The following is a 47,893-nucleotide window of genomic DNA, read 5'->3' as shown; positions in this document are numbered from 1 at the left end:
GGCGGCGAGTTGGTCGGCCTCGGCTCGTGCTGCGACGGTGCGGCGGGCGCCCACGTAGGCGAGCAACGCGGATGCGTTGTCGCAGTCGTGGAGTTCCCGAGTGGCCATACGAAGATGGTAGAGGCGGGCACCGACAGTCCGGGCTTGTCCTCCACAGCGGGCGGGGGTGCTCGCTCGGCGCTGCTTCTCGGCTTACTGGGTTTCGAGGCTCAGGACTTCGTCCTTCGCACCTCAACCAGCGTCGGTGGGCGTCCGTGGTACCCGGCGCTGCTTCTGGGGTCGCCGGGTTTCGAGGCTCAGGACTTCGTCCTTCGCACCTCAACCAGCGTCACGTTCGACGCTCGTCGTACCCGGCGTTGCTCCTCGGCTCACGGGGTTTCGAGGCTCAGGACTTCGTCCTTCGCACCTCAACCAGCGTTGGGCAGGGTCGGCGTTGGGCGCTTCGCACCTCAACCAGCGTCGGCCGAGCCGGCGTCAGAGGTCGGCGACGACGACGTCGAGCTGGGGGCCGTCGAGCTCGACGGTCCAGCCCAGGTCGCGGAGGGCTTCGGCGAGGCGGGCGGGGGTGCGGGGGTTGGCGCCGTCCTCGAGGAGGGCGCGGACGATGCGGCCCTTGGTCGCCTTGTTGAAGTGACTGACGACCTTGCGGACGCCACCGACCTCGTGCAGGACGCGCAGCGTCGCGACCCGGGCGGTCGTCGGGGGACGCCAGAAGTTGGCGTACATGCCGCTGCGCAGGTCGACGAGGAGGCCGTCGCCGACCGCCTCCTCGAAGGCCGGACCCAGCTCGGAGCGCCAGACGCCCGCGACCGGGCCGAGGCCGGGGAGGGAGGTGCCGCCGGAGAGGCGGTACGCCGGGATCCGGTCGCCGGGTCGGACCAGCCCGAACACCGAGGAGGTCACCGCGAGCCGGGTCGAGGCGCGGCGCCGGGCCGCGGTGGAGAGCGTGGCGACGTCGAGGGCGTCGTACACGACCCCGGCGTAGACCTGGTCGGCCCGGGCCGTCGGCGCCGTGGTGAGGCCGGCGTTGAGCGCGACGAGGTCGAGCTGGGTGCTGCCGACCTCCAGCGTCTTGGCGGCGACGTCCACGTCGCCGGAGCACAGCTCGACCAGGGCGGCGATCACCCGCTCCCGCGCAGGGGTCAGCGACGGGAAGGACAGGGCGGACAGGTCAAGGGACTTCCCGCGACGCGGTTCGGTCTTGCCCTCGGACGGCGGTAGCACGATCAGCACGGTGGGTATGTTGCCGTCATGCCGAGCAACCGCGTGGTCCGGGTCCGGTCGTCGACCGAGGGCGGGGCTCCGGCCGCGCTCCGGGAGGGCGTCGTACGACTCCAGCAGGAGCTGGGCGTGACGCCCGACTTCCCGCCCGAGGTCGAGGAGGCGGCGGCCCGCGCGGCTGCCTCCCCGCGGCTGCCCGACCTGGACCGCACCGACCTGCCGTTCCTCACCATCGACCCCGAGGGCTCGCGCGACCTCGACCAGGCGCTGCACCTCGAGCGGGACGGGGACGGGTACGTCGTGCACTACGCGATCGCCGACGTCGCCGCGTTCGTCGAGCCGGGCGGGCCGATCGACCTGGAGGCCAACCGCCGCGGCGAGACGCTGTACGGCGCAGACATGAAGGTGCCGTTGCACCCGAAGGTGATCTCCGAGGACGCCGGCTCGCTGCTGCCCGACCAGGTGCGTCCGGCGCTGCTGTGGACGATCCGGCTGACCGGCGAGGGTGAGCGCACCGACGTCGTCGTCGAGCGGGCGCGGGTGCGCTCCACCGCGCAGCTGACGTACGACGCCGCGCAGCGTGCCATCGACGCCGGCGAGGGGCCGGAGACGCTGACCCTGCTGAAGGAGGTCGGCGAGCTGCGGCTGGCCCGCGAGGCCGCGCGCGGTGGCGTCTCGCTGCCACTGCCCGAGCAGGAGATCACCGTCGACGGCGACGCGTGGTCGCTGGAGTTCCGCTCCCTGCTGCCCGTCGAGGAGTGGAACGCCCAGATCTCGCTGCTCACCGGCTTCGCGGCGGCCTCGCTGATGGTCTACGCCCGCGTCGGCCTGCTCCGCACCCTGCCCCAGGCGGACCCGCGCGACGTCCAGCGCCTGCACCGCGAGGCGCGAGCCCTCGGGATCGAATGGCCGGCGGAGATGCTCTACCCCGACTTCATCCGCACCCTCGACCCGGCGCAGCCGAAGCATGCCGCGATGGTGGTCGCCTGCACGAGCCTGCTGCGGGGGAGCGGGTACGTCGCGTTCGACGGCGAGGTGCCGGCGGATCCTCAGCACGCCGCCCTGGCGTCCGAGTACGCCCACGTCACCGCCCCGCTGCGTCGCCTGGGGGACCGGTACGCCGGTGAGATCTGCGTCGCGCTGTGCGCCGGCACCGAGGTGCCGGGCTGGGTGCTGGACGCGCTGCACGGGCTGCCCAAGACACTGCAGGACTCCAGCCGGCGCTCCCGGCAGTACGAGAAGGGCGTGCTGGACCTGGTCGAGGCGGGACTCCTCGCCGCCCGGGTCGGCGAGCTCTTCGACGGCGTCGTCGTCGACGTGCGCGACGACGACCCGAAGCGCGGCGTACTCACGCTGCGCGACCCGGCCGTCGAGGCGCCGGTGCGCTCAGAGCGGGACCTGCCGCTCGGCACCGACGTCCGGGCCAGGCTCACGGTCGCCGACGTCGCGACCCGGAAGGTCGAGCTCGTCGTCGAGTAGCGGGGTCCCGGGTCGAGGCCTGCAGTCGGGTGCGGGGGTCTCGACGGGCGCTCAGGACTTCGTCCTTCGCTGCTCGACCTACGGTGCCTCCGGAGGTCGAGCAGTGAGGCGCCCTGGCGCCGAACGTCCGTCGAGACCTCCGCAGCGTGCAGGTGGCGGTGGTTGAGGTGGGTGGTGGGCGCGGCGGGTCTCGACGGGCGCTCAGGACTTCGTCCTTCGCTGCTCGACCTACGGGCGTCCGGTGGTCGAGGTGGGAGGTCGGGGCTTCGTCCTCGGCTGATCGATCCACAGGGTCTCCGGCGGTCGAGCAGTGAGGCGCCCCGGCGCCGAACGTCCGTCGAGACCTCCGCAGCGTGCAGGTGGCGGTGGTCGAGGTGGGTGCTCGGCTTGGTGGGTCTCGACGGGCGCTCAGGACTTCGTCCTTCGCTGCTCGACCTACCGTGCCTCCGGGGCGAGGTCGGCGGTCAGGACTTCGTCCTTCGCTGCTCGACCTACGGCTGCGACGGGTGCGTCGTACGCTCGTGGCATGAGCGTCACCACCTCGATCGCCGTGCTCGACGGGCGCTTCGCGCGTGAGCTGCCCGAGCTCGCGCTGCAGTGGCAGGCCGAGGAGGCGCCGGACCCGCGGCTGCTGGCGCTCAACGAGCCGCTTGCCCGGGACCTCGGCCTGGATCCGGCGTCGCTGCGCACCCCGGAGGGCGTCGGCCTGCTGACCGGCACTCGGCCCCCGGAGGGGGCGACCCCCGTCGCGCAGGTGTACGCCGGCCACCAGTTCGGCGGGTACAGCCCGCGGCTCGGCGACGGTCGCGCGCTGCTCCTGGGGGAGCTGGCGACGCCGTCGGGAGAGCTGCGGGACCTGCACCTGAAGGGTTCGGGCCGGACCCCGCTGGCCCGCGGGGGCGATGGGCTCGCGGCCGTCGGCCCCATGTTGCGCGAGTACGTCGTCAGCGAGGCCATGCACGCGCTCGGCATCCCCACCACCCGGTCGCTGGCGGTCGTGGCCACGGGCCGTCCCGTCCGCCGTGAGACCGTGCTGCCGGGCGCCGTCCTGGCCCGGGTCGCCGCCAGCCACCTGCGCGTCGGCAGCTTCCAGTACGCCGCCGCCACCGGCGAGGTCGACCTGCTGAGGCGGCTCGCCGACCACGCGATCGCCCGGCACCACCCGCAGGCGGCGGACGCGGAGTCGCCGTACCGGGCCCTGTTCGAGGCGGTCGTCGCCGCGCAGGCCGACCTGGTCGCGCGCTGGATGCTGGTCGGGTTCGTGCACGGGGTGATGAACACCGACAACATGACGATCTCGGGGGAGAGCATCGACTACGGTCCGTGCGCGTTCCTGGACGCCTTCGACCCGGCGACAGTGTTCAGCTCGATCGACGAGCAGGGTCGCTACGCCTACGCCAACCAGCCGGTCGTCGCGGAGTGGAACCTCGCCCGGTTCGCCGAGGCGCTGCTGCCATTGCTGCACGACGACCAGGAGCAGGCCGTCGCGCTCGCCGTCGAGTCGCTCGGCACGTTCCGGGTCCGCTACGGCGCGGCCTGGACCCGCGGGCTGAGCGCGAAGCTCGGTCTGCCCGCCGGCCTCGACGACGCCGTCGCGACCCCGCTGCTCGACGAGATCTCCGAGCTGATGACCGGCAGCCGGGTCGACTTCACGTCGTTCTTCCGGGCGCTCGGCCGGGCCGCCCGCGGCGACGCCGAGCCGGCGCGCGGGCTGGTCCTCGACCTGGCCGCCTTCGACGCCTGGGTCGAGCGCTGGCGCGCGCTCGACCCGGACGCCGACGCGATGGACCGGGTCAACCCGGTCTACGTCCCGCGCAACCACCTCGTCGAGGAGGCACTGGACGCGGGCACCGCCGGCGACCTGGCCCCGCTCGAGCGGCTGCTCGAGGCCGTGACCGCGCCGTACGACGAGCGGGCCGGACTCGAGCGCTACGCCGAGCCCGCGCCCGCCGCGTTCAACGCCGGCTTCCGGACGTTCTGCGGGACCTGACTCAGTGGGCCAGCTTCAGGCCCACGATGCAGGAGACCAACCCCAGGATCAGCAGCACCTTCACCAGGCTGACCGGCTCGTCGCCGGTGACCATCGCGTAGATCACGGTGAGGGACGCGCCGACGCCGACCCAGACGGCGTACGCCGTGCCGGTCGGGAGGCTGCGCATGGCGTAGGCGAGGCCGACCATGCTGGCGACGACGGTGACGCCGAAGATCACGGTGGGGCCGAGCCGGGTCAGGCCAGCGGACCGGCCGAGGGCGGTCGCCCAGACGGCTTCCAGGACGCCGGAGAGGATGAGCACGAGCCAGGGCACGAGGGACTCCTTCTGGCCGTCTTGTCGCGTCCCGGGTACGGCTCCCTCGTCCGGCGGCCGCGTGAGGCGACCGTGGGATCAGGGTAGCCCGACGAAGGCCCGGATCGTGCCTCGAGGGTCGTCCCACGCCCGCCGGAAGGCGGGGTGCAGGGGCAGTTCCGCAACGTCGTCGGCAGCGACCCAGCGGTGGCCGTCGCTCTCCGAGCGGTCCTCCAGGACGAGTCCGCTGAGCGGGACGCCGAGCACGGTCTCGTAGGACCAGCCGCCGCAGTCGGCGACGTACGAGCCCTGCAGCGCGACCGCCGTGGCGTCGACGCCGAGCTCCTCGTGCGCCTCCCGCAGCGCGGCGTCGGCGTACGACTCGCCCGCCTCGCGGGCGCCGCCGGGGATCGACCAGGTCCCGCCCTGGTGCGCCCAGCGCGCCCGCAGCTGCAGCAGCACGCGGCCGCGGTCGGCGAGCAGCAGACCGGCCGCGCCGCGCTGTCCCCAGTGCGCGTGGCCGCGGGCGCAGGTCGCCCAGCTCGCACTCAACACGGAGCCAGTGTGCCCGCCCCGTAGGCTCTGCGGCGATGCGCTCCCTCGTCCGCCGTGTTGCCCGTGTCCTCCTCGCCTGGGTCTGCTACGGCCTGGTGGCCGCCCTGGTGTGCCTCCCGGTCGCGGTGGTGTGGGCGCTCCAGAACGCCTCGTTCGAGGACCGGCTCGGCGCCTTCCCGGTCGAGGTCTCGCTCGCCCACGACGGCCGCTCGACCGTCGACACCGGCCTGCTGGGGAAGATCTACTGGGAGCGCACCGGCGCCGGCGGCTTCGGCGCCGACATCCGCTCCACCGGACCGCCCGAGGCGGGCGGCACCCTGTCGTCGTACGTCTCGCCCGACTTCCTGAAGGCCAACGCGTCCTTCGTCGACGACCCCGGCGAGGTCGCCCGGGTGTACGGCGCGGAGCTGCGGGACCGGGTCGTCTCCGGCCTGGTCCGGCTGGAGGTCGTCGTCGCGGTGGTGGTCGGCGGACTGTTGACCGCGGCGTTCCGCGGCGGCGCACCGCCCGGCTCCCGGCGGCTGGTCGTCGCGGTCGTCGTCCTCTCCCTGGGGGTCTCGACCGTGGTGGCCGTGCAGGCCTTCCGGGCCTGGTCGCACACCGACGAGCCGCTCGAGACCCATCCGATGCCGGGGTTCGAGGGGATCTCGTTCAGCAGCCCCCAGACCGTCGAGGTCGCCCAGCAGGTGCAGCCCTTCATCGAGAAGAACCAGGCCCGGATCAGCGCCAACGCGCGGGCCTACGCCGATGCCGTCGCGGCCTCCTTCGAGACCGTGCTGCCCGGACACGCGACCGACCTGACCCCGCGCGACGGCGAGCGGATCGTGCTCGCGGAGGCCGACCCGCAGGGCAGCCTGGTCGGCACCCGGGTCCGGCGCGGGATGTACGACGAGCTGGCCGCCGCGCTGGGCGAGGACGCGCTCACCGTGCGGACCATCTCGGGCGACATCAGCTCCAACGGCACGGTCGCCGAGGAGGGGTTCGTGAAGGGCGAGGCGACCGCGAGCCCCGACGTGCCGACGGTGGCGGTCAAGGGCGACCACGACTCCGACACGACCGTCGAGCAGCTGCGCAGCCACGACGTGGACGTCCTCGACCTGGAGAGCCTCGACGTCGACGGGCTGACGCTCGTGGGGGCGGCCGACCCGGCGTTCAAGGCGCTCTTCGGCGGCCTGGTCACCAACGAGTCCGGCCTGCAGGAGGGCGACCTCGGCGCCGAGCTCCGCACCTTCGTCGACGAGGAGCTCGACGAGGACCAGCCGGTGATCGCCCTGCTGCACCAGCCGCGGGCGGTCGTGGGCTACCTCGGGATCCTCGCCACCTCCCAGCTGGCCGACACCCTGGGGCACGAGACGCAGCCCTGGGACGACGGGATCGACGACGTACCGCCCGGGCTGGTCGACTACGGGCACCTGCACGACATCGGCGGCCCCTGGGTGGTGTGGAACACCGGCGACGCCGACGACCCGGACCACGAGGTCACCTGGACCGTCGTGAGCCAGCTCGGCACCTCCGGCGGGGTGCTGGAGACGCCCACCTTCAACCGGTTCTCGACGCCGTTCTCCGTGCCGCTGAAGACGCTGAGCATGCAGCTGCAGTACGTCGACGGCGAGTCCGGCCTGCAGACCGGGTACGCCACGATCGACGTCGCCGTCGACGGCACCGTGACGATCTCCGACCGCGTCGACCTGGGCCTGCCCGGCGGGCAGCCGATGACCCGGGCCGAGCTCGGGCTGGACGAGGCGTCGTGAGGATCCTGGTCACCGGCGGCGTCCGGTCCGGCAAGTCGCGGCACGCGGAGTCCCTGCTCGCGGCGGAGCGGTCGGTGACGTACGTCGCCCCCGGCCCCGTGCTCGACGACGCCGACTGGCAGGCGCGGATCGCGGCCCACCGCGCGCAGCGCCCCGCGACCTGGGCGACCCGGGAGACCGGCGACCTCGCGGCCGCGCTGGCTCCCGAGGGTCCGGTGCTCGTCGACTGCCTCGGCACCTGGCTGACCCGCCTCGTCGACGACGCGGGCCTGTGGGAGGCGCCGAGCGACGAGGTGACGGCGTACGTCGAGCGGCACACGGCCGAGGCCGTCGCCGCGCTCACCGGCCGGCCCGGCAGGACGGTGCTGGTGACCAACGAGGTCGGGCTGGGCGTGGTGCCCGAGCACCGGTCGGGTCGGCTGTTCCGGGACCTGCTCGGCACCGTCAACCAACGCGTCGGCGCGGCCTGCGACGAGGTCCACCTGGTCGTCGCCGGCCGGGTGCTGAGGCTCTAGTCCGCTCTAGATCCACGCCCAGGCCAGCAGGGTGACGGCGAGCGCGACCTCGATCGCGGCGCCGAACACGTCGCCGGTGACGCCGCCGAAGCGGCGTACGGTCCGGCGGACCAGCAGGGCCACGGCCAACCCGCCCACGACGGAGAGCAGCACGCCGCCGACGACGGCCACCGGCACCGGCACGGTGCGGGCGAAGCTCACGCCGAGCCCGTCGGCCCGCGCCGGTGGCACGACCGAGCAGCAGACGACCCACAGCGCGCAGCGGGACAGGCACACCAGCCCCCCGGCGAGCAGGGCGCCCCGGGTGGAGGTGCCGAGCGCGGCCAGCGCGGCGGCCTGGGTGCCGAGCACGACCACCGTCGCGACGACGCCGGCCGGGCCGGAGGTCCCGGACTTCATCACCTCCAGCGACCGCTCGGCGTCGTACGACGCGGTCAGCCCGTCGGCGACGTCGGAGAGACCGTCCCAGTGCAGGGCGCGGCTGCCGGCGGCGAGCGCGCCGACCGCGACGAAGCCGACCGCGAGGGGAGGCAGCCCGGCGAGGTGGCCGAGGAGCAGCACCGCGGTCACGAGCACGCCCAGGGGCAGGACGGCGACCGGGGCGAGCAGCAGCGCCCGCCGCGCGACGGTCCGGTCGACCCGGGCCGGAGGTCCGACCGGCAGTGCCGTCAGGGTGCCGACCGCGAGGCGCCAGGCGTCGGTCACAGCTCGCTGAGCAGCGCCACGTCGCGCAGCACAGCGATCGCCGAGCGCAGCACCGGCACCGCGGCCACGGCGCCGGACCCCTCGCCGAGCCGGAGCCCGAGGTCGAGGACGGGCTCGAGGCCGAGCTTGTCGAGCGCGAGCGACTGCGCGGGCTCGGTCGAGCGGTGCCCGGCGGCGAACCAGGAGGCGGCCCCGGGCTCGATCCGGTCCGCCGTGAGCGCACAGGCCACCGACATCAGGCCGTCCAGGAGGACGGGGACGCCGCGGCGAGCCGCCTCGAGGAGGAAGCCGGTCGTCGCCGCCAGGTCCGCGCTGCCGAGCGCGGTGAGCGTGTCGACCGGGTCGTGGGTGCGCTCTCCCGCCCGGGCGAGGGCCTGCTCAAGCACCTCGGTCTTGCGGGCCAGCCCGGCCTCGTCGACCCCGGTGCCGCGGCCGACCACCTCGCCGGCGGGCAGGCCGAGCCCGGCGGCGACCAGCGCCGCCGCGGGGGTGGTGTTCCCGATCCCCATGTCGCCGCTCAGCAGCAGCTGCGCACCGGCGGCGATCTCCTCCGCGGCCACGGTCGCGCCGGCGTCGAGCGCCTGCCGGGTCTCGTCCGCGGTCAACGCGTCCTCGCGGTGGATGGCCCCGGAGCCGCGCCGTACCTTGTGGGCGGTGACGTCGGCGGGCACCCCTGCGAGATCGTCGTCCACGCCCAGGTCGAGGACCCGCACGTGCACGCCGTGGGTCCGCGCCAGGGCGCTGACACCGGCCCGTCCGGCGAGGAAGGTGCGGACCATCGCGGGCGTGATGGCGGGCGGGTACGCCGAGACGCCGTACGACGCGACGCCGTGGTCGCCGGCGAAGATCACCAGCCGGACCCGGTCCAGCTCGACCGGGGGGACGACGCCCTGCACCGAGGCGGCCCAGACCGCGAGGTCACCGAGCCGGCCGAGCGCGCCGGCGGGGGTCGCGAGGGCAGCGAGCCGTCGCTCGGCCTCGGCCCGGACGATGGGCGACGGGCTCCGAAGCATGGGTCCTCCTCAGGGATGCCGGCCTCCGCCGGCTCGGTCGTAGCGTAGGTCGGGCCGTCCGAACGCGACGTGCTCGGCCCCTCACATCCGGCGTCTTCCTGCCGAACCTCTCCTCATGGACGCGCACGCGGGGGCAGGCCCGGTCGTCGGGGCACCCGCCTCGTCGTCGGAGCAGGCTGCCCGCACGCTGCTGCGCACCGTCCTCGGCGCCGACGGCGTCGCCGGGCGGCCGCTGGTGACCCATGCCGAGATCATGGCGACCGCCACCGACCTCACCATGCACCTGCTGCAGGTCGACGACTGCTGGGTGCAGCCGTCGGGCGCGTTCACGGACTCCCTGGCCCGCAGCGCCGCCGAGAGCGGCGGCGTGTGGCTGGGCCATCCGCCGCTCCGCGCGGCGGTCCCGGCGAGCGCGGCGCGGATCCGCGGTGCCGCGGGTGGCGCGCCGTTCGAGGTCGGCGGCGAGCGGCACGCCCTGATGGTCTTCAGCCTCACCCCGCGCGCGTGGACGCGGGTCGACCACGTGATCCTCCGGCAGGCGGCCGCCGAGCTCGGCTCCGCGCTGGACGCGACCCTCGCCCACCAGCGCACCCCCGTGCAGGAGGCGCGGGAGCGGTACGACGAGCTGCGGGGTGAGCTGCTGACCGTGCTCAACCACGAGCTGCGCACGCCCCTGACGGCGCTCAGCGCGGGCGTCGAGATGCTCGTCGAGCTCGCCGACGAGCTGCCCGGACCGGTCGGCCGGCTGGTGGCCCGGATGGAGCCGAACCTGGCCCGCCTGCTGGAGCTGAGCGCGAACGTCACGACCCTCGGTGACGTCGCCACGCCGCGCTCCCGGGTCGACACGGCCCGGGTGGCGCCCACGGACGCCCTCGAGGTGGCCCGCCGGTGCGTCGCGGAGCTGGGGGCGGCGGCCGAGCGCGTGCAGGTGCGGCCCGCGAGCGAGGGCGCACCCCTGGTCGTGGCGCCGCTCGAGGAGCTGCGCGAGCTGCTCGACCGGGTGCTGAGCAACGCCGTGAAGTTCTCCGGTCCCGAGGACCCGGTCGTGGTCGCCGTGCAGCGACGCTCGTCCTGGGTCACCGTCGTGGTCACCGACGCCGGTGCGGGGATCGCCGCGCACGAGGAGCATGCGCTGGGACAGCCGTTCGTCCGCGGCGAGAACGCGCGCCGGCTGCAGACCCAGGGCGCGGGGCTGGGCCTGGCGGCGGCGGCCACCATCGCGCGACGGTGGGGCGGCACGGTGGAGCTGCGGCCCGGCGACGTCGGGGGCGCCGAGGTGACCGTGCGCCTGCCCGCGGCCGAGCGACCCGCTCCCGACCTCGCGCCCCCCGCTCCGGCATGAGCGCGTCCACACGGGACCTGCGCCGGCCCGGGATCCTCCTCGGAGGTCTCGGGCTGGTGCTGGTGGCGACGGACGTGCTCGTCGGGCCGGACCTCTCGGTCGCCGCGCTGGTGAGCGGGGTGGCCGGGGCCGCGCTCTGCTGGCGCGCCGACCGCCGCCGAGAGCGGGCGCTGCGCCGGTTGAAGACCCACAACGACGACCTGACCTTCTACGCGCGGATGGTCAACGCGACGACCAACGCGCTGCTGACGACCGACGCGGAGGGTCGGGTCACCTGGGTGAACGAGGCCTACGAGCGCACCACCGGCTGGCGTCTGGAGGAGGTGCGCGGTCGGCGACCGGAGGACTTCGTCTCCGGGCCGGCGACGGATCCCGAGACGGTCCAGCAGGTCGTGGACGGCATCGCCGCCGGCGGTCCGATCAGGGTCGAGCTCGCGACGTACCAGCGCGACGGCAGCCATCGCTGGGTCACCGCGGACGTGGCGCCGCTGCACGACACCGACGGCGACCTGGAGGGCTACTTCGCCGTGCTGACCGACATCACCGAGCGCCGCGAGGCCGAGCAGATCCTGGTGGAGGCCCGCCGGGCGGCGGAGGAGACCGCGCGCCAGAAGACCGCGTTCCTGACCACGATGAGCCACGAGATCCGCACCCCGCTGAACGCGGTGCTGGGCCTGACCGACCTGCTGCTGCTGACCGAGCTCGGCGCGGAGCAGCGGGACTACGTCGAGACGGCGCACCGCAGCGGCAGCCACCTGCTCAACCTGATCAACGACCTCCTCGACCACTCCGCGCTGGAGGCCGGGCGGCTCCAGCCGGCGCAGACGCCGTTCTCGCTGGCGAGCGTGCTGGGGGAGACGGCCGCGATGCTCGCTCCTGCGGCGACGGCGCGGGGCATCGAGCTGCGCACCCACCTGACGCCCGACGTGCCCGCCTCCCTGCTCGGCGACCAGGCCCGGTTGCGCCAGGTGCTGGTGAACCTGGTGGGCAACGCGGTCAAGTTCACCGAGTGCGGCTCCGTCGTCGTGCAGGCGCAGGTCGTACGGCTCCGCGAGGACGCCGACGGCCAGGTGGTGCACGAGATCCTGACGACGGTCACGGACACGGGCATCGGCATCCCGCAGTGGCGGATCCCGGACCTGTTCCAGTCCTTCGTGCGCGGCGACGCCTCGACCACGCGGCAGTACGGCGGCTCCGGCCTGGGCCTGGCGATCAGCCGCGGCCTGGTGGAGGCGATGGGCGGCAGCGTCGAGCTGGAGTCCGAGCTGGGGCGGGGCACCCGGGTGCTGGTCCGGACCGAGCACCGGGCGGCCGCCCCGCCGCCCCTGGCGGCCGCGGGGACCTGCGCGATCGCGGGCGGCGCGGCCGACGCCGAGCGGCTGTCGGTGCTGGTCGCCGAGGACGACGCGGTCAACCGCAAGGTCGTCGTCGGCATGCTCGACCGGCTCGGCATCGTGCCCTCGGTCGTCGGCAACGGCCGGGACGCCGTGGACCTGGTGGAGCGCGTCGACGTCGACGTGGTGCTGATGGACGTGGAGATGCCGGTGATGGACGGCGTCAGCGCCGTACGCCGCATCCGGGACTCTCCCGGGCGCCGACCGTACGTCATCGCGCTCACGGCGAACGCGCTGCGGGGTGACCGGGAGCGGTTCCTCGAGGCCGGGATGGACGACTACCTGAGCAAGCCGGTGACCCTGGAGTCGCTGACGGCCGCGCTCGGACGGGCGGGTGCCGCGCGATAGCGTCGGCACCCGTGTCCACCTCACCCGATCGGATCGTGGTCGCCGGCGTCTGCCTGCGCGACGACGCGGGGCGCGTGCTCAGCGTCCGCAAGGCCGGCACCCGCCGGTTCATGCTGCCGGGCGGCAAGCTCGAGCCGGGGGAGAGCGCCGCCGAGGCCGCGGTCCGCGAGGTCCGCGAGGAGATCGGCCTGGTCCTGGACGAGGTGCGCCTGCTCGGTGAGTTCACGTCGGACACCGCCAACGAGCCCGGCGTCGTCCTCGAGTCGACCGTCTTCACGGCCGAGCTCACCGGTACGCCGCGCGCGGCGGCCGAGATCGCCGAGCTGCGCTGGATCGACGCGGACGCGACCGGTGACGACCTCGCCCCGCTGCTGCGGGACCACGTGCTGCCCGCCCTCGCGGCCCTCGAAACCCGCCACGGCGAATTAAAGAAACCTGTCTAGAGCGGGGTTCCGTGCTCGGAGTCGGGGGAAGCGTCTGGTCACCCGCCGGGCGCCGCCCGGCACCTCCCCGAACAGGATCACTGAATGACGCGCGCCCCGAAGCTGATCGCCTCCGCCTTCCTCGTCCTCACCCTCGCCACGGCGTGCGGCGGCGACGACGGCCGCCCCTCGGTCGACGACCTCTCGAAGGCCTTCCAGGACGGTGACAACGTGATCGGCACCGGCCTCGACGAGAAGCAGGCCGACTGCGTGGCCGAGGCCTTCCACGACTCCGACCTCTCCGACGAGGCGCTGCGGGCGCTGGCGGAGAACGACACGGACTACCAGGGCGACGACGACGACGCGGACGCCCTGAAGAGCGTGTCGTCGGAGTCCATCGCCGAGTGCATGGGCGCCGACCTTCCGGACATGGACGACCTGGCGACCCCGTCCTCCTGAGAGGCTGCTGAGTTTCCGGAAGCGTCAAGGAAAACCTGTCTAGATGGGGGTTCCGATCGTGGTCGCGGGGAGGAACCGTCTGGGCAACGCGCCGGGCGGCCCGGCGCCTCGCGAACAGGACCCCCGATGACGCGCACCCCGAAGCTGATCGCCTCCGCCTTCCTCGTCCTCACCCTCGCCACCGCGTGCGGGGGTGGGGACGACGGCGACGACAAGAGCGCCGAGGGCACGAGCACCGGGGGCGCGACGGAGGCTACGACCGAGCCCACGGCCGAGAGCACGAACCAGGCCTCGGAGAACCGCCCCTCCGTCGACGAGATCTCGGCCTACTTCGTGAACGGCGAGAACGCTCTCGGCGAGGTGAAGGAGGAGCAGGCCGACTGCATCGCCGAGGCCTTCCACGGCTCCGACGTCTCCGACGAGTGGCTCCAGGCGCTGGTCGCGAACGATGCGGAGTACGTGGCCAACGACGCCGACCAGAAGACGGTGGATGCCATCTCGGTGGACTGGATGAAGGAGTGCATGGGCGTGGAGGCTCCGCCCTCCTGATCGTCCGGGCTCTGGCATGGTTCGACCATGAGCAGTCCTGCGGCGGAGGTCGCCGTCATCGGCGGCACCGGCTTCTACTCCTTCCTCGGCACCGACGGCTCACCGGTGGAGGAGGTTGCGATCGAGACGCCGTACGGCGCCCCCTCCGCGCCGATCGCGGTCGGCACCGTGGCGGGCCGCCGGGTGGCCTTCCTGCCCCGGCACGGCCGGCACCACGAGTTGCCTCCGCACCGGATCAACTACCGCGCGAATCTCTGGGCGCTGCGCTCGCTGGGGGTGCGCCAGGTCCTCGGCCCGTGCGCCGTCGGCGGGTTGCGCGAGGAGGTGGCGCCGGGCGATGTCGTCGTCCCCGACCAGCTCGTGGACCGCACCTGGGGTCGCGAGCAGACCTTCGTCGAGACCGGTGCGGTGCACCTGCCCTTCGCCGATCCCTACTGCGCGCGGATCACGGACGCGGTCGCGCTCGCCGACCCGTCGGTCACGCTCGGCGGAACGATGGTCGTCATCCCGGGTCCGCGGTTCTCCACCCGGGCCGAGTCCCGGAGCTACGGCGAGCAGGGCTGGACCCTGATCAACATGACGGGTCACCCCGAGGCGGTCCTCGCCCGTGAGCTGCGGATGTGCTACGCGGCGATCGCCCTGGTCACCGACATGGACGCCGGGATCGAGACCGGCTCCGGCGTCGGGCAGGAGGAGATCTTCGCGCTCTTCCGGAAGAACCTGACCCGCCTCACCGGACTGCTCGGCGACACCATCGGCGCGCTGCCCGACCCCGCCGGCTGCACCTGCTCCAGCTGGGCCGACGGCCTCCAGCTCACCTACGAGATCCCGGATCCTGTCCAGCAGGTCTAGGCCGGTCGGGTCCGGGGGTGACGCAACGGGCCGGGGGAGGGCCACAGTGGTCGAGGGGGCATGAAGCAGCGGCCGGATGGGCACCGCCCGTCTCGGCACTGACCCCGACGCTCGGAGGACCACGTGAGTGCACCGGAGCCCGTCGTCGACGGTCTGCCACCCCGCCTACCCGTTGCGCGTCTGCGCCTCGTCGAAGGACACGACCAGCCATGCCAGAACGCCTGTCCGCACACCTGGAGGCTCCGCAGCATCGACTTCAGCGACGGCGCCGCGGTCCGGGAGTTCGGCTGCGACGCCTGCGACTCGGTCTGGTTCGAGTGATCCTCGGCCCCGACGTCCGGTGAGGACCCGACCCGCGGCGGCCGTCGCCGCCGTCCTGCTCGCCGTCTCCGCGGCCGCCTGCTCCTCCGACGAGAGCGACCCGGCCGCGGAGTCCACGCGGGAGCCCGCGGCCAGCTCGCCCGCGGGCCCCGGTGCGGCCACCAGCACGGCACCGCCCGCCGAGGTGCCCGCGGGTCCGTCGCTCGTGGTCCGGATCGACGGCGACGAGGTCTCGCCGAACGCCGCCGAGCTCGACCTCGGCCGCGGCGAACCGCTCATCTTGAGGATCACCGCCGACCGGGCCGGTGAGCTGCACGTGCACTCCCGCCCGGAGCAGTACGTCGAGTTCGAGGAGGGCTCGTCCGTGCACGAGCTGGTGATCGACGCGCCGGGCACGGTGGAGGTCGAGGAGCACGAGTCGGGGGTCGTCGTCGCCGTGCTGAAGGTGGGCGGCTAGGCTCCCACCACCGAAAGGGAGTAGTCCCCAACAGCTGCGTCGACATACTGCCCCGCCTCGCGCGGGACCGGTGCAGCGGGCCAGCCGGGCGACCGGGTGGCGGACGAGACTTTCGACCAGTCGCACCACCCCGAACCAACCTCGGGCGTGCCTGGTCGAAGGCGCGTCCCTCAGGGAGTCCCTCCGGCCTGGCAGGCCCGGAGAGGAACCCGTGGAAGCCTTCCTGATCAGCACCGCCGTCATCTTCGTGGCGGAGCTCGGCGACAAGTCCCAGCTGATGGCCATGACCTTCGCCGCGCGCTACCGCGCCCGCGACGTCCTCATCGGCATCACCGTCGCGACCGCCATCGTCCACCTCGCCTCGGTGGCGATCGGCTACTGGATCGGCGACGCGTTCGCCGACAGCCAGGACACCATCAACATCGTCGCCGGCATCGCCTTCCTCGGCTTCGCGCTGTGGACCCTGCGCGGCGACGAGCTCACCGAGGACGAGGCCGAGAAGGCGCGCCGCAGCAAGGGCGCCGCGATCCTCGCGGTCGGCGTCGCGTTCTTCCTGGCCGAGCTCGGCGACAAGACGATGCTCGCGACCATCACCCTGGCCACCCACGAGGGCTGGTTCGGCACCTGGGTCGGCAGCACCCTCGGCATGGTCGCCGCCGACGCCCTCGCCATCGTGGTCGGGGCCGTTCTCGGCCGTCGCCTCCCCGAGCGTGCGATCAAGTACGGCGCCTCCGCGGCGTTCGTCGTGTTCGGCCTCCTGCTCGTCGCGCAGGGACTCTGGTGAGCGAGGTGCGCACCCCGGCTCCGTAGGCTGCCCGTGTGAGGACGGGGCCGGGGCAGCGCAGCGGCACCGTCGCCCGACTGCTCCGGCTGGGTCGCCTCCAGCTCGCGTCCTGGCGCCCGTCGTGGTCGTGGCTGGCCGGCGTGGTCCGGTCGTTCGTCACCTCGTTCCTCGCGCTGGCCGCGAGCCTGTGGCTGCTGCCCGGCGAGCAGGTCCGGTCGGGCGCCGAGTCGGTGGCCCTCCTGGTCGTGCTCGTCCTGGTCCTGGGCGCCCTGCTGCGGCCGCTGCTCACCCGGCTGACCGTCCTGACCGGGACGGTGGGGCTGCTGCTGGCCGGCGTTCTCGCGCAGTCGGTCGTCCTCGGGGTGGCCCTCGCGCTGGTGCCGTCCGTCGAGCCGTTCAGCCTGGGGGAGGTCGTCGTCGCCTCCTGGGCGGCTGCGGTCGTCGCCGCGTTCGTCAACTGGCTCTTCGACACCAGCAGCGACGACGCGTTCCTCGGCCAGCTGCTCGGCCAGGCGGTACGCCGTACGCGCGCGGCCGGTGCCGTGGGGCCGGGACTGCTCGTCGTGCAGCTCGACGGGGTGAGCCTCCCGGTTCTGCGGCAGGCCATCACGGCCGGCTCGATGCCGACGGTCTCGCGGTGGGTCCGGTCGGGCAGCCACGAGCTGCGCGGCTGGCACACGGGGATCCCGGCGACGACCCCGGCCGGCCAGGCGGCGCTCCTGCACGGCGACGTCACCGCGGTGCCGGGCTTCCGCTGGTTCGACAAGGAGCGCGGTCGGCTGCTGGTGATGAGCCGTCCGGCCGACGCGGCCCTGGTCGAGGAGGAGATGAGCGGCGGCCGCGGGCTGCTCGCGGACGGCGGTGCCAGCGTGTCGAACCTCTTCTCCGGCGACGCCCCGGTGCGGCTGCTCACCCTGAGCGACGGCCGGCTGCCGGGCGCGGACCGCGGGGCGGCGTCGTACGCCATCAGCCGGTTCGGGCTGCTGCGCTCGGTGGTGCTCTTCGTGGGCCAGATGCTCACCGAGCTGCACCAGGGCCGCCGGCAGCGGATCCGCGGCGTCGTACCCCGCGTCCGGCGCGGCGGCGCGTTCGTCGTGCTGCGCGGGCTCACGACGGTCGTGCTGCGCGACCTCAACGTCGCCGTCGTCGCCGAGCAGCTGACCCGGGGGACGCCGGTCGTCTTCGTGGACTTCGTCGACTACGACGAGGTCGCGCACCACGCCGGCCCGACCCGGCCCGAGTCCCTGCGCACCCTGGAGAACCTCGACCGGGTCCTGGGCTTCCTCGACCAGCTCACCCGCGAGGTGGGCCGGCGCTACGAGATCGCGCTGGTGTCCGACCACGGCCAGGCCCAGGGCTCGACGTTCCGCCAGCTCACCGGCCGGAGCCTCGACGACGTGGTGCAGGACCTGGCCCGTCAGCAGGTGCACGCGGAGGTGCATCCCGACGAGCGCTGGCTGCCCGCCAACCTGCTGCTCGCCGGCGCGCAGGGAAGCAGCCGGGCCGTCACCCGCGCGGCGCGGTCGGTCGCCGGCGGCGGGCGCCAGGCGGAGTCCGCGCCGGTTCCCCAGGGACCCGGACTGCTCGTCGCCGCGTCGGGCAGCCTCGCGCACGTCTACCGCACCGATCTTCCCGGTCGGCTCAGCCGGGAGCGGGTCGACGAGCTGCACCCGGGCCTGGTCCGCGGCCTGGCGGAGCACCCGCACGTGGGCCTGGTCATGACCCGGCGCGCGGACGGCGCGGTCGTCGTGGACGGCGGCTGCGGCTGGCGGGTGCTCGGCACCACCGAGGGGGCGGGGGACGACCCGGCCGTGGTCTACGGCGCGGACGCCGTGACCGACCTGCTGCAGCTCTCCGGGCGGCAGCACGTCGGCGACCTGGTGCTGCTCGGTGCCTACGACCGCGCCCTCGGCGAGGTGGTGGCGTTCGAGGAGCTCGTGGGCTCCCACGGCGGGTTGGGCGGCTGGCAGACTGAGGCGATGCTGGTCCATCCACGGGACTGGTCGGTGCCCGCGGGGGCGCTCGACGGTCCGGCCGTGCACGACGCGCTCGTGGGCCGGCTGGCGGGCCTCGGACTGCGGGCCGGGTCGTGACCGGCACGCTCGCCGTCACGTGGTGGGGGCATGCCTCGGCCACGGTCGAGCTCGCGGGGCTCCGGGTGGCCACCGACCCGCTGCACGTCGACCGGCTCTACCACCTGCGCCGACACGGCCCGCCGCCCTCGTCTCCGGCGTACGACGCCGACCTGGTGCTGGTCTCGCACCTGCACCACGACCACCTGCACGTGCCCTCGCTGCGCCGGATGACCCCCGGCGTACCGGTCCTGGTGCCGCGCGGCGGCGAGTCGCTCGTCCCGGCCGAGTACGACGTCCGCCCGGTCGAGCCCGGGGACGAGCTGGAGGTCGCGGGCGCCACCGTGCGCGTGCTCGCGGCCCACCACGACGGACGGCGGTTCCCCGGCTCCCGGCTGCGCGGCCCGGCGATCGGGTTCCGGGTCGAGCGCGCGGGCGTCTCCTGCTGGTACCCCGGCGACACCGGGTGGCGCGACGACTTCGACCGCGTCGGCGCGGTCGACCTCGCCCTGACGCCGATCGGGGGCTGGGGGCCGAGCCTCGGCGACGAGCACATGGATCCCGACCAGGCCGCGTCCGCGGTCGCCCGGATCGGCGCCCGGTGGGCGGTGCCGGTGCACTGGGGCACCTTCTGGCCGATCGGCCTGGCCCGGCTGGACCGGCGTACCCACCACCGGCTCTTCGTCACCCCGGGGGAGCGGTTCGCCGACGCCCTGCGGGAGCACGCGCAGGGCGGCGGCGACGCTGCCCGGGCCGTCGTCGTGGCTCCGGGGGCTCGGGTCGAGCTGTGAGCGGGGACCATTTCGGGCTGGCCACCCTGCTCGTGCTCTTCGGCGTGGTCGCGTTCGGCGCCGTCGTGCCGGTGCTGCCGACCGGCGCGGCCGTCAGCAGCGCGGCGGTGCTCGCGCGCTCCGACCACGCGTGGGAGGTGCTGCTGGTCGTCGCCGTCGGCGCGCTGGCGGCGTACGTCGGCGACCTGGTGACGTACGCCGCCCTCCGCGGCGCCGGGGAACCGCTCGCCCGGCGGGTCGGGTGGCTGCACGACGACGAGCAGTCCCGGCCCGGCCGCTTGCGCGAGCGTCTCGAGCGCACGGAGATCCGCACCCTGCTGGTCTCCCGGCTGGTGCCGGGCGGGCGGGTGCCGGTCCTCCTGGTGGCGGCGCTGACCGGCTACCCCTGGTACCGCTACGTCGGCGCCGCGGCGATCGCCGCCTCGCTGTGGGCGGTCGTGTACGCCGCCATCGGCGTCGTCGGCGAGCGGATCTTCGACGACCAGCAGACGGCCCTCGTGGTGGCGATCGCCGGCGCGCTGCTGCTCAGCCTGGTCCCGCAGGTCCTGCGCAGGCTGCGCAGGCCTCGCTGAGCGCAGCTCGGAGCGTTGCCCGTCAGTCGTGGCAGAGCACCCGGGGACTGCCGAGGGCGACGTGCGCCCCGCTCTGGTCCTCCGGCGTCCCGGCGGAGTTGGTGGAGGTCCAGTCGAAGGTGAGCCGGAAGACGTCGTCGAGGGCCAGGGCGAGCGTGGTGGACCGGGTGAGGGTGTAGGAGCCGGTGAACCGCTCGGTCCCGTCGAGCTTCAGCGACGCCCTCCCGGTCGCGGTCTCGGCCGAGGTGTCGGCGACGCCCACGCGGGTCTCGAACTGCCGGCACCGGCGCTCGAGGTTGTAGGCGATCGATCCGCTGGCGGCGCGGGAGTCGGCCACGACGGAGCCCGGGTAGGCCACCGCGTTGATCTTCACGTCGCGGCCGTCCCAGGTGTCCTGCCGGGTGACGCTCGGGAACGAGCTCAGGTCGCGCCAGGAGTAGACCGTGACCCGGACGGGTTTGCTGCGACCTGCCCTCCGGCCGTCGCCGGCGGGCTTGACGACGCGGTAGGCGCGGGTGCGACCGGTGCCGATCCGGTCGGCGATCGCGAAGCGCCCGCGCCGGTCGAGGCGGTCGGTGAGCCCGGTCTGCCGCCACGTCCCGCCGGGGTAGCGGACCTGGAGCCCGACCCGGTCGCCGCGCTCGCCCGAGCGGACGATCCCGTGGACGACCACCCACCGGCCCTGGGCGACGGCCGCGCGGTTGACGGCAGCCTCGACGACGTGGGCGCGGGCGGCCCGCTCGGCGGACGGGGCCGGGGAGGTCGTCGACGCCTGGGCGGCGGGGACGGCAGAGGTGGCGAGAACCAGCGCGGCGGCACTCAGCGCGGTCGCGGTGAGGGTGCGGGAGATGGACATGCCAGGTCTGATGCACGCGGTGGCCGATCGGTTCGCCGGAGGTGAGTTCTGCGACACATGCGACGGGCGGGGTTAGTTCCGGCCCCGGATGTGGAACAGACCAGGTATGACCTCGACCGCCGAGCCGCCCCTCGACGCGCGCACGATCCTGGTGCTGCCCCCGGCGACCCGGGTCACCGGCATCGCCCGGCGGGTGATGTCGCGCCAGCTGTTCGAGCACGGCGCGCGACCCGACCTCATCGAGGACGCCGAGCTGGTGCTCAGCGAGCTGGTCACGAACGCTCTCCAGCACGGTGGGTCCGACTCGCCCGAGGACCTGGAGGTCTCGTGGGCGCTGACCGGCGGGCGGCTGCGGCTCAGCGTCCTCGACGGAGGCATCTGCGACGGCGATCTCCGGGTCCGCGACGCCGCCCCCGACTCGCTCTCGGGCCGTGGCCTCGCGATCGTCGACTGCCTGTGCGAGCGGTGGAGCGTCGAGCACGACGGCGGCACGAGGGTCACCGCAGATCTCGCGACGGCGGTCTGAGTCCGCCGTACCCGGCTCGACGTATCTCCCGCGCCGGCGCCCGCTCCTCGAGGTGAAGGGCTGTCGTCAGGACCTGGGAGAGCGCGATGTCGACCGATCAGCAGACCGACCGGACCTGCAAGCGGGTGTGGGCGCAGGACGTCAACGTGGCGGTGGACGTGCTGGAGACCCGGCTCGCCTCGCTCGAGGCGACGGGGGAGGGCCTCACCCCCGGTGAGCGCGCCGTCGCGGAGGGGGTACGCCGCCGGCTGACCGCCGCGCGCAACGCGACCCTGCGCCGGGACCCGGCGCCCGGAAGCCTGAGCAACTGGTGGCGCGGGACCCTCGTCGACGCGGCGTACCAGAACCTGCACGCGGCCGAGTCCATGGCGGTCGACCTCTACACGGCCGACCAGATCGAGGCCGAGATCCCGGAGGCGGTGGCCCGCGTCGAGGCCGGACTCGACCGCGACGACCCGCGCCGGCTCGCGGCGCTCTCGCTCCTCGACAGCCCTCCGGCCGCACCGACGCGGCGCGCCCAGCTCGCCAAGGCCGTCGAGGTCGGGTTCGGCGCTGCCGACGCGGAGTACGCGCGGCTGCGCAACTTCCGCAACACCGTCCTGGGCGGCGCGGCCGCGATGTCGGCCCTGCTGGTGCTCTTCACCGTCTACGTCATGCGCAACCCCGCGGACGTGCCGTTCTGCTTCCAGCCCGCCGGACCGCCGGGCACGTGCGCCTCCGGCCCCGGCGCCGCCTCGGCCCACGATGTCCTCGCGGTCGTGCTCCTGGGGTCGCTCGGCGGCCTGCTCGCGGCGATCCTGGCCATCCGGAACATGCGCGGCACCGCCTCGCCGTACAACGTGCCGCAGGCGCTCGCCCTGCTGAAGCTGCCCCTCGGCGCCGTGAGCGCCATCGGGGGGTTGATCGCGATCCGCGGCGGCTTCATCCCCGGCTTCTCCGACCTCGACAGCCAGGAGCAGATCCTGGCGTACGCGTTCGTCTTCGGGTTCGCCCAGCAGCTGCTGACCGGTCTCGTCGACAAGCAGGCCCGCACGATCCTGACCACCGCTCCCGGCAAGGCCACCGAGGCCGCGCGGCCCGAACGGCAGCCCTGGCGGATGCCGGCCCCGGACGAGTCCGGGCTCGGCGGCGGAGACGGTGAGACGGCGATCGGCACGCTGCGCCCCGGGGCCGTCTGAGCGGCTCAGGGCCGCAGCGCGCCGCTCAGGGCGGTCAGGGTCTCGTCGACCACGCGGTAGAACGCCCAGCGCCCCCGTTGCTCGCGCACGACGAGTCCGGCGTCGACCAGCTGCTTCATGTGGTGGGAGACGGTCGGCTGCGAGAGACCCACCGGGTCGACCAGGTCGCAGATGCACGCCTCGCGCTCGGGCTGGGCGGCGATGAGCGAGAGCAGCCGGACCCGGGTGGGATCCCCGAGCGCCTTGAACATCCGCGCCAGCCGCTCGGCCTCCTCGACCTCCAGCGTCCCGCCGGTGACCGACGAGCAGCACGCCTGCGTGGCATCGAGGAGGGGCAGCGTGGTCATGACCCCACCCTACGTCACCGATTGACAAACATCGATGCATCGAGAATCCTCGATGTATCGATGGATGCCGATGTGTCAGGAGGGGTCATGACGAGGACCGAGGACGTGCGCGAGCAGGTGCGGGCCCGGTACGCCGAGGCTGCCGTCGCCGTGGGGCGCGGCCGCTCGAACGGCGAGCTGAGCGAGGGGCTGCAGGTCGTCGACGACGGCTGCGGGACCGGGTCGTGCTGCGGCGCCGGGGACACCGTGGTGGACGAGTCCTTCGGTGCGGTGCTCTACAGCGCGGCCGACCAGGACGAGCTGCCGGCGGAGGCGGTCGCGGCCAGCCTGGGCTGCGGCAACCCCACCGCCGTGGCGGCCCTGGAGCCGGGGGAGCGGGTGCTGGATCTCGGCTCGGGCGGCGGGATCGACGTACTCCTCTCGGCTCGCAGGGTCGGTGCCTCCGGGTTCGCCTACGGCGTGGACATGACCGACGAGATGCTCGAGCTGGCCCGCGCCAACGCGGCCCGGGCGGGCGCGACCAACGTCGAGTTCCTCCGGGGCACCATCGAGGACGTCCCGCTCCCGGACGCGTCCGTCGACGTGGTGATCTCCAACTGCGTCATCAACCTCTCGGTCGACAAGCCGCGGGTGATCGCCGAGATGTTCCGGGTGCTCGTCCCCGGCGGCCGGATCGGGATCTCCGACGTGGTGGCCGAGGACCACCTGACCTCCGAGGACCGCGCCGAGCGCGGGTCGTACGTCGGCTGCATCGCCGGCGCCCTGTCCCGCGGCGAATACCTCGCCGGGCTCGCCGCGGCGGGGTTCGTCGATGCCGAGGTCGAGTTCACCCACGAGGCGGTCCCCGGCATGCACGGCGCGATCGTCCGCGCGACCAAGCCCGTCGGATGAGCACGGCCACCGACCGTTCCGCGCCCGCGGTCGTTCCCCGGCTCTCCAACCTGGACCGCTACCTGCCGGTGTGGATCGGGCTCGCCATGGTGGCGGGGCTGCTGGCCGGCCGCTGGGTGCCCGGTATCGCCGACGCTCTCGACGCCGTCAGGATCGGCTCCCTCTCGGTGCCGATCGCGCTCGGGCTGCTCGTGATGATGTACCCCGTGCTGGCGAAGGTCCGGTACGACGAGTTCGGTCACGTGGCCCGCGATCGCCGCACCATGGTCCTGTCACTGGTCCTGAACTGGCTCGTCGGGCCGGCGGTGATGTTCGCCCTCGCCTGGTTGTTCCTGCAAGACCTGCCGGAGTACCGCACCGGGTTGATCGTCGTCGGCCTGGCACGCTGCATCGCGATGGTGATCATCTGGAACGACCTGGCCTGCGGTGACCGTGAGGCCGCTGCCGTCCTGGTTGCTGTGAACTCCGTCTTCCAGGTGCTGGCCTTCGGCGCGCTCGGTTGGTTCTACCTCGACCTGCTGCCGCGCTGGCTCGGCCTGTCGAGCGCCGGTCTCGAGGTCTCGCCCTGGGAGATAGCCGGGAGCGTGCTGGTCTTCCTCGGCGTCCCGCTCGCCGCCGGCTACCTCACCCGCCGCGTCGGGGAGCGCCGCCGGGGACGGGACTGGTACGAGGACCGGTTCCTGCCGCGGCTCGGCCCGTGGGCGCTCTACGGCCTGCTGTTCACGGTCGTGGTCCTCTTCGCGCTCCAGGGCGACGCGATCACGAGCCGGCCTCTCGACGTGGGCCGGATCGCCGTACCGCTGGTGGTCTACTTCGCCGTGATGTGGGCCGGATCCATGCTGCTCGCGCACCGCATCGGCCTGGGGTACCCGCGCTCGACCAGCGTCGCCTTCACCGCGGCGGGCAACAACTTCGAGCTCGCCATCGCCGTGACCATCGCCGTCTACGGCGTCAGCAGTGGACAGGCCCTGGCCGGCGTCGTCGGCCCGCTCATCGAGGTCCCCGTCCTGGTCGGCCTCGTCTACGTCAGCCTCTGGTCCCGTCGGTTCTTCCCCGACGCCCGCCCCTCAGGAGCCGCACGATGACCGCAGCCCATCTCCCGACCGTGGTCTTCGCCTGCGTCCGCAACGGGGGCCGGTCCGTCGCGGCCCGGGTGCTGACCGAGCACTACGCCCGGGGCCGGGTGCTCGCGCTCTCCGCGGGCACCCGGCCGGGGGAGCACATCCATCCCGAGGTCGCGGCGGCCCTCGACGGGCTCGGTCTGGACACCTCGCGCGAGCACCCCACGCTCCTCACGGTCGAGACGATGCGAGGCGCCGACCTGGCCGTCACCCTCGGCTGCGGCGAGCAGTGCCCGTACGTCCCTGGCGTCACCTACCGCGACTGGCCTGTCGACGACCCGGGCGGGCAGGACGAGGCCACCGTCCTCCGGATCGTCGCCGAGCTCGACGCCCTCGTCCGCGGGCTCGTCAGGGAGCTCGTGCCGGATCTCGAGCTCGCGCCCTCGGTCCTCGCGACCCCGTGACTCCGGGACGCGCCGGGCACCGAGCAACCGCTCTCGCGGGGATACCTGCCGTACGGTGCTCGTCATGGCTGCCTTGACACCGTGCCGCGAGACGGCTGGATGAGCGGTCGGCTCTCTCCGCTCGCCACGCCCGCCTTCCGCTACTTCTTCCTCGGGCAGGTCGTCAATCGCGTCGGGTCATCGATGTCCGGGGTGGCGCTCGCCTTCGCGGTCCTCGAGGTCAGCGACTCGGCGTCCGCCCTGGGGTGGGTGCTGGCCGCGTGGAGCGTGCCGTCGGTCGCGTTCATGCTGTTCGGCGGCGCGATCGCGGACCGGCTGCCCCGGGCCGTCGTCCTGCGCGGGTGCAACCTGATCCAGGGCGTGGCGCAGACGGTGACCGCCGGTCTCGTGCTCAGCGGGCACGCGGAGATCTGGCACCTCGTCGTCCTGCAGTTCGTCGCCGGCACGGTCTTCGCGGTCAGCTATCCCGCCTTCCTCGGCATGGTTCCGATCCTGCTCCCCGTGGCGGAGCGGAAGGCAGCGATCCTGCTCATCGGCCAGGCGCAGAGTGCGGTCGGGATCATCGGACCGGCGGTCTCCGGGCTGCTGGTCGCCACGGTCGGCCCCGGGTGGGCGCTCGCCGTCGACGCGACGACGTACCTGGTCGCCGCAGGCCTGCTGTCGCTGGTACGGCTGCCCCCGGGCGACCGGAGCGGCGCCCGGCCCAGTGTGGTCGGGGACTTCGTGGCGGGCTGGACGTTCGCCCGGCAGCTCGGCTGGGTGATCCCGGCGGCGTCGGCGTCCCTGGTCTTCAACGCCCTCGTCAGCGGGGCGATCGGGGTGCTCGGACCGACGATCGCCGCCGACACGATCGGCAGCGAGGGGTGGGGCATCGCGCGATCCGGCGAGGCGGTGGGGATCTTCGTCACCGCCTTCTTCCTGGCCCGGGTGCCGCTGCGGGTGCCGCTGCGGACGATCATGATCGCCTTCGCGTTCTGGTGCGTGCCGATGCTGGTGCTCGGCACCCACGTGAACGTCTGGCTCCTCACCGCGTCGTTCTTCGTCGCCGGCGCGGCGCTCAGCCTGCTCGACCTGGCCTGGAACCTGACGGTCCAGGAGAAGGTCCCCGAGGAGATGCTGTCGCGGATCATGTCGATCGACGGCTTCTTCTCCTTCGTCGCGACGCCGATCGGCCAGCTCGCGGTCGGGCCGCTCGCGGTGGCGTTCGGGGCGGGCCGCGTCCAGATCGGCTGCTTCGTGCTGGCCGTGCTGGTCGCCGCCTTCGCTGCGACGCGCCGCACGATCACCGCGGTGCGCCTGGCCGAGACGAGCGCGTCCGCCTGACCGGGCGGTGACGCCCACCCACAGACAGGGGATGCGCCCGGGACCGTCGCGGACGCACAGTGGTTCGGCACCGGCGGTCGACGGCGACCGCCCCGTCGGATCGGACGCCCCCATGCACCGCACCCACCGTCTGCTCGTCGTCCCCGCCGTCGCCGCCCTCGTGGTCGGCCTGCTGTCCGCCGGCGGCCCGGCCGGGGCCGGTTCCGGCCGGCCCGACCACGGTCCGAAGCACCGGCCGCCGGGACCGAACCTCGTGGTGATGACCCAGAACCTCTACCTCGGCTCGCCCCTCGACGCCGCGCTCGCCGCGCAGACCGGACCGGAGTTCGTGGCCGCGACCGCGCAGATCTACGCGACCGCCGTCGGCAGCGACTTCCCGCGCCGCGCCGAGGCGATCGCGGACACGATCGCCCGGAAGGACCCGGACCTGATCGGGCTGCAGGAGGTGAGCCGGTGGACGGCGACCCCGCTCCAGGCGGGCGCCAACCCCCCGTCGTACGACTTCCTGGAGATCCTGCTCGACGAGCTCGCGGAGCGGGGGCTGTCGTACCGGGTCGCGGGGGTCTCCGACAACGCCGACATCGGGCCGGTGCCGCTGGTCGCGCCGCAGTTCGGCTGCCTGGCGGTCACCTCGCCGACCTCGTTCGACTGCGCCGTGGCGCTCCAGGACCGCGACGTGATCCTGGAGAACACCCGCACGCGGCACCTGGACGTCGGCCCCGGGGTCAGCGGTCGGTACGCCGCCCAGCAGACCTTCCCGATCCCCGACTCCGGTGGCGCGACCATCGACTTCGGCCGAGGCTGGGTGTACGTCGACGCGACGCTGCGCGGGACGAGGTTCCGCTTCCTGAACACCCACCTGGAGGTCGGCGAGTTCGCGGCCGTCCAGGAGGCCCAGGCGGCCGAGTTCCTCGCCGGTCCGGCGCGGACCTCGCGCCAGCTCGTCGCGACGGGCGACTTCAACTCGCCCGCCGACCCACGGACCTCGACGACCAGCACGTACGCCGACCTCACCCGCTTCTGGTTCGACGACGCCTGGTGGGTCAACCGGCGGGCGCCGGGCTACACCTGCTGCCAGGCCGACCGGCTGGACAACCCCGTGTCCCGGCTGCGCACCCGGATCGACCTCGTCCTGACCCGCGGGATCCGGAAGACGCACTGGGCGAAGGTCGTCGGCGACCGGCCGATCGGCACGACGGCACCGTTGTGGGCCTCGGACCACGCCGGCGTGGTGGCGGGCGTGCAGCTGCGGGCTCGGCACCGGCACGGGCACCGCTGAGGAGGCGGCGGGAGCGCGCCGAACCGCTCAGGGCCGGTCGGCCAGGATGGACGCATGCGCCGCCTGAACCTGCCGTCCCCGGTCCTGGCCGCTCCCATGGCGGGTGGTCCGAGCACGCCCGCGCTCGTGCAGGCCGTCGCCGACGCGGGCTCGCTCGCGTTCGTGCCCGCGGGCTACCGGACCGCCGAGGATCTCGCCGGAGATCTGCGGCAGGTCAGGTCCGGCACCGGTGAGCTCGGGGTGAACCTGTTCGTCCCCGATCCGGTGCCGGCCGACCGCGAGGCCGTCGCTCGGTACCGCGCGGTCATCGCCGCCGAGGTCGAGTCGCTGGGCGCCTCGCTGGGACCCGAGCGGTGGGAGGACGACGACGACTGGGACGCGAAGGTGGACCTGCTCTGCCAGGACCCCGTGCCGTGGGTGAGCTTCACCTTCGGCCTGCCCAGCGCGAGCGTCGTACGACGGTTGCGCGGGGCCGGGTCCCGCATGCTCCTCACCGTCACCGACGTCGACGAGGCTCGCGCGGCGGCCGAGCTCGATCCCGACGGACTCGTGGTGCAGTCCGCCGCCGCCGGTGGGCACCGCGGGACGTTCGACCAGCGCCGGACCCCGGGCCACGACGACCTCGCCGACCTCGTCGCCGCGGTCACGTCGGTCGTCGTCCTCCCCGTCGTGGCAGCGGGCGGTCTGGCGGAGCCGGCAGCGGTACGACGCGTGCTCGAGGCGGGAGCCGAGGCCGTGTCCGTCGGCACCGCGCTGCTGCTCGCCGACGAGGCGGGCACCCGTCCCACCCATCGCGCCGCGCTGGCCGATCCCGGCTCGACGACCACCACGATGCGGGCCTACACGGGACGGGTGGCCCGGGGCATCCGCACCGCGTTCAGCGACCGGTACGAGAGCGCGGCGCCGGCGGCGTACCCCGCCGTCCACCACCTGACGTCGCCGCTGCGCCGATGGGCGGCCGCGAACGACGATCGCGACCACCTGCACCTGTGGGCCGGGACCGGGTTCCGGTCCGCGCGCCGGGGACCGGCGAGCGAGGTCCTCGCCCGGCTCGCGCCGTAGCCGTCGCGGTCAGCCACGCCGGGGGACGGGGCGGGCCGGCCAGCTCGACCCGTCGAGCAGCTGCCGGTCACCGAGGGGCTCGTCCAGTCGGAGCCGGTGGGGAACCGGCGGGTTGCCGATGCAGGTGCTCGCTCCCTCGGGCATCCGGCTGGTCCAGAGGACCGTCACGCTGTCGTCGTCCTCGACGTAGGTCGGCTCGTCCAGGAACGGGCGCGGATCTCGGCCGCCGGTGCACTGTCGCTCCGTGATCTCCACGGCCACCTCGGTGGCGGCAGGGTCGAGGTCGATCGCGGACTCGACCTGGACCCACTGACGTCCCGGCTCGACGACGGGCACCAGGCGCGAGCAGCTGCCCCAGCCCACGACCTTCCAGCCCGAGCCCCTCCGCTCCAGCCTGACGGCCTGGCCGTCGTCCCTCAGACTCGGTCCGTGCTCGTCCCACGTGCCGGTGGCCACGACGACGTACCTCGCGGACTCGGCCAGGACGAACCACGGCGCCTCGCCGATGTCGACGCCCTGCAGGGCCAGGGGGGCGTCGATGCCCGCCTCGGGCATGACGGCCTCCAGCGCGCGGGTGAGCTCGTCCCGGGGCACGCGGCTGTCGATCCCGCCCGTCATGGCGGACGGGGGCCAGCCCGGCGGCCGGGCGTCGCAGCTGATGAGCCGCTCGTCGGAGGGCGCGGACGCTGCGCTCGGCTCCTGCTCCTGTCGCTGTTCCGGTACGTCGGCCTGCGTGGGCGCGGACCTCTCGGTGCCGCAGGCCGTCAGGGCGAGCAGCAGCGCGGCGGCCAGGGCGGCGCTGATCCTTCGGGGTCGGGTCATGCTCCTCGGACGCGCGAGGTGGCCTCGGCGTTGCAAGGCGTGGTCGCTCAGCAGTCCCCGTCGCCGTCGGCTTCGCGTCCGTCGGGGCAGATCCGGCTTCCGTTGCCGTACCGCTCGTACGCGGCCAGCACCTCCGCCGGGATCTCGGGCACGTTCTCGACCAGGGTCGTCGTCGAGGTGTAGGTGCCTCCGGGGGAGGACGATCCCACGCGGAGGACCTGGGCGGTCTCCCGGTCGATGGTGAACGAGTCGACGCCCAGTAGGTCGAGACGGAAGCGGCGGAACGAGATCTCGACCGCCTCGCGCCCCTCGACCACCACGTCGCGGGTCCGCATCCCGTCGACGTCGGCGATGGCCTCCAGCGCGACGGCGAGCGTGGCCGGGTCGAGCAGGTGGGAGTGGGCCAGGTCGGTCACCGCGACGAAGAGGGCCTCGTCGTGGGAGTTGGAGCCGGACACCGTCGTGTCGAGATAGTCGCGCAGCTGCTCGGGCGCGTCCGGCAGCTGCGCCACGAACTCCGGGGTGGGCGAGCCGAAGCTCCCTTCGCTGCTGGCAGGGAAGTGGTGGTACTCGGTCCAGCCCGCCGACGGCCGCGTGTCGATCGCCCACATCGTGCCGTCCCAACCCACCCAGGCCTCACGGTCGGTGTCGAGGGTGCGGCCGTCGGCGAAGAGTCGACTGTTCTCCTGAAGGGACTCGGTCCTCACGTGCAGGTAGGTCCCCGGGGAGAGGCCGAGCCCCTCGGCGGACGACGCGACCGACGCGAGGCGGAGGAGCTCCGCGCGTGCCTCGGCGTCGCCGCCGTCGACGACCGTCGGTACGACGACCGCCGCGGTGACGGCGGCCGCGGCGAGCCAGACGACGCGGCGGCGCGGCCGTCGTACGGCGCTCGCGGCCTGCGTACGGATCTGGTCGAGCAGGAGGTCGCGCTCACCCGCGGGCCAGATCGCGCGGAGGTCGTCGTCGGTGGGACGGGCTCGGGAGAGTCGGTCCATCAGGTCGGTCATGGTCAGTCCTCCAACGCTGCGGTTCGCAGCAGCGGGTCGTGGGGGCGGGGCGTGGCGGCGGCGAGCCGCCGCCGGGCGCGGTGCAGCCGTACGGCGAGGGCGTTCGTGCGGATGCCGAGCACGTCGGCGGCCTGGGCGGCGGTGAGGCCCTCCCACGCGGTCAGCAGGATCAGCTCGCGATCGGTCTCGGACAGGGCGGCCAGGGCGGCGAGGCACTCCTCGCGCTCGGCGACCGCCTCCTCGTGCGAGTCGACGGTGCTCAGGCGCCAACCGTCGCGCACGGCGTCGAGCGCGTACCGCTCGCGACTCGCCCGCCGCCGTCGCTGGTTGGCGGCCAGGCGCCGGACCGTTCCGACGAGCCACGGCCAGGCGTCGGCGTCGTCGACCGGCAGGTCGTGCGGCCGGCGCAGCGCCACCACGAAGGCGTCGGCCACGAGGTCGTCCGCCTCGCTCGCGTCGGCATGTCGACGGGCGTACGACCGGAGTCGGGGCGCGTAGCTCTCGAACAGGCCGGTCAGCCTGTCGTCGGCGTCTCGAATCGCTCTCACACCCGGTACATGTCGTGACGGCGGCTGGTCTTACCGTCCGATCGCAGGAATCTGTGGACGATCGGGCAGCCGCGAACCTAGCCGGTTCTGCGGGACGCCGCAGGCATCTTTGTCGACAGCCGTCGGGGAGCGAGCGCACCATGGGTCGGTGGGCACACGACGTGACCACGTTCGCTTCGGATGAGGTGGCGACATGGGTGTGGTGACCGACGTACGCCTGCGGCAGCCGCGCGCGAACGACCTGGTGGGGGACAGGTTCGTGGTGGCGGGCATCGGGGCCGGGTTCGAGGGGACCATCGGCATCCGCGTGCTCGGGCCGAACGGTCGCGTGCTGACGACGGACTCCGCGCAGTCCAGCGGAGGGGGGATCGGGGTCGGTGACTTCGTGGCCCGGGTCCGGATCCCCGAGCCGCCGCGTGCCGGGACCCGGCTGAGCGTGCAGGTCTTCGGCGACAACCCGGGGGTTCCCGACGAGGGGCCGAGCCCGGGGTTCAACACCCGCACGGTCGAGGTGATCTGCTTCCCCGAGTCACGCGGCTACCTGCTCTACCGGGTGGAGGCCGGCGACACCCTGTCGGGGATCGTGCGCAAGCTCCGGCCGTTCACCCAGGTCACCGTCAACCAGGTCGTGAAGGCCAACCCGCGCATCGAGGACCCCGACCGGATCCAGGTCGGCTGGCGGCTGCGGGTCCCGATCCAGGGCTGAGCGAGTCCGGTCCTGCGGCCTGTCCTACGGCTGCAATTGCGGCGGTTGTGCGGCCCTGCCCGCTCAGAGCGGGGAGTGGACGAAGGGCAGGAACCTCGTCACCCAGTCCAGGCGCTCGTCGAGCCAGCCGAGCAGACCGAGGGAGCCGGTGATGGAGACCGGCGGGTCGCTGACCAGCGTGTCGGCCCGCAGCAGCCGGTCGAAGTCGACGGTGATCGGTCCGGTCCGCGGGCTGCCGTGGCGGTCGCGGAACTCCACCCCGGCACCGCTCAGGATCGAGATGACCTCCTGGGCGAGGATCCCGTAGCCGACCGTCGTCGGGTGGACGCCGTCCAACGAGAACAGGCCACCATCGGTGCGGCCGGTGGGTCCGGCGCGGAAGAACCGGGTGTTCGGCACCGGGTCGAGCCGGGTCAGCGCGTCCGCCAACTCGTACGGCGTCCACCAGGCGGGCCGCGCCCACGGGCTGTTGATGTAGCGCCGTACGGCGAGCCGGTCCAGCACGCCGCCCATGTCGAAGAGGTGCCAGTCGAGACCGTCCCCGCGCGCCTCGCGCACCGAGGCGATGATCGTCTCGTTGTAGGAGTCGATGGCGGAGTCGACGGCCCGGACCTCGTCCTCGGTCAGGTGGGGATCGTGCCTCGGGTCGAAGTCGTCGTCGGTGATCCAGGGCCGCGTGTAGTACGGGAAGTAGCGGGAGTCGGGCCGGACCTTCTGGTGCGTGCCGCGGGCGATCGGCGCGATCGTGACCGACGGGACGGTCGCGACGACCACGTGTTGCGCCGCGATGGTCCGCAGGCCCGCGACGAGGTCGGCCCAGTCGGCCTCGAACGCGCTCGGCCGCCACAGGTTGCACCCTTGGCGGGCCTCCGCACGCTCGGCCGGAGACAGCGTCGCGTAGTCCGGCGGCGTCCATGCGGGCTCCAGCGAGAGCACCGAGCCGAGCGCGTTGTTGGAGCCGAGGACGACCACCAGGCACTCGATGCCCTCGTCGTCGGCCAGGTCCGCGATCGACTCGAGCAGGGTCCGTCCCGGATGTCCCTGGGCCGCCCGGTGCAGGATCGGCCACGCCGCCCGCGCGGCGTGGTGCTCGACGAGCTGCTGGAGGAAGTCGTCGTCCCAGGTGCCGGAGAGCTGCTTCTCGATCCGCTCCTCCGAGGCCAGCACCGGGTCCAGCACGTCCCAGCCGTACACGGCCGTGTTGTGGAACGGCGCGCCGTCGCCCGGCGGCGCCGATCCCGGTCCCCGCTCCCAGTAGTCCTCGATCTCGTCGAGGTAGCCGCGCACCCACGGTCCGGCCCGGAAGGTCTCGAGCAGGTCGAGCCGGCTGCCGAAACGACGGGCGAACTCGCGGGCGAGCCGCTCGAGGTCGAGGGGAAGGCCGCCGGGGCCGGTCGGCCACTCGTACGTCGGGAACGTGAACTGCTCGGCACTCAGACCGAGCTCGTACGCCGTGATCGCCGGCCAGGACAGGTCGGTACGGCGGATCGCGCCGCTCATGAACCCGTGGGTGAGCGAGTCGCCCACGGTCACGAGTCGGTGCCGGGGCAGCGTCGCCGGTGCCTCGACGCTCACGGGGACGCCCAGCGTCGGGTCCTCGACGGGACGGCGTGGCTCGGGTCGGATCTGCACCTCGCGCGGAATCGGTTCGCGGTCGGCCATGACGCTCTGCTCCTCCCTGCCCCCTCGGCACGCTACGCCCGGGGGAGCGGGGTCAGAAATGGCCCGAACGCGGCATTTCCCTGGCGCTCGCCGGACAAGTTCTGCCGACTCGGCGCGCAAGTTCTGCCGACTCGGCGGGTGGGTGCGGGCGTTGACCGGTGGGCGCGGGCGGTCGTTCACTGGAGGGTCCAGATCGTTTTTCAGATCGTCTCCAGGGAGGCAGCATGTCCGGCAAGGTGGTGCACTTCGAGATCCCGTTCGACGACGGCGACCGGGCGCGGAGGTTCTACGGCGACACGTTCGGGTGGCAGCTGATGCCGATCCCCGAGATGAGCTACACGATGGTGATGACCGGCCCGACCGACCCGGAGCAGGGTCCGAGCGAGGCGGGCTTCATCAACGGCGGGCTGTTCGAGCGCAGCGCGGAGTTCCCGGGGAAGGGGCCGAACGTCGTCATCGACGTGCCGAGCATCGACGAGGCGCTGCGCAGGGTCGAGGCGGCCGGCGGGAAGCCGGTGTCGGAGCGGACGCCGGTCGGCGACATGGGGTTCACCGGCTACTTCAGCGACACCGAGGGCAACCTGATCGGCCTGTGGGAGAACGCCTGAGCGACCCGCGCGTCAACCCTCGGCGGTGGCGCCCGGCTTCCCCGCGTCGGCGTACGACCGGACGATCGAGACGTTGAGGGGGAAGTCCACCGGGAGGTCGCGGAAGAGGAGGGCGCCCGCGGTCGCGGCCGCCTCGGCGACCGAGGCGGCCACGTCCTCGGCGAGGTCGACCGGGGTGTGCACGACGACCTCGTCGTGCAGGAAGAAGACGAGGTGCGGCCGCGACTCCAGCGGTCCCGCGCCGCCGAGTCGCCACAGCCGGTTGCGCAGGTCGGCGATCCAGCACAGCGCCCACTCGGCGCCGGTGCCCTGGACGACGAAGTTGCGGGTGAAGCGGCCGTAGGCCCGCCGCAGCCGCAGCTCGCTGTCGGGATCGACCTGGGTGGCGTCGGGATCGAGGTCCCACGGATCGCCGAGGCCCGGTGACCCGCGCCCCAGGAGTGTGCGCACCACCTCACCGTGCTCCCCGGCCTTGGCCGCCTCCTCGACGAGACCGAAGGCGGCCGGGTAGCGCCGCGTGAGTCCGGCGACCATGCGGCCGCTCTCGCCGCTGGTGGCGCCGTACATCGCGCCCAGCAGGCCGAGCTTGGCGTCGTTGCGACTGGCGACGGCGCCGTCGTCGACCATGCCCTGGTAGAGGTCCGCGCCCCGGGCCGACCGGGCGAGTGCCCGGTCGCCGCTCATGCCCGCCAGCACGCGCGGCTCGAGCTGGGCGACGTCGGCGACCACGAACGTCCAGCCGTCGTCGGCGACCGCCGCCGGCCGGACCTGCACCGGGAACGACAGCGCGCCGCCGCCGTTGGACGACCACCGCCCGGTGGCCGACCCCGCAGGTTGGTACGACGGCCGGAACCGCCCGCCGCTCACCCACTGGTCGATCCACGCCCAGCCGTTCGTCGAGAACAGGTGCGAGAGCCGTTTGAGCCGCAGCAGCGGCTCGATCGCCGGGTGGTCGAGCGCGCGCAGCGTCGAGGCCCGGGTGTCGGTCACCTCCAGCCCCGCCCGCCGCAGCGCGGTGAGGAGCTCCGGCCGCGAGTCGGGGTTGAGCCCCGGTGCGTCGAGCGCCTCCCGCACCTCGGCGACCGCCGCCTGGAGCAGCGCCGGCCGCGCGCCGCGCGGGGGCCGGGGTCCCAGCAGGTCGGTCAGCAGGTGGTGGTGGATGTCGACGCGCCACGGCACCCCGGCGTACGTCATCTCCGCCGCGACGAGCGCTCCGGCCGACTCGGCCGCGAGCAGCAGCTCGAGCCGAGCGGCCTCGCCCGGCCCCGAGGCGCGGGCCACGGCGGCCAGCTGCCGGGCGTCCTCGAGGTTTGCCCGCAGGTGCTCGGCGGTGTCGTCGGCGGCGAAGAGTGCCGGGTCGGACGGCGTGCTCGGCCCCAGCCGGTCCCAGTGCTCCGACTGCTCACCGGCCAGCAGCCGCGCCTCGACGGCGGGCGCGCGGCGCAGCAGGTGGTGACCCAGGCGCAGGTCGTGGCAGCGCGCGACCCGAACCCCGGCCGCCAGGAGCGGGGGATACCAGCGCGCGGTGTCGTCCCACACCCACCGTGGGCCGTCGCCCTCGCGGCCCGCGACGTACGACGGCAGCTCGGCCAGCGCGAGGGTGCGTTCGCCCCCGTCCTCGACGGCCAGGACCCGCTCGCCGGGCAGGCGTGAGAGCGAGACCCGGGTCATGGGGGACAGCCTGGCACCCGCCGGGGACACCCGGTCAGGCGGGAACGACGCCCGCGCCGGTCCGATCGGCCGGGCGTCGTCCCTGGTCCAGGGGTCAGTTCCGGGTGATCCTTCCCTCGACCTGCGGGTTCACGGGCGAGTTCGCCGTGACGTAGTCGGTGGCGACCTGCATGAGGTCGTCACCGGGCTGCAGCACGTCGGTGCCCTCGCCGAAGATCGTGTAGCCGTCGCCGCCGGTGTACATGAAGTCGTTGGTGACCAGGCGCACGGAGTCCCCGTCCGCGATCGGTGTCTCGGGTCCGCCGATGCCCTCGGGGGTCTTCCACATGCCGTCGACGACCGGCGTCGTCCCCGCGCAGTGGAAGGTGGCGCGCAGGCCCGAGATCTGCGGGAACCGGCCGCTGTGGACCGACGGGTCGCAGACCGGCGAGAAGCCGTTCACGAACGCCGTGCGCAGCTGGGCGCCGGTGAGGGTGAGGATCGTCGTGCGGTTGGCGAAGGGCAGCACGGCGAACATCTCGCCCCAGGTGATCTCGCACGGCGCCTCGGCGGCACTCGGCGGCGAGCACACGATGTCGGCGCGGAGCCCGCCGGAGTTCGTGTACGCCGCGTCCACCCCCGGGTACTTCAGCCGCATCGCGTCGGCCACCAGGTTGCCCATCTCGGACTCGCTCAGTCGGGCCGGGTCGCGCAGGATGTCGTCCACCTGGGTGCCGATCACCTGGTTGCGCAGGACGGCGGTCTCGTCGTTGGCCCGGTCGACGATCGCCTGCACGTCGGGCCGGGCCTCGACGCCGAGGGTCTTGGCCACCCGGGTCGCGCCGCCGGCCCACGCGACGTCGCCGTCGCGGACCATCAGCTGCAGCACGGAGTACGACGTGCCCTGGTTGATGCCCTCCGTGATCAGGATGTGCCCGCGCATCAGGTTCGAGACCCGGTGCGTGTGGCCGACGATCATGGCGTCCACGGTCGTGGGCTGCAGCGCGTCGGCGATGGCGAGGATCGGACCCTGCCACTCGGCGCCCGGCATGGTGCCGACCGGGTTGGCGCCCAGGGAGGTGCCCTCGTGGACCACGACGACCTGGACCCTGACCCCCTGGCGGCGCAGCCGCTCGGACTCCGCCCTGATCCGGGGCGCCTCGGGCAGGAACTCCAGTCCCTCGGTGGCGCCGGCGGCGACCAGCTCCGGGGTCGAGGAGAGGCCGGCGCCGACCACGCCCACCTTGACGCCGTTGACGCGGAAGACCTTCGACGGGGTGACCCACGGCGGCGCCTTGCCGGTCGCCTCGTCGACGATGTTGGTGGCCAGGAACGGGAAGTCCGCCCGCGCCTGGTGCTCGAGCAGGCGCTCCACCCCGTAGTCGAACTCGTGGTTGCCGTACGACGTGGCGTCCAGGCCCCAGGCGTTCTCGACGTCGATCGCCGGCATGTCGTCCAGCAGCGCCGAGTTCGGGGGAGAGGCGCCGACGTTGTCGCCGCCGGCCAGGATCAGGCCCTGTCCGGGCAGCGCGTCGAGCTCCTCGTCGAACATCGTCGCGAGGTACGCCGCTCCGCCGACCCGAGCGTTGACGCCGTCGTACGCGCGCGTGGTCGGGTCGAGCTGGCCGTGGAAGTCGTTCAGCCCGACGATCGGCACCGGGGTGTACTTCCGTCCGTCCTGCACGACGTCGAGCAGCACCCGGCCCTGGCTGTGCTGCGGCTCGGGGATGCCGAGCAGGAAGGCCAGCGTCGGGGCCAGGTCGATGGAGCGCGCGTCGACGGAGCGGTGCGCGATGCCTCGCCCGCCGGCCAGGAAGGTGGCGCGCATGTTGACGTTCGCGGCGAGGTCCTGGACGTCGGGCACGTACCCGTGCTGGCCGAAGAAGTGCGACGGCGCGACGAGCGTGCCGGGCGTCTCGGCGTCGAACTGGTACGGCGGGTAGGCGAACACGACGAGGTCGCCCGTGCGGGTCGGGTGCGCCATGTCGGCGGTGCTGCCCGGGCCGTTGGGGATGTGCCGCGCCTCGGCCTTGGTGTAGGTCCGGTCGATGACGGTCCAGTTCTCGGGCCGGCCGTCGTGGGTCCAGTCGTTCGGGTCGGTGAGGCCGGCGTACTTCGCCCGGATGGCGGCGACCGTCGCCGCCTCGTCCGCGGCCGCGACCTGCTGGAACCCGCCACCGACAGGGTCACGGCCGGCGAGGTTGAGGTAGATCTGCAGCGCGCCGCCGGCCCAGCACGCCTTCGCCTTGCCGATCGTCTCGCCCGTGGCCGGGCGGCAGTTGGACGTCTGGGGCCTCGACAGCAGCCCGAGCTCCACCAGCGGCAGGCTGGCGTCGACCGCGAGGAACTGCGGCGCGAACCCGTGGTCGGAGCCGACGAACGTCGTCGGGTCGCGACCGGCGAGGGACCGGGCGAGCCGGAGCGTCCGGTCGGACTCCGCATAGGCCTCGCGGATGTACGCCGCCCGCTCCCGCACCCGCCCGTCCTTGACGCCGTCGAGGTCGACGTCGTCGTACGCCGGGTTGCGCTGGCCGTTCGGCAGCCGCTTGGTCACCAGGCCGAGGAACTGGTGCTGGAACTCGTCGGTGGTCGGCATGCCGACCATCAGCAGGTCGGGACGGTAGGTCTCGGCGACGTACTCCAGCATCGGCCAGTGCGCGGTCGACCACGCGAGACCCTGCTCGACGTAGGTGTCCTCGCTGGTGATGCCGGCCTCCAGGATCGCGAAGTCGGCGGCCGTGGAGGTCGGGAACTCGGCGGCGAGGTACTCGTCGAACTCGGTGTAGCCGGGCTCGCCGGGCCAGGTCGGCCAGCTGGCGATCGCGCGCGACACCGAGGTGTGGAAGAGCCGGACCCGGGAGAGGTCGGGGGAGAGCGTCTCGACCTTGACCAGCATGCCCGCGGTCTTCCCGTCGAGCGCCCCACCCTGGAGCGTGACCTTCACGTCGGCCCACTGCCCCTGGCGGAGGTCGCCGACGGCGTCGGCGGCGTCCTTGGTCGGCGAGATCAGCACCCGGTCGTACCTCGTCCGGCCGTCGTTCCGGCTGTCGTACAGGTAGGCGTTGAGGCCGTACCTGTCGACGCCACCGTCCAGCACCCGCAGCCGCATCTCCTGCGCGGGGCTGTACGACGTGGGGACGCCGCTCCACCCCGTCGCCGGTGCCGGGGCGGCGCCGGCGAACGGCGCCTGGCCGGCGTACCCGGCGGGGTGGTCGAACTGCAGGCCGAAGGACTGGATGAAGGCGGCGTCGTCGAAGAGCGGGTCGCCCGCCTGGCCGATGAAGTTCGTCGCGACCCCGCGCCCGGAGTGGAAGGTCCGGAAGTCGATCGTGGGTCCCTGGATCGACGCGTTGCGCCCACCGGCCCACTCGACCTGCGCGACCTTCAGGCCGCCGCGCTCGGCCGACTGCGCGATCGACTCCGCCTGCAGCACGCCCTGGTCGAAGGCGGCGGTGCGGTTGCCGAACGGCTCGCCGTTCTTGTGGAAGGTGTTGTTGGTGGAGCCGTGCACGCCCGGCCACGCCCCGGTGGCCATCGTGTACCAGCCGGCGCCGGTGTTGGGGGGCGCCTGGGTGAGCATGCCGTGGCCGGTGGCCTTGACCCCGTCGCGCAGGAACCGGCGCATCGTGGGCATCGACCCCTCGGCGGCGTACTTCGACACGAGGTCCTGACGCAGTCCGTCCGAGGCGAAGTAGACCGCCTTCGAGGATGCCTGCCCCGGCGGATGGCCGCCGTGGGGATGGCCGGACGAGGCGGCCTGGGTGGACCCGGTCGCGACGGCGACCGGGACGACCAGCGCGGCGGCGGTGACGAGGACGGCGAATCGGGGGGTTGCACGGTTCACGGCACGCTCCAGGACGAGAGGCGGGAGCGGCCCGGCGGGGGATCGCGTCGTGCCCGGGCGACGCTCCCCCGGGATGAGGTCGAACCTGCTCCTCCCCACGTCCGGCGTCAAGGGTTCGAATTGGGTATCTGCGCTCCGATCGAGGCGTCGCCCTTGACACATACGTAACTGATTAGTTACGAATAACGCGTGGACCCGTTCCCCGCGCTCGCCGACCCGGTACGCCGCGAGCTGCTGCGCACCCTGGCGCGTGGTCCGGCCCGCGTGGTCGACCTCGCGGCGGCGTACCCGATCAGCCGCCCGGCGATCAGCCGGCACCTGCGGGTGCTGCTCGACGCCGGGCTGGTCAGCGGTGAGAGCCACGGGCGGGAGCGGCACTACGGGCTGGTGCCCGCCGGGCTGGAGCCGGTGCGGGCGCTGCTCGCCGACCTGCGCCCGCCGGCCCGCTTCGACGAGTCCGTGCTCGACGGCCTCGACCTCGAGGTGCGTCGTACCGTCCGCGACCACCGTGACGAACGAGCATCCGACCCCGCTCAGCACTCGACCGAGGAGACCGCATGACCCCCACCGCCACCGGCCGCCGCCAGACCCGCGACGGTCACGACAGCGTCGTGTTCGACCGCACCTTCCGGGCACCGATCGAGTCGGTGTGGGCGGCGATCACCGAGTCCGGCCGGCTGGAGCGCTGGATCGGCACCTGGACGGGCGACCCCGCCTCGGGGTCGGTGCTGTTCCGGATGAACGCCGAGGGCGACGACATCAAGCCCGAGACGTTCACCATCGACGCCTGCGAACCGCCCCGCCGGCTCTTCCTGACCTCGAACGTCGAGGGGGAGGAGGCCGTCTGGCACTTCGTCCTCGAGCTCACCGAGGACGCCGGGACCACCACGCTCACCTTCAGCCAGTCGGTGCCCGACGGCGAGATGGCGGCCGGCGTCGGTCCCGGCTGGGAGTACTACCTCGACCGGCTCGTGGCCGCGGAGACCGGCGCCGACGTCGCCGCGATCGACTTCGACGACTACTACCCGGCGCAGTCGGACCACTACCGCGCGATGTTCGGCTGACGGCCTCTCAGCCTCCGGATCGCTCCGCCTCCTCGAGGAGCAGGTCCGCGAGCTCGCGCGCGACGCCGACGCCCGGAGCCGTGCCGGACCGCAGCCGCATGGCGAGCTGGCCGGAGTAGACCAGCGCCAGGGCGTCGGTGAGCCGGTCCGCCGCGCTCGCGCCCACCACGGGCTCGGCGAGCTCCCGCAGCCGGGACCGCAGGGACTCGGTGTCCTGCCGTACGGCGGCCGCGAGGACCGGCGGCGGGTCGGCGTACCCGGCGGCGGTCCCGAGGAACGCGCACCAGCGCGCGCCGTCCGGTCGGGCCTGGAACTCCGCCAACGCGTCGAACACCGCCAGCAGGCGTCCCCGGTCGGTGTCGGCCCGCGCCACCGCGGCGTCCCAGGCCGCCAGCCACTCCTGGTGGCGCCGGTCGAGCGCCGCGGCGACGAGCGCCTCCTTGCTGCCGTACGCGCGGTACAGCGTCGCCGGTGAGGCACCGGCGCGCTCGAGGATCCGGTCCACGGGTGCCTGGGTGTCGCCGCCCGCGAAGACGAGCTCGTCGACGGCGTCGAGGAGCCGGTTCCGGGTGGAGTCGCGGGTGCCCATCACTCGAACTATAGAGTGACAAAGTGAAACGAACGTTATCGTTAACGCTCGCGTCCGAGACGGCCCTCGTGGTCGTCGGCACCTGCCTGATCGCCGGGACCTACGGCCTGGTGCGCCTCGCGTACGGCCTCGTCCTGCCCGGCATCCAGGCGTCGCTGTCGATGAGCTCCGCGGTCGCCGGCTATGTCTCGTCGGGGGCCTCGGCGGCGTACTGCCTCGGCGCGCTCGGCGGTCTGGTGGCCGCGGATCGGCCCCGGCTGCTGGTCGCGGCCGCGCTGGCGACGGCGGCGGTCGGGTCGGTCGGGATGGCGGTCTCTCTCGGCCAGGCGCTCTTCGTGCCGTCCGCGGTCCTGGCCTCGGCCGGTGCCGGGTTCGCCTCGCCTGGCCTGGTGGCGGTCGTGGGGCGCAACCTCGCCGCCGCGCGCGTCGACCGGGCGCAGGCGACGGTCAACGCCGGGACCGGCCCCGGCCTCGTTGCGGCGGGACTGCTGGCCCTGGTCCTGCCGGACTGGCGGACCGGGTTCGCCGTCGCGGCTGCGTTCACGGCCGCGGCCGGCCTCGGCGTCCTGCTCCTCGACCGCCCCGGCGCCACCCCGGCACTCCCGGTCCGCTCGGATCCGTTCGACCGCGGCTGGCTGGCGCTCCTGCGCCGTCCGCTCACCGGTGCGTTCCTGCTCGGCGCCGCATCGGCCGCGGTGTGGACCTACGGCCGGGCGCACCTGGTGTCGTCCGGGGCGAGCGACTCGGCGTCCGTCCTGGCGTGGGTCGCCCTCGGCGTCGGCGGTACGGCGACCGTCCTGACCGCGCGACGGCAGACCGCCCTGCCGGCTCCCCGGGCCTGGCTGCTCACCACCGCCGTCACCGCCGGCGCCACGGCCGCGCTCGTCGCCCCGGGCTCGGTCTGGGTGAGCGTGCTCGCGTGCGGGGTGTTCGGCTGGGGGTTCGTGGCGGCGACCTCGGCGCTCATCGCGTGGACGGCCCACCTCGACCCCGGACGTACGGCGGCAGGCACCTCGGTCGCCTTCATCGCCCTCGTCCTGGGTCAGGCGGCCGGCTCCTCGGCCGCCGGCGCGCTGGCCGAGCGTGCCGGGATGTCGGCGACCTTCCTCCTCGCGGTGCTGGCGACGCTGCTCGCGGCGTCGTGCGCGACTCACGTCTCCGGCGGGCCGTCCAGGCGCCGGTAGCGCAGCAGCATCGCACCGGCGGGGTACGACCGCGGCGGCTCGGCCAGGGCGAACCGGCTCGGCGTCGTGCCCTCGGGGAAGAGCCGCTTGCCGTGCCCGATCACCACGGGGCACATCCACAGGTTCACCTGGTCGACCAGGCCCGCGCGGAACAGCGACTGCAGCAGGTCCGCGCTGCCCCAGGTGTGGATCTGACGGTGCCGCTCGCGCAGGTCGCCCACCTCCGCGGCCGCGTCGGCGAGCTGGGTGCTGTTCCCCCAGGAGAGCTCCGGGGTGCCGCGCGACGCGACGTACTTGGGGACCCCGTCGAAGGCCAGCCCGATGTCGTCGGTCTTCCCCGGCCAGTACGCGCGGAAGATGTCGTACGTCGTCCGGCCGAGCAGCAATGCGTCGGACTCCTGGACGTCCGCCGTGATCTGCGCACCGGACTCCGCGTCGCCGTACGGGCGTTCCCAGCCGGCGTACTCGAAGTCGCCGTCCTGGGCGTTGGGGCCGCCGTTGGCCTGGATCACGCCGTCGAGCGTGATGTTCATGTTCACGTGCAGCTCGCCCATCGGTCCGGCGCCTCGGTGTCGTCGCTTTCTCCGCAGGTCCAGACCCGGGCCGGGTGCGGAACTCATCTGGACCACCGGAATCGCTAATTAGGTATTTCAGATGCGAAATAATAGTTTCGCCTCGTGCAGCTCACCCGGTTCACCGACCTCGGCCTCCGCATCCTGATGCGGCTGGCGGTCCCGGCGCCCGACGCACCGGCGCTCACCACGCGGGCCGTGGCGGACCAGGTCGCGGTGAACTACCACCACGCCACCAAGGTGGTCGCCCGCCTGCAGGAGCTGGGCGTGGTCGAGACCCGCCGCGGCCGGCACGGGGGACTGAGCCTGACCGAGCAGGGACGCGCGGCCTCGATCGGCTGGCTGGCCCGCCAGCTCGAGGGCCACGACGAGGTCATCGAGTGCGGCGGGGAGAACCCGTGCCCGCTGCGCGAGGCCTGCCGGCTGCGATCCGTGCTGCGGACCGCCCAGGAGGCGTTCTTCCAGGTCCTCGACCCCTACACGGTCGACGACCTCACCCAGGCACCCACCGCGACCGTGCTGCTGACCCTCTCGGCACGCCCGCCCGGGTGACCCCGCTGTTGGCCATCCACCCCACCCTCAGGAGGAACCAGATGCTGTCCGCCACCTCGACCGAGGTCGTCCAGGCCACCCTGCCCGCGATCGGTGCCGCGATCGGGGACATCACCCCGATCTTCTACCGCCGCATGTTCGACGCCCACCCCGAGCTCGAGCGCGACCTGTTCAACCGGGGCAACCAGGCGGTCGGCGACCAGCCGCGCGCGCTGGCGGCCGCGGTCGCGACGTACGCCACCCTCCTGGTCGACGAGAACGCCCCGGCCCCGGTGGAGCTGCTGTCCCGGATCGCCCACAAGCACGCTTCGCTCGGCATCACCGAGGCGCAGTACGAGATCGTCCACGAGCACCTCTTCGCGGCCATCGTGCAGGTGCTCGGCGACGCGGTGACGCCGGAGGTCGCGGCGGCCTGGGACGAGGTCTACTGGCTGATGGCCCGCGACCTGATCGCCATCGAGCAGGGCCTGTACGCCGCCGCCGGCATCACCCCCGAGCACGTGTGGCAGTCGGTCGTCCTGCGCTCGCGTCGCCAGGAGGCGCCGGACACGGTGTCGTTCGTGTTCGCCGCCGCCGACGGCAGCGCCCTGCCCGCCGGCCGCCCGGGACAGTACGTCTCGGTCGCCGTGACCCTGTCCGACGGCGCGCGCCAGATCCGCCAGTACAGCCTCACGGGCGACCACGGTCCGGGGGAGTGGGCGATCAGCGTCAAGGCCGCGCCGGCCCGGACCGCCGAGGACGGCACCGCGATCCCCGAGGGCGAGGTCTCGAACTTCCTGCACCGCAGCGTCTTCGAGGGCGACGTGCTCAGCGTCTCGCCGCCGTTCGGCGACCTGGTGCTCGACGACTCCGACGCCCCGCTCCTGCTGATCTCGGCGGGGATCGGCACCACGCCGATCATCGGGATGCTGCACCACCTCAGCCACACCTCCACGGGCCGGCAGGTCACGGTGCTGCACGCCGACCGGTCCCCGTCGCACCACGCGCTCCGGGCGCAGCTGAAGTCGCTGGTCGGCGGGCTGCCGTCCGCGACCCTGCATCGCTGGTACGAGGACCTCGGCGCCCGCCCGCCCCGCGAGGACCTGGCCGCGGGCCTCGTCGATCTGGACGCGGTGCAGGTCCCGACCGACGCCCACGTCTACCTGTGCGGGCCGATCCCGTTCATGGAGTCGGTGCGCGGGGCGCTGGTGGCGCGGGGCGTGGCCGAGACGAACATCCGCTACGAGGTGTTCGGCCCCGACAAGTGGCTCGCCTCGGCCTGATCCGCTCGCCTACGGTGACCGGATGACGTCGGTCCGGGAGTTCCAGGTCACCTTCGACTGCGCCGAACCCGAGCGCGTCGCCCGCTTCTGGTGCGACGTGCTCGGGTACGTCGTCCCGCCGGTCCCGGAGGGCTTCGCCTCCTGGGAGGAGTACGACGCCGCGCTGCCTGCCGACCAGCAGGGCGCCGCGTTCGCCGTCCTCGACCCGACCGGGGTCGGCCCGCGCCTGTACTTCCAGCGCGTCCCCGAGGGCAAGGTCGCCAAGAACCGCGTGCACCTCGACGTGCGGGTCGGCACCGGGCTCGTCGGCGCCGAGCGCCTGGCCGTGCTCGAGGCCGAGTGCACGCGGCTGGTCGCGCTCGGCGGCGTACGGGTGCGACTGTTGGAGGCGGACGACGAGAACGAGTCGTGCCTGGTGATGCAGGACGTCGAGGGCAACGAGTTCTGCCTCGACTGATCTGAGGAGGCCGCGGATGTCGGTGTCGTACCAGCTGGTGATCGACTGCGCCTCACCCGGACTGCTCGCGCGGTTCTGGGCCGAGGCGCTGCGCTACGTCATCGCCCCGCCCCCGGCGGGCCACGACTCGTGGGACGACTTCTACCGGTCCGTCGGCGTCCCCGAGGAGGAGCTCGGCGACGGTCCCGACCGCATCGAGGACCCGCATGGCGAGGGTCCGGCGATCTGGTTCCAGGTCGTGCCCGAGCGGAAGACGATCAAGAACCGGATCCACCTCGACGTGAATGTCGGCGGCGGCCGCGCCGTCCCCCTCGCCACCCGCCGCGACCGGGTCGAGGCCGAGGCGTCCCGCCTGGTCGCCCTCGGCGCCACCCGGCTGCGCACGGTCGGCGGTGAGGGGCTGGACCACCACGCCGTCGCCATGTCCGATCCCGAGGGCAACGAGTTCGATGTGTTCTAGCGACCGGACCCGTCCTACGGCCGCAATTGCAGCCGTAGGACAGACCGGCGGGAGGGTGGCCTGTCCTACGGCTGCAATTGCGGCCGTTCGGCACGCCGGGCCCCGCCCGACCCGCCCGCCGCTCGCCCTTACGGCGTCACGATCGTGAAGGCCGGATCGGGGTCGTCGAGGAACGACAGGATCGTGGACAGGGTGCCGGGATCGCCCTCGAGCTGTACGCCGTCGAGCCCGGCGCCGCCGAGCAGCGCGAGCAGCTGCGGCTTGGTGAGTGTCAGGACCAGGTCGGCGGGGTCGGCCTTCCTGGTCGGGAAGTGCACGAGCACGCCGTTGGACAGCTCCATCCGGTAGGTCTCGTCGTGGTCGGTGAAGTGCCAGCGCACGGACGCGGTGGTGCTCCACGCCCGCGGGGCGTCGATCCGGATGGCGATGCTGTCGAAGAGCTGCGTGATCGTGAGGGCGGCCGCCATGCCGGAGGCGTCGGTCTTCAGCGCTACCGGTCCCTCCCGGAGCTCGAGGGCCGCGGTGAGGAAGTTGTTGCGCCAGGTGCCGCACTCCGAGCCGTAGCCGAGCCGGGTGAAGACCTCGGTCTGCAGGTCCAGCGCGCCCTGGTGCTTCGGGTCGGCGAACAGGGCGTGGTTGGCGAGCTCGGCGGCGAAGCGGAGGTCGCCCGCGTCGGCGTACCCGCGGGCCTTCTCGACGGTGGCGTCCACGCCGCCGATGACGTCGACGTAGCGGGCGGCCAGCGCCTCGGGCGGGTGCTGCCACAGGTGCGCCGGGTTGCCGTCGTACCAGCCGAGGTAGCGCTGGTAGATCGCCTTCACGTTGTGGCTGACCGAGCCGTAGTAGCCGCGGCCGTGCCACGCGGAGTCGAGCGACGGCGGCAGCTCGAAGTCCTCGGCGATCTCGGCGCCGACGTACCCCTGGTTCAGCCTCCGCAGGGTCTGGTCGTGCAGGAAGGCGTAGAGGTCGCGCTGCTCGGTGAGGAAGCGGACGATGTCGTCGCGGCCCCAGGTCGGCCAGTGGTGCGAGGCGAACGCGACGTCGGTGTCGTCGGCGAACAGCTCGATCGCCTCGGCGATGTAGCGCGACCAGCCCCGGGCGTCGCGCACCTCGGCGCCGCGCAGGGTGAGGATGTTGTGCAGCGTGTGGGTCGCGTTCTCGGCGAGGCACAGGGCGCGGTGGTCCGGGAAGTGGAAGTTCATCTCCGACGGCGCCTCGGTGCCGGGCGTCAGCTGGAAGACGATCCGGACGCCGTCGAGCACCTCCTCCTGGCCGGTGTGGGTGATGTCCAGCGTCGGGGCGAGCAGGCCGGTCGATCCGGTGGAGCTGCCGGAGCCGAGGCCGACGCCGAGCGTCCCCGTCGTACTGACGGGCAGGCCCATGCCGGTGTGGTAGACCCCGCGGCGCAGCATCGCGGTGCCGGCGTACACGTTCTCGGACACGGCATGCTCGAGGAACCCCGCCGGGGCGACGATCGGTACGTCGGTGTCCGCGTCGACGACGCCGAGCACGCCGCCGAAGTGGTCGATGTGCGAGTGGGTGTAGATGACCGCGCGCACCTCGCGGTCGCCGCGGTGCCGGCGGTACAGCGCGAGCCCGGCGGCCGCCACCTCCGCGGAGATCGCGGGGTCGATGACGACGACGCCGGTGTCGCCCTCCACGACGGTCATGTTGGACAGGTCGATGCCGCGGAGCTGGTAGATGCCCTCCGTGACCTCGAACAGCCCCTGGATGGCGGTGAGCTGGCTCTGCCGCCACAGGCTGGGGTTCGCGGTGTCGGGGCAGTCGCCGTCGGTCACCCGGGCGTAGACGTCGGCGTCGTAGACGGTGCGGCCGTCGGCGCCCAGGATCTGGCCGGGTTCGAGGCGGGCGACGAGCCCGCGGGTCGCGTTCTGGAAGTCGGTGCGGTCCGAGTAGTCGAGGGGCATCCGGCGACGCTAGGCAGCAGCGCGCGGGGAGAGGGTCACCCGGAGCGGGTGAGCGGAAAGCACGACAGGGGGTCGTGTGCCCGACGACGCGCGTGAGCGCGCCC

The 47,893-nt window shown here is 73.5% G+C and carries 48 protein-coding genes and 1 riboswitch; of the genes, 32 read left to right on the top strand and 16 right to left on the bottom strand.

The annotated features are described in order from the left end of the window. Positions 1 to 474: 474 nt before the first annotated feature. Positions 475 to 1,233, bottom strand: a complete 759-nt coding sequence (gene yaaA / locus VMF51_RS15490; protein WP_325475354.1) for a peroxide stress protein YaaA — start codon at positions 1,231 to 1,233, stop codon at positions 475 to 477. An 18-nt stretch (positions 1,234 to 1,251) separates the two neighbouring features. On the opposite strand from yaaA, the gene VMF51_RS15485 reads away from it, so the two are divergent. Together VMF51_RS15485 and VMF51_RS15480 are read left to right on the top strand one after the other, a co-directional pair. Continuing rightward, positions 1,252 to 2,700 carry an RNB domain-containing ribonuclease gene (locus tag VMF51_RS15485; protein WP_325475353.1) on the top strand — a complete coding sequence of 483 codons (1,449 nt, stop codon included), beginning with the start codon at positions 1,252 to 1,254 and terminating at the stop codon, positions 2,698 to 2,700. Positions 2,701 to 3,226: 526 nt separating this feature from the next. Then, on the top strand, positions 3,227 to 4,690 hold the full coding sequence (locus VMF51_RS15480) for a protein adenylyltransferase SelO (protein ID WP_325475352.1): 1,464 nt from the start codon (positions 3,227 to 3,229) through the stop codon (positions 4,688 to 4,690). Between the two features lies 1 nt (position 4,691). On the opposite strand, the gene VMF51_RS15475 is transcribed toward VMF51_RS15480, so the two are convergent. Further along, a complete protein-coding gene (locus tag VMF51_RS15475; protein WP_325475351.1) occupies positions 4,692 to 5,006 on the bottom strand; it encodes a multidrug efflux SMR transporter in 315 nt (104 codons plus the stop codon). An 11-nt stretch (positions 5,007 to 5,017) separates the two neighbouring features. After that, positions 5,018 to 5,082: riboswitch (guanidine-III (ykkC-III) riboswitch) on the bottom strand. 2 nt (positions 5,083 to 5,084) lie between these two features. After that, entirely contained in the window at positions 5,085 to 5,540 is a 456-nt protein-coding gene (locus tag VMF51_RS15470; RefSeq protein ID WP_325475350.1) for an NUDIX hydrolase, read from the bottom strand. A 35-nt stretch (positions 5,541 to 5,575) separates the two neighbouring features. On the opposite strand from VMF51_RS15470, the gene VMF51_RS15465 reads away from it, so the two are divergent. Both VMF51_RS15465 and cobU read left to right on the top strand, forming a co-directional pair. After that, on the top strand, positions 5,576 to 7,291 hold the full coding sequence (locus VMF51_RS15465) for a hypothetical protein (protein ID WP_325475349.1): 1,716 nt from the start codon (positions 5,576 to 5,578) through the stop codon (positions 7,289 to 7,291). Then, positions 7,288 to 7,806 carry a bifunctional adenosylcobinamide kinase/adenosylcobinamide-phosphate guanylyltransferase gene (cobU, locus tag VMF51_RS15460; protein WP_325475348.1) on the top strand — a complete coding sequence of 173 codons (519 nt, stop codon included), beginning with the start codon at positions 7,288 to 7,290 and terminating at the stop codon, positions 7,804 to 7,806. The genes VMF51_RS15465 and cobU overlap by 4 nt, the downstream gene beginning before the upstream one ends. Positions 7,807 to 7,812: 6 nt before the next feature. Here the strand turns inward: cobU and VMF51_RS15455 are convergent, their stop codons facing one another. Next, the gene (locus VMF51_RS15455; RefSeq protein ID WP_325475347.1) at positions 7,813 to 8,511 is read right to left on the bottom strand and encodes an adenosylcobinamide-GDP ribazoletransferase; all 699 of its coding nucleotides are present in this window, start codon (positions 8,509 to 8,511) and stop codon (positions 7,813 to 7,815) included. Further along, positions 8,508 to 9,524 carry a nicotinate-nucleotide--dimethylbenzimidazole phosphoribosyltransferase gene (gene cobT / locus VMF51_RS15450; protein ID WP_325475346.1) on the bottom strand — a complete coding sequence of 339 codons (1,017 nt, stop codon included), beginning with the start codon at positions 9,522 to 9,524 and terminating at the stop codon, positions 8,508 to 8,510. The genes VMF51_RS15455 and cobT overlap by 4 nt, the downstream gene beginning before the upstream one ends. 115 nt (positions 9,525 to 9,639) lie before the next feature. Between cobT and VMF51_RS15445 the strand changes: the two genes are divergently transcribed. From VMF51_RS15445 to VMF51_RS15395, 11 genes are all read left to right on the top strand, one after another. Then, positions 9,640 to 10,866: a HAMP domain-containing sensor histidine kinase gene (locus tag VMF51_RS15445; RefSeq protein WP_325475345.1), complete on the top strand. Its 1,227-nt coding sequence runs from the start codon at positions 9,640 to 9,642 to the stop codon at positions 10,864 to 10,866. Further along, positions 10,863 to 12,608 (top strand): PAS domain-containing hybrid sensor histidine kinase/response regulator, encoded by a 1,746-nt coding sequence (locus VMF51_RS15440; RefSeq protein ID WP_325475344.1) that lies wholly within the window; start codon positions 10,863 to 10,865, stop codon positions 12,606 to 12,608. The genes VMF51_RS15445 and VMF51_RS15440 overlap by 4 nt, the downstream gene beginning before the upstream one ends. An 11-nt stretch (positions 12,609 to 12,619) precedes the next feature. Continuing rightward, entirely contained in the window at positions 12,620 to 13,051 is a 432-nt protein-coding gene (locus VMF51_RS15435; RefSeq protein WP_325475343.1) for an NUDIX domain-containing protein, read from the top strand. A gap of 84 nt (positions 13,052 to 13,135) precedes the next feature. Beyond that, a complete protein-coding gene (locus VMF51_RS15430) occupies positions 13,136 to 13,489 on the top strand; it encodes a hypothetical protein (RefSeq protein WP_325475342.1) in 354 nt (117 codons plus the stop codon). Positions 13,490 to 13,615: 126 nt separating this feature from the next. Next, positions 13,616 to 14,038 (top strand): hypothetical protein, encoded by a 423-nt coding sequence (locus tag VMF51_RS15425; protein WP_325475341.1) that lies wholly within the window; start codon positions 13,616 to 13,618, stop codon positions 14,036 to 14,038. A 27-nt stretch (positions 14,039 to 14,065) separates the two neighbouring features. Next, positions 14,066 to 14,890: an S-methyl-5'-thioadenosine phosphorylase gene (locus VMF51_RS15420; protein ID WP_325475340.1), complete on the top strand. Its 825-nt coding sequence runs from the start codon at positions 14,066 to 14,068 to the stop codon at positions 14,888 to 14,890. 340 nt (positions 14,891 to 15,230) lie between these two features. Next, positions 15,231 to 15,668: a hypothetical protein gene (locus tag VMF51_RS15415; RefSeq protein WP_325475339.1), complete on the top strand. Its 438-nt coding sequence runs from the start codon at positions 15,231 to 15,233 to the stop codon at positions 15,666 to 15,668. Between the two features lie 211 nt (positions 15,669 to 15,879). After that, the gene (locus VMF51_RS15410; RefSeq protein WP_325475338.1) at positions 15,880 to 16,452 is read left to right on the top strand and encodes a TMEM165/GDT1 family protein; all 573 of its coding nucleotides are present in this window, start codon (positions 15,880 to 15,882) and stop codon (positions 16,450 to 16,452) included. A 35-nt stretch (positions 16,453 to 16,487) separates the two neighbouring features. Beyond that, the gene (locus tag VMF51_RS15405) at positions 16,488 to 18,545 is read left to right on the top strand and encodes an alkaline phosphatase family protein (protein WP_325475337.1); all 2,058 of its coding nucleotides are present in this window, start codon (positions 16,488 to 16,490) and stop codon (positions 18,543 to 18,545) included. Then, positions 18,542 to 19,315, top strand: a complete 774-nt coding sequence (locus tag VMF51_RS15400; protein ID WP_325475336.1) for an MBL fold metallo-hydrolase — start codon at positions 18,542 to 18,544, stop codon at positions 19,313 to 19,315. The genes VMF51_RS15405 and VMF51_RS15400 overlap by 4 nt, the downstream gene beginning before the upstream one ends. Next, positions 19,312 to 19,887 (top strand): DedA family protein, encoded by a 576-nt coding sequence (locus VMF51_RS15395; protein ID WP_325475335.1) that lies wholly within the window; start codon positions 19,312 to 19,314, stop codon positions 19,885 to 19,887. Before VMF51_RS15400 ends, VMF51_RS15395 begins: the two co-directional genes overlap by 4 nt. A gap of 22 nt (positions 19,888 to 19,909) precedes the next feature. Here VMF51_RS15395 and VMF51_RS15390 read toward each other — a convergent pair whose 3' ends face one another. Beyond that, a complete protein-coding gene (locus tag VMF51_RS15390) occupies positions 19,910 to 20,743 on the bottom strand; it encodes an NPCBM/NEW2 domain-containing protein (protein WP_325475334.1) in 834 nt (277 codons plus the stop codon). A 106-nt stretch (positions 20,744 to 20,849) separates the two neighbouring features. Here VMF51_RS15390 and VMF51_RS15385 point away from each other — a divergent pair, with 106 nt between their 5' ends. Then, positions 20,850 to 21,269: an ATP-binding protein gene (locus VMF51_RS15385; RefSeq protein ID WP_325475333.1), complete on the top strand. Its 420-nt coding sequence runs from the start codon at positions 20,850 to 20,852 to the stop codon at positions 21,267 to 21,269. Between the two features lie 86 nt (positions 21,270 to 21,355). Continuing rightward, on the top strand, positions 21,356 to 22,447 hold the full coding sequence (locus VMF51_RS15380; RefSeq protein ID WP_325475332.1) for a hypothetical protein: 1,092 nt from the start codon (positions 21,356 to 21,358) through the stop codon (positions 22,445 to 22,447). Between the two features lie 5 nt (positions 22,448 to 22,452). On the opposite strand, the gene VMF51_RS15375 is transcribed toward VMF51_RS15380, so the two are convergent. Beyond that, complete coding sequence (locus VMF51_RS15375; protein WP_325475331.1) at positions 22,453 to 22,794, bottom strand: metalloregulator ArsR/SmtB family transcription factor; 342 nt, start codon at positions 22,792 to 22,794, stop codon at positions 22,453 to 22,455. 87 nt (positions 22,795 to 22,881) lie between these two features. On the opposite strand from VMF51_RS15375, the gene arsM reads away from it, so the two are divergent. The 6 genes from arsM to VMF51_RS15345 all read left to right on the top strand — a co-directional run bounded on the left by arsM (position 22,882) and on the right by VMF51_RS15345 (position 28,874). Next, positions 22,882 to 23,685 carry an arsenite methyltransferase gene (gene arsM, locus VMF51_RS15370; RefSeq protein WP_325475330.1) on the top strand — a complete coding sequence of 268 codons (804 nt, stop codon included), beginning with the start codon at positions 22,882 to 22,884 and terminating at the stop codon, positions 23,683 to 23,685. Beyond that, positions 23,682 to 24,770 (top strand): ACR3 family arsenite efflux transporter, encoded by a 1,089-nt coding sequence (arsB, locus tag VMF51_RS15365; protein ID WP_325475329.1) that lies wholly within the window; start codon positions 23,682 to 23,684, stop codon positions 24,768 to 24,770. The genes arsM and arsB overlap by 4 nt, the downstream gene beginning before the upstream one ends. Then, entirely contained in the window at positions 24,767 to 25,210 is a 444-nt protein-coding gene (locus tag VMF51_RS15360) for a heat-shock protein HtpX (RefSeq protein ID WP_325475328.1), read from the top strand. The genes arsB and VMF51_RS15360 overlap by 4 nt, the downstream gene beginning before the upstream one ends. Before the next feature lie 99 nt (positions 25,211 to 25,309). Beyond that, complete coding sequence (locus tag VMF51_RS15355; protein ID WP_325475327.1) at positions 25,310 to 26,533, top strand: MFS transporter; 1,224 nt, start codon at positions 25,310 to 25,312, stop codon at positions 26,531 to 26,533. A gap of 112 nt (positions 26,534 to 26,645) precedes the next feature. Beyond that, positions 26,646 to 27,812 carry an endonuclease/exonuclease/phosphatase family protein gene (locus VMF51_RS15350; RefSeq protein ID WP_325475326.1) on the top strand — a complete coding sequence of 389 codons (1,167 nt, stop codon included), beginning with the start codon at positions 26,646 to 26,648 and terminating at the stop codon, positions 27,810 to 27,812. A 54-nt stretch (positions 27,813 to 27,866) separates the two neighbouring features. Then, positions 27,867 to 28,874: a nitronate monooxygenase gene (locus VMF51_RS15345; RefSeq protein WP_325475325.1), complete on the top strand. Its 1,008-nt coding sequence runs from the start codon at positions 27,867 to 27,869 to the stop codon at positions 28,872 to 28,874. A 9-nt stretch (positions 28,875 to 28,883) separates the two neighbouring features. Here VMF51_RS15345 and VMF51_RS15340 read toward each other — a convergent pair whose 3' ends face one another. From VMF51_RS15340 to VMF51_RS15330, 3 genes are read right to left on the bottom strand one after another with little or no spacing between them, the layout of a single operon-like run. After that, entirely contained in the window at positions 28,884 to 29,696 is an 813-nt protein-coding gene (locus tag VMF51_RS15340; RefSeq protein ID WP_325475324.1) for a hypothetical protein, read from the bottom strand. A 47-nt stretch (positions 29,697 to 29,743) separates the two neighbouring features. Further along, positions 29,744 to 30,703, bottom strand: coding sequence for a hypothetical protein (locus VMF51_RS15335; RefSeq protein ID WP_325475323.1), 960 nt, complete (start codon positions 30,701 to 30,703; stop codon positions 29,744 to 29,746). 2 nt (positions 30,704 to 30,705) lie between these two features. Next, positions 30,706 to 31,251, bottom strand: coding sequence for a sigma-70 family RNA polymerase sigma factor (locus VMF51_RS15330; RefSeq protein WP_325475322.1), 546 nt, complete (start codon positions 31,249 to 31,251; stop codon positions 30,706 to 30,708). 193 nt (positions 31,252 to 31,444) lie between these two features. Here VMF51_RS15330 and VMF51_RS15325 point away from each other — a divergent pair, with 193 nt between their 5' ends. Continuing rightward, entirely contained in the window at positions 31,445 to 31,957 is a 513-nt protein-coding gene (locus tag VMF51_RS15325; RefSeq protein WP_325475321.1) for a Gmad2 immunoglobulin-like domain-containing protein, read from the top strand. 63 nt (positions 31,958 to 32,020) lie between these two features. On the opposite strand, the gene VMF51_RS15320 is transcribed toward VMF51_RS15325, so the two are convergent. Then, positions 32,021 to 33,619 carry a hypothetical protein gene (locus VMF51_RS15320; RefSeq protein ID WP_325475320.1) on the bottom strand — a complete coding sequence of 533 codons (1,599 nt, stop codon included), beginning with the start codon at positions 33,617 to 33,619 and terminating at the stop codon, positions 32,021 to 32,023. Between the two features lie 224 nt (positions 33,620 to 33,843). Here VMF51_RS15320 and VMF51_RS15315 point away from each other — a divergent pair, with 224 nt between their 5' ends. Next, positions 33,844 to 34,227 carry a VOC family protein gene (locus VMF51_RS15315; RefSeq protein ID WP_325475319.1) on the top strand — a complete coding sequence of 128 codons (384 nt, stop codon included), beginning with the start codon at positions 33,844 to 33,846 and terminating at the stop codon, positions 34,225 to 34,227. A 12-nt stretch (positions 34,228 to 34,239) separates the two neighbouring features. On the opposite strand, the gene VMF51_RS15310 is transcribed toward VMF51_RS15315, so the two are convergent. Both VMF51_RS15310 and VMF51_RS15305 read right to left on the bottom strand, forming a co-directional pair. Next, positions 34,240 to 35,898 carry a bifunctional 3'-5' exonuclease/DNA polymerase gene (locus tag VMF51_RS15310; protein ID WP_325475318.1) on the bottom strand — a complete coding sequence of 553 codons (1,659 nt, stop codon included), beginning with the start codon at positions 35,896 to 35,898 and terminating at the stop codon, positions 34,240 to 34,242. Positions 35,899 to 35,992: 94 nt separating this feature from the next. Next, positions 35,993 to 39,721 (bottom strand): 5'-nucleotidase C-terminal domain-containing protein, encoded by a 3,729-nt coding sequence (locus tag VMF51_RS15305; protein WP_325475317.1) that lies wholly within the window; start codon positions 39,719 to 39,721, stop codon positions 35,993 to 35,995. A 189-nt stretch (positions 39,722 to 39,910) separates the two neighbouring features. Between VMF51_RS15305 and VMF51_RS15300 the strand changes: the two genes are divergently transcribed. Both VMF51_RS15300 and VMF51_RS15295 read left to right on the top strand, forming a co-directional pair. Then, positions 39,911 to 40,282 (top strand): metalloregulator ArsR/SmtB family transcription factor, encoded by a 372-nt coding sequence (locus VMF51_RS15300; protein ID WP_325475316.1) that lies wholly within the window; start codon positions 39,911 to 39,913, stop codon positions 40,280 to 40,282. Continuing rightward, a complete protein-coding gene (locus tag VMF51_RS15295) occupies positions 40,279 to 40,785 on the top strand; it encodes an SRPBCC family protein (RefSeq protein WP_325475315.1) in 507 nt (168 codons plus the stop codon). Before VMF51_RS15300 ends, VMF51_RS15295 begins: the two co-directional genes overlap by 4 nt. Before the next feature lie 7 nt (positions 40,786 to 40,792). Here VMF51_RS15295 and VMF51_RS15290 read toward each other — a convergent pair whose 3' ends face one another. Then, the gene (locus VMF51_RS15290; RefSeq protein ID WP_325475314.1) at positions 40,793 to 41,374 is read right to left on the bottom strand and encodes a TetR/AcrR family transcriptional regulator; all 582 of its coding nucleotides are present in this window, start codon (positions 41,372 to 41,374) and stop codon (positions 40,793 to 40,795) included. 23 nt (positions 41,375 to 41,397) lie between these two features. Here VMF51_RS15290 and VMF51_RS15285 point away from each other — a divergent pair, with 23 nt between their 5' ends. Continuing rightward, positions 41,398 to 42,558 carry an MFS transporter gene (locus tag VMF51_RS15285; protein ID WP_325475313.1) on the top strand — a complete coding sequence of 387 codons (1,161 nt, stop codon included), beginning with the start codon at positions 41,398 to 41,400 and terminating at the stop codon, positions 42,556 to 42,558. Here VMF51_RS15285 and VMF51_RS15280 read toward each other — a convergent pair. Continuing rightward, complete coding sequence (locus VMF51_RS15280; RefSeq protein WP_325475312.1) at positions 42,525 to 43,112, bottom strand: dihydrofolate reductase family protein; 588 nt, start codon at positions 43,110 to 43,112, stop codon at positions 42,525 to 42,527. The genes VMF51_RS15285 and VMF51_RS15280 overlap by 34 nt on opposite strands. A 123-nt stretch (positions 43,113 to 43,235) precedes the next feature. Here VMF51_RS15280 and VMF51_RS15275 point away from each other — a divergent pair, with 123 nt between their 5' ends. Genes VMF51_RS15275 through VMF51_RS15260 form a run of 4 tightly spaced genes read left to right on the top strand, consistent with a single transcriptional unit; the run spans position 43,236 to position 45,861 of the window. Next, positions 43,236 to 43,682, top strand: a complete 447-nt coding sequence (locus VMF51_RS15275; protein WP_325475311.1) for an Rrf2 family transcriptional regulator — start codon at positions 43,236 to 43,238, stop codon at positions 43,680 to 43,682. A 41-nt stretch (positions 43,683 to 43,723) separates the two neighbouring features. Beyond that, on the top strand, positions 43,724 to 44,944 hold the full coding sequence (locus VMF51_RS15270; protein ID WP_325475310.1) for a globin domain-containing protein: 1,221 nt from the start codon (positions 43,724 to 43,726) through the stop codon (positions 44,942 to 44,944). A gap of 22 nt (positions 44,945 to 44,966) precedes the next feature. Next, on the top strand, positions 44,967 to 45,401 hold the full coding sequence (locus VMF51_RS15265; protein ID WP_325475309.1) for a VOC family protein: 435 nt from the start codon (positions 44,967 to 44,969) through the stop codon (positions 45,399 to 45,401). Positions 45,402 to 45,417: 16 nt separating this feature from the next. Then, positions 45,418 to 45,861, top strand: coding sequence for a VOC family protein (locus VMF51_RS15260; RefSeq protein ID WP_325475308.1), 444 nt, complete (start codon positions 45,418 to 45,420; stop codon positions 45,859 to 45,861). A 128-nt stretch (positions 45,862 to 45,989) separates the two neighbouring features. Here VMF51_RS15260 and VMF51_RS15255 read toward each other — a convergent pair whose 3' ends face one another. Next, on the bottom strand, positions 45,990 to 47,789 hold the full coding sequence (locus tag VMF51_RS15255) for an alkyl/aryl-sulfatase (protein ID WP_325475307.1): 1,800 nt from the start codon (positions 47,787 to 47,789) through the stop codon (positions 45,990 to 45,992). Between the last annotated feature and the right edge of the window lie 104 nt (positions 47,790 to 47,893).

The sequence above is a fragment of the Nocardioides sp. genome, assembly GCF_035503875.1.
GTDB lineage: Bacteria > Actinomycetota > Actinomycetes > Propionibacteriales > Nocardioidaceae > Nocardioides.
This window is presented reverse-complemented; position numbering and strand designations above follow the sequence as displayed.

Coding starts and splice junctions, on each gene's coding strand:
- VMF51_RS15485 (WP_325475353.1), top strand. CDS start 1,252: ATGCCGAGCAACCGCGTGGTCCGGGTCCGGTCGTCGACCGAGGGCGGG.
- VMF51_RS15480 (WP_325475352.1), top strand. CDS start 3,227: ATGAGCGTCACCACCTCGATCGCCGTGCTCGACGGGCGCTTCGCGCGT.
- VMF51_RS15465 (WP_325475349.1), top strand. CDS start 5,576: ATGCGCTCCCTCGTCCGCCGTGTTGCCCGTGTCCTCCTCGCCTGGGTC.
- cobT (WP_325475346.1), bottom strand. CDS start 9,524: ATGCTTCGGAGCCCGTCGCCCATCGTCCGGGCCGAGGCCGAGCGACGG.
- VMF51_RS15445 (WP_325475345.1), top strand. CDS start 9,640: ATGGACGCGCACGCGGGGGCAGGCCCGGTCGTCGGGGCACCCGCCTCG.
- VMF51_RS15440 (WP_325475344.1), top strand. CDS start 10,863: ATGAGCGCGTCCACACGGGACCTGCGCCGGCCCGGGATCCTCCTCGGA.
- VMF51_RS15430 (WP_325475342.1), top strand. CDS start 13,136: ATGACGCGCGCCCCGAAGCTGATCGCCTCCGCCTTCCTCGTCCTCACC.
- VMF51_RS15425 (WP_325475341.1), top strand. CDS start 13,616: ATGACGCGCACCCCGAAGCTGATCGCCTCCGCCTTCCTCGTCCTCACC.
- VMF51_RS15420 (WP_325475340.1), top strand. CDS start 14,066: ATGAGCAGTCCTGCGGCGGAGGTCGCCGTCATCGGCGGCACCGGCTTC.
- VMF51_RS15390 (WP_325475334.1), bottom strand. CDS start 20,743: ATGTCCATCTCCCGCACCCTCACCGCGACCGCGCTGAGTGCCGCCGCG.
- VMF51_RS15385 (WP_325475333.1), top strand. CDS start 20,850: ATGACCTCGACCGCCGAGCCGCCCCTCGACGCGCGCACGATCCTGGTG.
- VMF51_RS15380 (WP_325475332.1), top strand. CDS start 21,356: ATGTCGACCGATCAGCAGACCGACCGGACCTGCAAGCGGGTGTGGGCG.
- VMF51_RS15375 (WP_325475331.1), bottom strand. CDS start 22,794: ATGACCACGCTGCCCCTCCTCGATGCCACGCAGGCGTGCTGCTCGTCG.
- arsM (WP_325475330.1), top strand. CDS start 22,882: ATGACGAGGACCGAGGACGTGCGCGAGCAGGTGCGGGCCCGGTACGCC.
- arsB (WP_325475329.1), top strand. CDS start 23,682: ATGAGCACGGCCACCGACCGTTCCGCGCCCGCGGTCGTTCCCCGGCTC.
- VMF51_RS15360 (WP_325475328.1), top strand. CDS start 24,767: ATGACCGCAGCCCATCTCCCGACCGTGGTCTTCGCCTGCGTCCGCAAC.
- VMF51_RS15355 (WP_325475327.1), top strand. CDS start 25,310: ATGAGCGGTCGGCTCTCTCCGCTCGCCACGCCCGCCTTCCGCTACTTC.
- VMF51_RS15350 (WP_325475326.1), top strand. CDS start 26,646: ATGCACCGCACCCACCGTCTGCTCGTCGTCCCCGCCGTCGCCGCCCTC.
- VMF51_RS15345 (WP_325475325.1), top strand. CDS start 27,867: ATGCGCCGCCTGAACCTGCCGTCCCCGGTCCTGGCCGCTCCCATGGCG.
- VMF51_RS15340 (WP_325475324.1), bottom strand. CDS start 29,696: ATGACCCGACCCCGAAGGATCAGCGCCGCCCTGGCCGCCGCGCTGCTG.
- VMF51_RS15335 (WP_325475323.1), bottom strand. CDS start 30,703: ATGACCGACCTGATGGACCGACTCTCCCGAGCCCGTCCCACCGACGAC.
- VMF51_RS15325 (WP_325475321.1), top strand. CDS start 31,445: ATGGGTGTGGTGACCGACGTACGCCTGCGGCAGCCGCGCGCGAACGAC.
- VMF51_RS15320 (WP_325475320.1), bottom strand. CDS start 33,619: ATGGCCGACCGCGAACCGATTCCGCGCGAGGTGCAGATCCGACCCGAG.
- VMF51_RS15315 (WP_325475319.1), top strand. CDS start 33,844: ATGTCCGGCAAGGTGGTGCACTTCGAGATCCCGTTCGACGACGGCGAC.
- VMF51_RS15310 (WP_325475318.1), bottom strand. CDS start 35,898: ATGACCCGGGTCTCGCTCTCACGCCTGCCCGGCGAGCGGGTCCTGGCC.
- VMF51_RS15295 (WP_325475315.1), top strand. CDS start 40,279: ATGACCCCCACCGCCACCGGCCGCCGCCAGACCCGCGACGGTCACGAC.
- VMF51_RS15290 (WP_325475314.1), bottom strand. CDS start 41,374: ATGGGCACCCGCGACTCCACCCGGAACCGGCTCCTCGACGCCGTCGAC.
- VMF51_RS15280 (WP_325475312.1), bottom strand. CDS start 43,112: ATGGGCGAGCTGCACGTGAACATGAACATCACGCTCGACGGCGTGATC.
- VMF51_RS15270 (WP_325475310.1), top strand. CDS start 43,724: ATGCTGTCCGCCACCTCGACCGAGGTCGTCCAGGCCACCCTGCCCGCG.
- VMF51_RS15265 (WP_325475309.1), top strand. CDS start 44,967: ATGACGTCGGTCCGGGAGTTCCAGGTCACCTTCGACTGCGCCGAACCC.
- VMF51_RS15260 (WP_325475308.1), top strand. CDS start 45,418: ATGTCGGTGTCGTACCAGCTGGTGATCGACTGCGCCTCACCCGGACTG.
- VMF51_RS15255 (WP_325475307.1), bottom strand. CDS start 47,789: ATGCCCCTCGACTACTCGGACCGCACCGACTTCCAGAACGCGACCCGC.